The 57671-nt window shown below is 39.8% G+C and carries 47 protein-coding genes, 2 tRNA genes, 1 other RNA gene and 9 pseudogenes (1 of these 59 running past the window's edge); 25 read left to right on the top strand and 34 right to left on the bottom strand.

Going from position 1 to position 57671, the window contains the following annotated elements; all coding sequences use genetic code 11:
- The 4 genes and pseudogenes from AC0L6R_RS06040 to AC0L6R_RS06025 form a co-directional block, all read right to left on the bottom strand.
- Positions 1 to 232, bottom strand: a pseudogene (locus AC0L6R_RS06040) (DUF3341 domain-containing protein) (it extends 300 nt beyond the left edge of the window).
- A gap of 2 nt (positions 233 to 234) precedes the next feature.
- Positions 235 to 1599 carry an NrfD/PsrC family molybdoenzyme membrane anchor subunit gene (gene nrfD, locus AC0L6R_RS06035; RefSeq protein WP_283414248.1) on the bottom strand — a complete coding sequence of 455 codons (1365 nt, stop codon included), beginning with the start codon at positions 1597 to 1599 and terminating at the stop codon, positions 235 to 237.
- 17 nt (positions 1600 to 1616) lie between these two features.
- Positions 1617 to 4702: pseudogene (locus AC0L6R_RS06030) on the bottom strand (TAT-variant-translocated molybdopterin oxidoreductase).
- Between the two features lie 39 nt (positions 4703 to 4741).
- Positions 4742 to 6007, bottom strand: a complete 1266-nt coding sequence (locus AC0L6R_RS06025) for a c-type cytochrome (protein WP_283414246.1) — start codon at positions 6005 to 6007, stop codon at positions 4742 to 4744.
- Between the two features lie 365 nt (positions 6008 to 6372).
- Between AC0L6R_RS06025 and AC0L6R_RS06020 the strand changes: the two genes are divergently transcribed.
- The 3 genes from AC0L6R_RS06020 (at position 6373) to AC0L6R_RS06010 (ending at position 9306) form a co-directional block, all read left to right on the top strand.
- Positions 6373 to 6443 (top strand) — tRNA-Cys (locus AC0L6R_RS06020).
- Positions 6444 to 6592: 149 nt separating this feature from the next.
- The gene (locus AC0L6R_RS06015; RefSeq protein WP_283414245.1) at positions 6593 to 7063 is read left to right on the top strand and encodes a (2Fe-2S)-binding protein; all 471 of its coding nucleotides are present in this window, start codon (positions 6593 to 6595) and stop codon (positions 7061 to 7063) included.
- 2 nt (positions 7064 to 7065) lie between these two features.
- Complete coding sequence (locus AC0L6R_RS06010; protein WP_473270387.1) at positions 7066 to 9306, top strand: xanthine dehydrogenase family protein molybdopterin-binding subunit; 2241 nt, start codon at positions 7066 to 7068, stop codon at positions 9304 to 9306.
- A gap of 9 nt (positions 9307 to 9315) precedes the next feature.
- On the opposite strand, the gene AC0L6R_RS06005 is transcribed toward AC0L6R_RS06010, so the two are convergent.
- The 5 genes from AC0L6R_RS06005 to rpsA form a co-directional block, all read right to left on the bottom strand.
- A complete protein-coding gene (locus AC0L6R_RS06005) occupies positions 9316 to 9723 on the bottom strand; it encodes a hypothetical protein (RefSeq protein WP_473270386.1) in 408 nt (135 codons plus the stop codon).
- 56 nt (positions 9724 to 9779) lie between these two features.
- Positions 9780 to 11048, bottom strand: a complete 1269-nt coding sequence (locus AC0L6R_RS06000) for a hypothetical protein (RefSeq protein WP_473270385.1) — start codon at positions 11046 to 11048, stop codon at positions 9780 to 9782.
- A gap of 56 nt (positions 11049 to 11104) precedes the next feature.
- The gene (locus tag AC0L6R_RS05995) at positions 11105 to 11338 is read right to left on the bottom strand and encodes a hypothetical protein (protein ID WP_473270384.1); all 234 of its coding nucleotides are present in this window, start codon (positions 11336 to 11338) and stop codon (positions 11105 to 11107) included.
- On the bottom strand, positions 11320 to 11703 hold the full coding sequence (locus AC0L6R_RS05990) for a hypothetical protein (RefSeq protein WP_473270383.1): 384 nt from the start codon (positions 11701 to 11703) through the stop codon (positions 11320 to 11322). The genes AC0L6R_RS05995 and AC0L6R_RS05990 overlap by 19 nt, the downstream gene beginning before the upstream one ends.
- 240 nt (positions 11704 to 11943) lie before the next feature.
- The gene (gene rpsA / locus AC0L6R_RS05985) at positions 11944 to 13713 is read right to left on the bottom strand and encodes a 30S ribosomal protein S1 (protein ID WP_283414239.1); all 1770 of its coding nucleotides are present in this window, start codon (positions 13711 to 13713) and stop codon (positions 11944 to 11946) included.
- An 831-nt stretch (positions 13714 to 14544) separates the two neighbouring features.
- Here rpsA and AC0L6R_RS05980 point away from each other — a divergent pair.
- From AC0L6R_RS05980 to AC0L6R_RS05960, 5 genes are all read left to right on the top strand, one after another.
- Positions 14545 to 15861, top strand: coding sequence for a DUF418 domain-containing protein (locus AC0L6R_RS05980; RefSeq protein ID WP_473270382.1), 1317 nt, complete (start codon positions 14545 to 14547; stop codon positions 15859 to 15861).
- 37 nt (positions 15862 to 15898) lie between these two features.
- Positions 15899 to 16756 (top strand): SDR family oxidoreductase, encoded by an 858-nt coding sequence (locus AC0L6R_RS05975; RefSeq protein ID WP_473270380.1) that lies wholly within the window; start codon positions 15899 to 15901, stop codon positions 16754 to 16756.
- Positions 16757 to 16834: 78 nt separating this feature from the next.
- Positions 16835 to 17839: an NADPH-dependent aldehyde reductase Ahr gene (ahr, locus tag AC0L6R_RS05970; protein ID WP_473270378.1), complete on the top strand. Its 1005-nt coding sequence runs from the start codon at positions 16835 to 16837 to the stop codon at positions 17837 to 17839.
- Positions 17840 to 17946: 107 nt separating this feature from the next.
- Complete coding sequence (locus AC0L6R_RS05965; RefSeq protein ID WP_473270376.1) at positions 17947 to 18339, top strand: RidA family protein; 393 nt, start codon at positions 17947 to 17949, stop codon at positions 18337 to 18339.
- A gap of 52 nt (positions 18340 to 18391) precedes the next feature.
- Positions 18392 to 18796, top strand: coding sequence for a nuclear transport factor 2 family protein (locus AC0L6R_RS05960; protein WP_473270375.1), 405 nt, complete (start codon positions 18392 to 18394; stop codon positions 18794 to 18796).
- A 149-nt stretch (positions 18797 to 18945) separates the two neighbouring features.
- On the opposite strand, the gene AC0L6R_RS05955 is transcribed toward AC0L6R_RS05960, so the two are convergent.
- Complete coding sequence (locus tag AC0L6R_RS05955; protein ID WP_473270373.1) at positions 18946 to 19677, bottom strand: LytR/AlgR family response regulator transcription factor; 732 nt, start codon at positions 19675 to 19677, stop codon at positions 18946 to 18948.
- Positions 19674 to 21620 carry a tetratricopeptide repeat protein gene (locus AC0L6R_RS05950; protein ID WP_473270371.1) on the bottom strand — a complete coding sequence of 649 codons (1947 nt, stop codon included), beginning with the start codon at positions 21618 to 21620 and terminating at the stop codon, positions 19674 to 19676. Before AC0L6R_RS05950 ends, AC0L6R_RS05955 begins: the two co-directional genes overlap by 4 nt.
- 194 nt (positions 21621 to 21814) lie before the next feature.
- Here AC0L6R_RS05950 and AC0L6R_RS05945 point away from each other — a divergent pair, with 194 nt between their 5' ends.
- A complete protein-coding gene (locus AC0L6R_RS05945) occupies positions 21815 to 22333 on the top strand; it encodes a nuclear transport factor 2 family protein (RefSeq protein ID WP_283414226.1) in 519 nt (172 codons plus the stop codon).
- A gap of 133 nt (positions 22334 to 22466) precedes the next feature.
- On the opposite strand, the gene AC0L6R_RS05940 is transcribed toward AC0L6R_RS05945, so the two are convergent.
- The 10 genes and pseudogenes from AC0L6R_RS05940 to AC0L6R_RS05895 form a co-directional block, all read right to left on the bottom strand.
- Positions 22467 to 23486: a bifunctional 3-deoxy-7-phosphoheptulonate synthase/chorismate mutase gene (locus AC0L6R_RS05940; RefSeq protein ID WP_339869109.1), complete on the bottom strand. Its 1020-nt coding sequence runs from the start codon at positions 23484 to 23486 to the stop codon at positions 22467 to 22469.
- 87 nt (positions 23487 to 23573) lie between these two features.
- A complete protein-coding gene (locus AC0L6R_RS05935) occupies positions 23574 to 23984 on the bottom strand; it encodes a hypothetical protein (protein ID WP_473270369.1) in 411 nt (136 codons plus the stop codon).
- A gap of 38 nt (positions 23985 to 24022) precedes the next feature.
- Entirely contained in the window at positions 24023 to 24796 is a 774-nt protein-coding gene (trpA, locus tag AC0L6R_RS05930) for a tryptophan synthase subunit alpha (protein ID WP_473270368.1), read from the bottom strand.
- A 327-nt stretch (positions 24797 to 25123) separates the two neighbouring features.
- Entirely contained in the window at positions 25124 to 26302 is a 1179-nt protein-coding gene (trpB, locus tag AC0L6R_RS05925) for a tryptophan synthase subunit beta (protein ID WP_473270366.1), read from the bottom strand.
- Positions 26303 to 26348: 46 nt separating this feature from the next.
- The gene (locus AC0L6R_RS05920) at positions 26349 to 26975 is read right to left on the bottom strand and encodes a phosphoribosylanthranilate isomerase (RefSeq protein WP_283414221.1); all 627 of its coding nucleotides are present in this window, start codon (positions 26973 to 26975) and stop codon (positions 26349 to 26351) included.
- Between the two features lie 92 nt (positions 26976 to 27067).
- A pseudogene (gene trpC / locus AC0L6R_RS05915) lies at positions 27068 to 27888 on the bottom strand (indole-3-glycerol phosphate synthase TrpC).
- A 6-nt stretch (positions 27889 to 27894) separates the two neighbouring features.
- The gene (gene trpD / locus AC0L6R_RS05910; RefSeq protein ID WP_473270364.1) at positions 27895 to 28905 is read right to left on the bottom strand and encodes an anthranilate phosphoribosyltransferase; all 1011 of its coding nucleotides are present in this window, start codon (positions 28903 to 28905) and stop codon (positions 27895 to 27897) included.
- 32 nt (positions 28906 to 28937) lie between these two features.
- A pseudogene (locus tag AC0L6R_RS05905) lies at positions 28938 to 29505 on the bottom strand (anthranilate synthase component II).
- A gap of 54 nt (positions 29506 to 29559) precedes the next feature.
- The gene (locus AC0L6R_RS05900) at positions 29560 to 29946 is read right to left on the bottom strand and encodes a four helix bundle protein (protein ID WP_283414217.1); all 387 of its coding nucleotides are present in this window, start codon (positions 29944 to 29946) and stop codon (positions 29560 to 29562) included.
- Between the two features lie 34 nt (positions 29947 to 29980).
- The gene (locus tag AC0L6R_RS05895; protein ID WP_473270363.1) at positions 29981 to 31393 is read right to left on the bottom strand and encodes an anthranilate synthase component I family protein; all 1413 of its coding nucleotides are present in this window, start codon (positions 31391 to 31393) and stop codon (positions 29981 to 29983) included.
- 422 nt (positions 31394 to 31815) lie between these two features.
- On the opposite strand from AC0L6R_RS05895, the gene AC0L6R_RS05890 reads away from it, so the two are divergent.
- The 8 genes from AC0L6R_RS05890 (at position 31816) to AC0L6R_RS05855 (ending at position 37488) form a co-directional block, all read left to right on the top strand.
- Positions 31816 to 32370: a hypothetical protein gene (locus AC0L6R_RS05890; protein WP_283414215.1), complete on the top strand. Its 555-nt coding sequence runs from the start codon at positions 31816 to 31818 to the stop codon at positions 32368 to 32370.
- A gap of 26 nt (positions 32371 to 32396) precedes the next feature.
- Complete coding sequence (locus tag AC0L6R_RS05885; protein WP_473270361.1) at positions 32397 to 32627, top strand: hypothetical protein; 231 nt, start codon at positions 32397 to 32399, stop codon at positions 32625 to 32627.
- 118 nt (positions 32628 to 32745) lie between these two features.
- Positions 32746 to 32831: signal recognition particle sRNA small type (ffs, locus tag AC0L6R_RS05880), an RNA gene on the top strand.
- Positions 32832 to 33019: 188 nt separating this feature from the next.
- Positions 33020 to 33679 carry a fructose-6-phosphate aldolase gene (gene fsa, locus AC0L6R_RS05875; protein WP_283414213.1) on the top strand — a complete coding sequence of 220 codons (660 nt, stop codon included), beginning with the start codon at positions 33020 to 33022 and terminating at the stop codon, positions 33677 to 33679.
- A gap of 45 nt (positions 33680 to 33724) precedes the next feature.
- Positions 33725 to 33928, top strand: a complete 204-nt coding sequence (locus AC0L6R_RS05870; protein ID WP_283414212.1) for a fructose-6-phosphate aldolase — start codon at positions 33725 to 33727, stop codon at positions 33926 to 33928.
- A 2-nt stretch (positions 33929 to 33930) separates the two neighbouring features.
- Entirely contained in the window at positions 33931 to 34641 is a 711-nt protein-coding gene (locus tag AC0L6R_RS05865; RefSeq protein WP_283414211.1) for a cell division ATP-binding protein FtsE, read from the top strand.
- A 67-nt stretch (positions 34642 to 34708) separates the two neighbouring features.
- Positions 34709 to 36103 (top strand): S41 family peptidase, encoded by a 1395-nt coding sequence (locus AC0L6R_RS05860; RefSeq protein ID WP_283414210.1) that lies wholly within the window; start codon positions 34709 to 34711, stop codon positions 36101 to 36103.
- Between the two features lie 152 nt (positions 36104 to 36255).
- Positions 36256 to 37488 (top strand): S8 family serine peptidase, encoded by a 1233-nt coding sequence (locus tag AC0L6R_RS05855; protein ID WP_473270358.1) that lies wholly within the window; start codon positions 36256 to 36258, stop codon positions 37486 to 37488.
- Positions 37489 to 37905: 417 nt separating this feature from the next.
- Here the strand turns inward: AC0L6R_RS05855 and AC0L6R_RS05850 are convergent.
- The 9 genes and pseudogenes from AC0L6R_RS05850 to AC0L6R_RS05810 all read right to left on the bottom strand — a co-directional run bounded on the left by AC0L6R_RS05850 (position 37906) and on the right by AC0L6R_RS05810 (position 46877).
- Positions 37906 to 39400, bottom strand: a pseudogene (locus tag AC0L6R_RS05850) (TonB-dependent receptor domain-containing protein).
- 40 nt (positions 39401 to 39440) lie between these two features.
- The gene (locus tag AC0L6R_RS05845; protein WP_473270357.1) at positions 39441 to 39749 is read right to left on the bottom strand and encodes a hypothetical protein; all 309 of its coding nucleotides are present in this window, start codon (positions 39747 to 39749) and stop codon (positions 39441 to 39443) included.
- A gap of 54 nt (positions 39750 to 39803) precedes the next feature.
- Positions 39804 to 40676, bottom strand: coding sequence for a carboxypeptidase-like regulatory domain-containing protein (locus AC0L6R_RS05840; RefSeq protein WP_473270356.1), 873 nt, complete (start codon positions 40674 to 40676; stop codon positions 39804 to 39806).
- An 18-nt stretch (positions 40677 to 40694) separates the two neighbouring features.
- Positions 40695 to 41783 (bottom strand): phytase, encoded by a 1089-nt coding sequence (locus tag AC0L6R_RS05835; protein WP_473270354.1) that lies wholly within the window; start codon positions 41781 to 41783, stop codon positions 40695 to 40697.
- A 192-nt stretch (positions 41784 to 41975) separates the two neighbouring features.
- Positions 41976 to 43526 (bottom strand): tetratricopeptide repeat protein, encoded by a 1551-nt coding sequence (locus tag AC0L6R_RS05830; RefSeq protein WP_473270353.1) that lies wholly within the window; start codon positions 43524 to 43526, stop codon positions 41976 to 41978.
- A 255-nt stretch (positions 43527 to 43781) separates the two neighbouring features.
- Complete coding sequence (locus AC0L6R_RS05825; protein WP_283414206.1) at positions 43782 to 44486, bottom strand: tetratricopeptide repeat protein; 705 nt, start codon at positions 44484 to 44486, stop codon at positions 43782 to 43784.
- 24 nt (positions 44487 to 44510) lie between these two features.
- Positions 44511 to 45953, bottom strand: coding sequence for a CCA tRNA nucleotidyltransferase (locus tag AC0L6R_RS05820; RefSeq protein WP_283414205.1), 1443 nt, complete (start codon positions 45951 to 45953; stop codon positions 44511 to 44513).
- Positions 45950 to 46420, bottom strand: coding sequence for a hypothetical protein (locus AC0L6R_RS05815; protein WP_473270352.1), 471 nt, complete (start codon positions 46418 to 46420; stop codon positions 45950 to 45952). Before AC0L6R_RS05815 ends, AC0L6R_RS05820 begins: the two co-directional genes overlap by 4 nt.
- 115 nt (positions 46421 to 46535) lie before the next feature.
- Positions 46536 to 46877: a DUF6249 domain-containing protein gene (locus tag AC0L6R_RS05810; protein WP_283414203.1), complete on the bottom strand. Its 342-nt coding sequence runs from the start codon at positions 46875 to 46877 to the stop codon at positions 46536 to 46538.
- A gap of 156 nt (positions 46878 to 47033) precedes the next feature.
- Here AC0L6R_RS05810 and AC0L6R_RS05805 point away from each other — a divergent pair, with 156 nt between their 5' ends.
- Together AC0L6R_RS05805 and AC0L6R_RS05800 are read left to right on the top strand one after the other, a co-directional pair.
- Entirely contained in the window at positions 47034 to 47558 is a 525-nt protein-coding gene (locus AC0L6R_RS05805; protein ID WP_473270351.1) for an RNA polymerase sigma factor, read from the top strand.
- Positions 47559 to 47663: 105 nt separating this feature from the next.
- On the top strand, positions 47664 to 48071 hold the full coding sequence (locus AC0L6R_RS05800) for a hypothetical protein (protein WP_473270350.1): 408 nt from the start codon (positions 47664 to 47666) through the stop codon (positions 48069 to 48071).
- Between the two features lie 264 nt (positions 48072 to 48335).
- On the opposite strand, the gene AC0L6R_RS05795 is transcribed toward AC0L6R_RS05800, so the two are convergent.
- Entirely contained in the window at positions 48336 to 48740 is a 405-nt protein-coding gene (locus AC0L6R_RS05795) for a hypothetical protein (RefSeq protein ID WP_283414200.1), read from the bottom strand.
- Positions 48741 to 49899: 1159 nt separating this feature from the next.
- On the opposite strand from AC0L6R_RS05795, the pseudogene AC0L6R_RS05790 reads away from it, so the two are divergent.
- The 4 genes and pseudogenes from AC0L6R_RS05790 (at position 49900) to AC0L6R_RS05775 (ending at position 53403) form a co-directional block, all read left to right on the top strand.
- Positions 49900 to 51524, top strand: a pseudogene (locus AC0L6R_RS05790) (CTP synthase).
- 41 nt (positions 51525 to 51565) lie between these two features.
- Positions 51566 to 52648 carry a membrane protein insertase YidC gene (gene yidC, locus AC0L6R_RS05785; RefSeq protein ID WP_473270349.1) on the top strand — a complete coding sequence of 361 codons (1083 nt, stop codon included), beginning with the start codon at positions 51566 to 51568 and terminating at the stop codon, positions 52646 to 52648.
- Positions 52585 to 53090: pseudogene (yidC, locus tag AC0L6R_RS05780) on the top strand (membrane protein insertase YidC). The gene yidC (AC0L6R_RS05785) and the pseudogene yidC (AC0L6R_RS05780) overlap by 64 nt, the downstream one beginning before the upstream one ends.
- Positions 53091 to 53118: 28 nt before the next feature.
- Positions 53119 to 53403, top strand: a complete 285-nt coding sequence (locus AC0L6R_RS05775) for a hypothetical protein (protein ID WP_473270348.1) — start codon at positions 53119 to 53121, stop codon at positions 53401 to 53403.
- Between the two features lie 448 nt (positions 53404 to 53851).
- Here AC0L6R_RS05775 and AC0L6R_RS05770 read toward each other — a convergent pair.
- Positions 53852 to 53925 (bottom strand) — tRNA-Arg (locus tag AC0L6R_RS05770).
- A 180-nt stretch (positions 53926 to 54105) separates the two neighbouring features.
- On the opposite strand from AC0L6R_RS05770, the gene AC0L6R_RS05765 reads away from it, so the two are divergent.
- Positions 54106 to 54864, top strand: coding sequence for an outer membrane beta-barrel protein (locus AC0L6R_RS05765; RefSeq protein WP_473270347.1), 759 nt, complete (start codon positions 54106 to 54108; stop codon positions 54862 to 54864).
- Between the two features lie 49 nt (positions 54865 to 54913).
- Here AC0L6R_RS05765 and AC0L6R_RS05760 read toward each other — a convergent pair whose 3' ends face one another.
- Both AC0L6R_RS05760 and rpoN read right to left on the bottom strand, forming a co-directional pair.
- Positions 54914 to 55315, bottom strand: coding sequence for a PA-phosphatase (locus tag AC0L6R_RS05760; RefSeq protein ID WP_473270346.1), 402 nt, complete (start codon positions 55313 to 55315; stop codon positions 54914 to 54916).
- 219 nt (positions 55316 to 55534) lie between these two features.
- Positions 55535 to 56992 (bottom strand): annotated as a pseudogene (rpoN, locus tag AC0L6R_RS05755) (RNA polymerase factor sigma-54).
- Positions 56993 to 57168: 176 nt separating this feature from the next.
- On the opposite strand from rpoN, the pseudogene AC0L6R_RS05750 reads away from it, so the two are divergent.
- Positions 57169 to 57671 (top strand): annotated as a pseudogene (locus tag AC0L6R_RS05750) (OB-fold nucleic acid binding domain-containing protein); the annotation flags it as partial.

The following is a 57671-nucleotide window of genomic DNA, read 5'->3' as shown; positions in this document are numbered from 1 at the left end:
CATGTAAAACTGCATGGTCAAAGCCAAAGTAGTTCCAAGCAATCCGAATAAGAAAGCTGCAATTGGCAACTTACTTCTTTTATATCCTAGGTAATCATCTATCCCGTGAACAGGGTATGGTGAATAGACCTCATGGATTTTAATACCTGAAGACCTTTACCTGGGTGATTGCCTGAAGCAATACATCCTCGTCTTCATAAACTCCAGTAACAAAATGTGTATCTCTTTCCATGATTATTTATGCACTTTATCAGATGAAGACTTCAATACAGATTTCACTTCTGCCATGTTGATTACCGGGAAGAATTTGGCAAACAAGAAGAACAAAGTGAAGAACAAACCAAATGTGAATAGGTAAACTCCTACATCTGCCCAAGTTGGATAGAACATCGCCCAAGAAGATGGAAGATAATCTCTGTGTAGAGAGGTTACGATGATTACAAATCTTTCAAACCACATACCGATGTTCACTACGATAGACAAAGCGAAGGTAGCTACGATGGATGTACGGATTTTCTTAAACCAGAAAAGCTGTGGAGAAATAACGTTACATGTCATCATTGACCAATATGCCCACCAGTAAGGTCCTGTAGCACGGTTAATGAATGCATATTGCTCTGCTTCTACACCTGAATACCAAGCAATGAAAAACTCGGTGATGTATGCAATACCTACGATAGATCCTGTGATGATAATTACAATGTTCATCAATTCGATGTGACCCATTGTAATGTAATCTTCCAGTTTGTAGACCTTACGAGTTACAATCATCAGCGTCAATACCATCGCGAAGCCTGAGAAAATCGCACCCGCCACAAAGTATGGAGGGAAGATAGTCGTGTGCCATCCTGGTATTACTGAAGTTGCAAAGTCAAAGGATACAATCGTGTGTACAGAAAGTACCAGTGGAGTAGCCAAACCTGCAAGGATCAAGGAAACTGATTCGTATCTGCTCCAGGATTTTGCTGCGCCATCCCAACCAAATGAAAGTGCTCCGTAAATAATCTTTCTTAAACCAGTAGCTCTATCTCTAATTGTCGCGAAATCAGGAATCAAACCAATGTACCAGAATACAAGTGATACAGAGAAGTAAGTCGAGATCGCAAACACATCCCAAAGTAGTGGGGAGTTAAAGTTTACCCAAAGTGATCCAAATACGTTTGGAAGTGGAAGTGCCCAATAAGCTCCTAACCATGGACGACCCATGTGAAGAACCGGGAACATTGCCGCACAGATAACCGCGAAAATAGTCATCGCTTCTGCAGCTCTGTTAATTGAAGTTCTCCACTTCTGTCTGAAAAGTAAAAGTACTGCTGAAATAAGAGTACCAGCGTGACCAATACCAACCCACCAAACGAAGTTGGTGATATCCCAAGCCCAGCCTACAGTTTTGTTAAGCCCCCACATACCGATGCCTTCCCAAACGGTGGCAACGACTGCGATTGATCCTAAAGCCAAAACACCGGCAGACGTAAGGAAAGCTAGAAACCATCTGATATTTGGTTTTGCTTCTACATGGCGTGACACGTCATGCGTCACATCATGATAGCTTTTACCCCCGGTAACTAACGGCTCGCGTACGGATGAAGTAACCTGCATAGTTTATAAAATTTTGATTACGCTTCGTTTAAGTCTTTATTTCTGATTTTGGTAAAGTACCAAACGTTTGGACTCACGTTGATCTCTTCCAATACATGGTATGCTCTCTCCTCATTCACTTCCTTCAATGCTGAAGTAGTGTTCTCCTTAATCTTAAGAAGCTGAGAAACTTTAGAATTCGAATCATTCATGTCTCCGAATACCAACGCATCAGTTGGACAAGCTACAGCACAAGCTACATTGATGTCTCCATCTTTCACTTTGCGTTTCTCACGCTTAGCCTCTAGCTTACCAGCTTGGATCCTCTGCACACACATGGAGCATTTTTCCATCACACCACGAGCACGAACTGTTACATCTGGATTCAAGACCATCTTACCCAAATCATCATTTTGAGCAACATTGACTCCTGCGAAGTCTTTGTTATCGTGGTATTTGAACCAGTTGAATCGACGTACTTTATACGGACAGTTGTTTGCACAATATCTTGTACCAATACATCTGTTGTAAGTCATTTGGTTAAGTCCCTCAGAAGAGTGGGTAGTTGCAGCAACAGGACAAACAGTCTCACATGGAGCATTGTTACACTGCTGGCACATCATAGGCTGGAAAGTAACCTCAGGGTTGCTGGCCGCGACTTCCATAGCACTCAAATCATCTGCTGGAGCATCAGAAGAATAGTAGCGATCGATTCTGATCCATGCCATTTCTCTTCTGTTCAATACTTCCTGCTTACCTACTACTGCCACGTTGTTTTCAACCTGACAAGCCACAGAACATGCAGAGCAACCGATACAAGAGTTCATATCGATAGCCAATCCCCAGTGATGCTGAGAATACTGGTGACCTGACCAAAGTGAAATCTTGGAAGGTTTTACAAATTCACCATCCTTGTAAATATGTGGATGGGATCTACCTGCAGAAGCATCTTTTTGGTATTCGCTCAATACAGACTCCTGGATTACGTTTTCACGTCCCATGAACGTCTGGTGAGTTTGTGTACGTGCAATTTTATAAGAATCACCAGTTGCAGAAACTTCTACGCCTGAAGTAATATCGAAATTGACAAAGCCCTTGGAAGCATCCAGTAATTCGTAAGCATTAACACCCACTCCGTTTGCAACTCGACCAGCTTTTGTTCTACCATATCCTACTGCCAAACCGAAAGTACCTTCTGCCTGACCTGGTTGAATCAAGATCGGCACGATCAGCGATTTACCATTTACGGTAATAGAAGCTTTGCTGGTATGTTCTTCAGATTGAGTGACACCATTGTCATTTGCCCACTTCTGAGACACAGTCAAATAGTTATCCCAAGTTGCCTTAGAGATAGGATCAGACAATTCTTGAAGCCAAGGAACATTCGCATAAGCACCGTTACCGATACCTACTTTAGTATATATGACCAATTCCGGTGTTAGAATTACTCAGCAGAATAAGCTTTAGCTACAGCTGAAGCAGCAGCACTTACATCTCCTACTGGAGCTAAAGGTGCAGAAGTAGAATTAATAGCTAATACACCATTGTATAGGGTCTGATCCCAGAATTCTTGGAATGTACCGCCAGTCTCTACTTGAGTGAATACCTCACCCTGCCAGTTATTCTGTAAGAAATCATAGTAAGAAGTAGTATCACCTGCCCAAACCAAGAAAGATTCTTGTGCTTGTCTTGTATCAAAAAGTGGAGAAATGGTAGGCTGAGCTAAAGAGAAGTGACCTTTCTTAGGCTCAAAGTCATTCCAAGACTCTAGGAAGTGATGATCTGGTGCTACAATTTGTACTAAGGACGAAGTCTCATTTAAAGTACCATTAGTAGAGATACTTACTTTTGCTTTTGCGATACCAGCAGCGATCTCAGCTCCTCTTGCAAAATCATATACTGGATTACAGTTGTAGAAAATAACCCCACCAACTTTTCCAGCATTCAAATCAGTCACAAACTGATTCATTTTAGCGTCATCTCCTTTTCTGTAGTAAGCAGGATTAGCGAAATCAACCGTAGTTCCGTTACTACCAAGCAATTCATTGATCGCATTGATCACAACCTGTACGTTAGGATCGTTTGATCCAGAAATAACAAGGGAAGCTCCTTTGCTAGCCCATAGATCAGCAGCAGCTTTATCCAAATGCGCGATCTCTACTGCAGGAGCAGAAACTGTAGCAGCACCAGCTTTTTTAGCAATCGCATTGTATAGCGCTAATACAGCCAATCCGCTTTGAGAAGCTCTGATTGGCGTTCTGTAATCAGCATTTGCTCCAGCAAGTGACAACGTAGATTCAAACTGATAATGTCTTGACATTTCAGGCTTCTCTTTGCTGATTTTTCTTGTCTGAGCATATTGACGGGCAAATTCAATTGGAGAAATCCAAGATCCTAAGAAGTCAGCTCCGAAGGATACGATTGTTTTTGCTTTGTCAAATGAGTATGAAGGAAGAACTGCAGCACCATAGTAAGTCTCCGCAGCTTTTGTAATACCATAATTTGAAAGTGGATCGTACATGATCACTTCCACGTTTCCGTTTGCATTTGCCAGTTGCTGTATGGCCTGCATAGTGGAAGGTGAAATAATTGTATTGGAAACAATTTTCACTGAACCGGCGGAAGCTAGAGCAGATTTAGCTTGCGCATCAACTGTTTTCCAATCTGAAAGCTGTCCCCCGCTGTATGGACCCGCTAGTCTTTCTTTGTCATAAAGAGAAAGGATGGATCCTTCTACGATCGCATTTACTTTACCTTTATTAATAGGAGACAATTCGTTTCCGTCAATTTTGATCGGGCGACCTTCTCTTGTCTTCACTACAATGGAAGCATAATCGCCACCTGTAGCATAAGTAGAAGCATAATAGTTAGGAATAGATGGGTTGATATCAACCGGTTTATTCACATAAGGGATCATCTTTCTAACAGGAGCCTCGCATGCCGCCAATGAAGCTGCCGCTAAGCTGAATCCCATTACTTTCAGAAAATCTCTTCTTGAAGCACTACCCTCCTCGTTGAGTGTAGAAGGAAGCTCAGGGAATTCCCTGTCAGCGTTCTTTACAAACTCTGGATCGTTGTTGAGCTGCTCAAGCCCTTTCCAGTACGTTTTTTTATTTTCCTTCATTTTATGATATAAGAATGAATTTGCGAAAAGAATAATGAATTAATAGTGGCACTTAGCACACTCCAAACCTCCGATGTCTTTCACCTTCAAGGCATCTTTAGAATCAGAGTGAATCTGAACCAACTTATCGTAGTAGGCATTGCCTTCAGTAGTGATCTCGGTCTGTCTGTGACAGTCAATACACCACCCCATTGTTAGTGCACTATGCTGACCAACTACTTCCATTTCCTGAATAGGACCGTGACAAGTCTGACACTCTACTTCACCCACTACCACGTGCTGAGAGTGATTGAAATAGGCTAAATCTGGAAGATTGTGAACTCGTACCCATTCGATAGGCTGATTGTTATCAACCGCATCGTAGATTTTCTGAATTTCAGGAGAAACGCCTTCTGCTCCTTGCACATTCTGCACATGCGTATGGCAGTTCATACAAATATTAGCTGAAGGGATATTTGCAGATCTTCCTATCTCTACACCGGTATGACAATACTGACACTCAATCTCTAGAGTACCTGCATGAAGCGCGTGTGAGTAGGCGATTGGCTGCTCAGGCGCATAGCCCTGCTGTACGCCTACTGAATAAAGTCCATCCAAAGCTGTTTTAGCCACCAAGGCCACCACTAAGGCAGTGACGATAACCACAAACATATCGCTTTTAAATACTTTTCCTAGGTTAGTTTTCTGAGAGACAAATTCTTTATCATCTTCATCCAGATCCTGTTTTTTAAGGTATTTGGTTAATACAGATATTATCAATCCTAATACAACCAAAATCAAAAGTAGCACAACTACCAACACCCCTAGAATTATAGTAAGGTATTCGCTTGGAATCCCCCCTCCTTCAGCTACTTCACCACCTTCAGCTCCTGCTGATGCCGCCGCAGCCGCCGCTGGATCCACTTTATCACCGTACTCTATATAGGCTAGTAGATTATTTAGATCATCATCAGTCAAAAACTCATGAGCCGGCATCATCAGGCTGTTGAATTCCTTATACAAATTGGAATAGTAGGCATTTCCAGATGCAATTACAGCCGAAGAGTTCTTGATAAAACTTTTGACAGTTTCTACAGGCGCCCTATCTGAAGCACCTCTTAATGCCGGACCAGTGTACTTTTGATCCAGTTTATGACACTGCTTACAATTTGCATTGAATACAGTCTTACCTGCTGCCACAGCTTCATCGCTATTTGCCACTGATGGATCTGCTGCAAAAGCCTGCATTCCGATCAGCATGAAAAACAGCACTGCCAGTGTGTGGAAATTCAATCGAACCCCTACTAACGAGCGTTTGGATAACATATTATAGCTAATTAAATAGTTTAAGCGGTTTTTTATAACCCTTGCAAAGGTACTACCCGAAGCCAATTTTTCAAACTTGTCTTGATGTATGGCAGCGGCCTCACAGGAACTCTGTTTGATTTCATATACACTTGTATTACAGTTATTTAAGGTTATTTTCTGGGCTAATAATTAATTTAGAATCAATATAAATAGAATGTATTTTGTAAGCTTTTCAAACTTCTATTGAATTCCCACGATACAAGGCTCTTGTTTCTTGATTTCCAAATAGCGTAGAGCCTGATTTACTAGTAAAGATTTAAAATAAATAGGTGCTTTATTGTAAAGGAAAAGATATTAACTACATTTGCATTCCAATTCTGATTGGTCGAGTGGCCGAGTGGCTAGGCAGAGGTCTGCAAAACCTTCTACAGCGGTTCGAATCCGCTCTCGACCTCAACAAAAAGCATCCGCCGCGGCGGATGCTTTTTTATTTTAAGTCATCTGTATTTTTAAGATGGCTTTACCTTAAGTGGGCTAAATATATTTTCCGCATTGCATTTCCAGTGGACATTCATTAGTTTAAATTTTAAACTACTGATAATCATGCCACAAGACATTACCCTACATGTCAACGGGAAAACCAAAACCATATCCGCTGATCCCCAAGAACCCCTTTTATATATTCTGAGAGAGGAATTTGGGTTAAAGGGCGCAAAATATGGCTGCGGTCTTTTGCAATGTGGCGCATGCACAGTCATTGCAGATGCTCTGGCAGAGACTACATGCGTGAGACCTTGTGCCAGTTTTGAAAAGGTAGAAATCACTACGTTAGAAGGTTTGAGTAAAAATGGTGAGCTTCACCCAGTTCAAAAAGCTTTCATTGAAACCCAAGCTGCCCAATGCGGCTATTGCGTGAACGGGATGATCATGACCGCTGTAGCACTTCTGAAAGAAAATTCTTCTCCAACTGAGAATGAAATACGTGAGGCTTTGAATCCTGTTATCTGTCGCTGTGGCACCCATTCGCGATTTATCAAGGCGGTGAAGATGGCATCAGAAAACATAAAGTCTTAATTATGGAAGGAGTTCAGCACTACAACTCGAGTCGCCGGTCTTTCCTTAAAAGCACTGGACACCTACTAATAGGTTTCAATCTTTTACCACTCACATTCTGCCAAACCAAAGGTTCTCCAAATGAAATACCTCCCTATTCTGGCATTCCTTTTCGCCCAACTATCGACAATAAATTAATTGATTCTTGGATTAGATTGGATGCAACAGGACACCTGACAGTACTTTCAGGTAAGCAGGAGTTAGGGCAAGGTATAAAAATCGCCTTAATCCAAATTGCAGCAGAAGAACTGGATATTAATCCGGATCGCTGCCATATTATCAATTCAGATACAGGTCAAACTCCAAATGAAGGATTCACCGCTGGTAGCAATTCCGTAGAAGGTAGCGGAAGCGCTATCCGCCAGGCTGCAGCTGAGGCAAAACACCATCTATTAAAAATGGCTGCGGAAAAATGGAGTGTAAATCCGGAAAACCTTAGCGTAGAAGATGGGGTTATTATAGCTAACTCTGGTGAGAAAGTGAGTTATTGGGAGCTTTTGCAAGGCAAATTTATAGAGGAGAGAATCTCTGGAGATATTAAACCAAAAAAACCAGAAAACTACAAATATGTAGGACAACCCTTGCATAGGGATGATATCCGGAAATTAGTTACAGGAGAATCTCATTTTGTCCACGATCTACAAATGCCAGGGATGGTCCATGCACGAGTGCTTCATCCACCTTCCTACGACGCCACCTTAGAATCCATAGACCTTACCCAAGTTGAAGCTTTGCCTGGAGTACTCAAAGTAATCAGAAACGGGAGCTTTTTAGCAGTAGTCACAGAACGGGAATACCAGGCAGTAAAAGCAAGGGAAATGCTAAAAGAACTAGCAGTCTGGAAAAAGTCTCCAATCGCAATACTTCCAAGGCAATTAATGGATAACGTCCTAACTACTTCAGGAAAACCAGAGGAAGTAGAAATCTCACCAGGAATTGCAGAGCTTATTTCAAATTCAGCCATACATCATCAAGCGGATTATTTCCGCCCCTATCACATGCATGCCTCCATGGGACCATCGTGTGCAGTCGCACTTTGGGAACCAAACCTCCTAACCGTTTGGTCAGCTACTCAAGGAGTATATCCCGTCAGAGATTCAATAGCAGATCTGCTTTCTTTGGATAAAGAAAAAGTCCGATGTATAGGTGTTCCTGGTTCCGGGTGCTACGGACACAATGGCGCAGATGATGTGTCGGGAGAAGTTGCCATCATAGCCAAAGAATTTCCAGGTAAACATGTACGACTTCAATGGATGCGTGAAGACGAACACAAGTGGGAACCATACGGTACAACTATGGCTTTTCGTCTATCTGCAGGATTAGATTCAGCTGGAAAGCTCCTAGGCTGGGACAGCATAGTCTGGTCAGATTCTCATAGTACACGACCAAATGGAAGTGGCGGGAGTTTCATTGTGGCAAGAACTTTGGAACCGCCAGTTGAATTTAGAAAGGGCGGTTGGTCAGGTGGATCCCATCGAAATGGAGTTCCAGAATACAATTTCGAAGCCAAGCAACTCTACCTATTCAACTACGAGGGTCCACTCAGAACCTCATCACTTAGAGGCCTGGGTGCCTATGCAAATACCTTTGCCATGGAGGCGTTTATGGATGAGCTGATCCACAAAGCTGGAAAAGACCCGATTGATTTTCGGATAAAAAACTTGGAGGATCCACGTGCCAGAGCCGTTTTGGAAGAGCTCGCTCAAAAGACCAATTGGAAAAACAGATCTAAATCAGCTAATAACGGATTCGGAGTCGCCTACGCGAGGTATAAGAATGCCACCTCCTATTTTGCTGTATTAGCAGAAGTGGAAATCGATAAGGCAGCCAAAAACTACAAACTCAAAAAACTCACTGGCGTAATCGATTCTGGACTGACTATAAATCCTGATGGACTGAGAAACCAAACCGAAGGCGGAATGATCCAATCTGCCAGCTGGACCATGATGGAAGAAGTGCAGTTTGACAAAGATGGAATCACCAGTGTGGATTGGAATACTTACCCGATCCTACGGATGAATGAGGTACCAGAAGTAGAAGTGCACATTATAGACAGACCAGAAACCAAACCAATGGGAGCAGGTGAAGCTGCAATGGGGCCAGTGGCGGCTGCAATTGCCAATGCTGTGTTTGATGCAACGGGAAGCAGAATTAGGAATCTGCCGATTAAGGCTGATAAGATAGACTGGGAATCGGTCAGTTAATCTAAATACTTATTCTATTTTCTTGAAAATATAAGCACATCTTTCACGGCACCGGGCAGGATAAACTGGGCTTATGGCAAGATTTTGACCTTCCTTTGTCATTGAATACGTCTGTTCAGTGCCTTGATCTTCACAATCAAAGAACACTGTTAGCGTTAAATCCGCCACTTTATATTCGCCATCAGTGCACCTGAAAAACCCATGAGATATTAACTCACCATCTGGAAAAAAAGTGACAGTTTTGCCTGATGGCTCATATTCAGTTCTTGAAGTAACTGACCCATCACTTCCTTCATATTGATAGAGCTCCCATGTACCAACCAAGCCTTCAGAAGTCAACTCAAATGGCAGATTCTCATCTTTATCACAGGATGTAAAAGAAAGTAGCGCTATAATTCCAATCCAAAAGTAGTTCATAGTCAGTAGTTTGAAAGTAGAATTAGGACGAAAGTGCTCATCGATTCGCTACAATTCTACAATAATGAAGACACGTCAACACTCAAAAATCTAGAATCACCTGAGCCAGTTAGAATATTAACATACAATTTCATCCCACTCCAGCTCAAACTTGCTATTCCGATATTGATATTTTCACTTTCTTGGAAATCTGTAACTTGGATCATCTGCTGGGTGGTAACATTCTTAATCCAAACTTGATTTGCTCCAGATCTGTCGGAAACAAAAGCAAGCAGATCTGAATTTGAAGGAGAAAAAGAAGGATTGCTATCGTTCCAATCAGAGACTACCCAATTTCTCAAAGTAGTTGGACTACTCAAAGCAAATCCAACAACATCATAAGAAAAGCCAATTGGGATGTCTTTTGGAACAGTAATTCCATAGGCTACACTTTTCTCTTCAGTAGAATAATTCATTCCAAGCATAGGAGCATAGTCATTCTCAATATCTTCCACATCTCGAAGAATCGCCTTAGGATTAGTGGCAAATGGTGAAAGATTATAGGAAATGACGCTTTGATCTCCTTCATCCAAGCTATCCAGGAAATAGATCAAGGTCGTATCCCCAGAGCCAAAAACAGGAAAGTAGCTTAGGAAAGAATCACTGACAATTTCCTCAACCTCACGTGAAGCAACCGAATATACTTTGATAGCTGAGGTGCTTTGCCCTCCACTCACGAAAACCGCCTTCTCGCCACTTGCAGACCAAGATGGATATTGACCATTTTCAAAAATTAACTTTTCAGACTTACTATTGAGATCAAAAACAAAAACCTGCTGGGCCTGGACACTAGATCCCGCTTCTGAAATGGTATAGATCACTTTAGTCCCAGCAGGAGAAACTTGTGGATGAGTGATATAGTCGAAGCTGACTTTTTCAAGAATTGTTTGAGAAGCAGGAAGTTCATTCGGCACGACCATCACACGGTTCGTTCTATTGCTTACGTTTGCTCTTTTGGCAATCACGAAAAACTCCTGTCTCACGCCAGGCTCCAATCCCTCCACCAGATAAGATAGCTGTCCAGCTGGGATTTCTACAAGTTTATAATTGGTACTGGAAGTAAGCGACTTTGTCCATACTTCGTAGAAAGATGCCAGAACGATGGAAGGGCAGTTGATAGTACAAATCTGTGCTGAAGACCAAGTGAGCTCCACACTAGTTTCATCAACGAGTCTGGTACTAAGTGTAGGTGTTTCCAAAAAACTCCCATCCGGTATAGGATCATCGAAGTTTTGGCAGGAGGAAAAAGCAAGGATCAGGACAAAGAGTAAAGCAATATTCTTCATAATTTATTTAGTTAAATCCTGTACGGATTTAAATGGGTTAGAGGTTTGGGCTAATTTTAGAATTGATATCCTACGCCAAGTTGAACCCCAAATTCCTGCAACATTTGCTTGTAGTTCCCTTCTTTTTCAAAAGGAATCACATTATGTCTCTTGTAATTAGGGAAAATAGAAAAGGAAAACTTCTCTGTATCCAACGTTGCACCAATACCGGCCAAATAGCCAACTCCACTTTGGTCAGAGAAATTATTCCCTTCGGAAAGCTGGAAATCTACTACAGGACCAGCTGCCAAGCATAAAAAATCTTGCCTAGAGAATATTCTGCATATACTGGAATAGAAAGAATTCTGAAATCAGGATTATGAGAATAGCCATACAAGCAATTTATACATGGAGGGAAATTAGGATTGTATTTTATTTGCGCAAATGAATAATTTAAACCTCCACTCAGCGAGAATTTCTCACTTATACTTTTCGAAAGCAAAACACCAACCTCCATTAACTTCTCAATATCCACTGAGCTAGCTCCATCGAGATCTTCGTTCCAATTGGCCATAGCTCCTGAAGCTCCAAAATATCCTTTCACTTCTAACCTAGATTGTGCAGTCACCGAAATACTAATTAAAAGGATAAAGAATAGTAAAAGTGCATTTTTCATAAGATCGAAATTAATGATAAAAATAGTTTAGCCAAGACGAAAGAAGTAGCACGTGTGCTACAAATTAATTTCATGAAGGATCTATTTTTCTAGCCGCAAGTCCAGCTTCTGGAGAAGCAGGACAACAAATAGAATTGTGCCCTTCGTGTTCCCTTTGTGTCCTTCGTGGTTTAAAACAAAAAAACGCCGACTTTTCAGCCGGCGTTTTCTATTTGGAAATTTCAAATTTTAGATCTGAAATTATTTTTTGCCTTCCATTTGCTCTTTCAATTGAGTCAAAGCGTCCAAGTCACCAAGAGTTGACTTCTCAGCTGGAGCAGAAGTAGTAGAAGCAGAACCGGAATCAGATTTCTTCTTAGCTTCTTTCTTAGCTGGCTTCGCTTCTTCTCTGAACATTGCTGTGTGAGAAAGAACGATTCTCTTATCATCTTTAGAGAATTCAGTTACTTTGAAATCCAAAGACTCACCAACCTCTACTTGAGATCCGTCTTCTTTTTCCAAGTTCTTCACTGTAGCGAATCCTTCAAGACCGTAAGGCAATTCAAGAACTGCACCTTTGTCATTCTTAGAAACTACAGTACACTTGTGCTCAGATCCGATAGGGAATACACCTTCGAAAGTATCCCATGGATTCTCTTCCAATTGCTTATGACCAAGAGCCAATCTTCTGTTGTCTACGTCAAGCTCAAGAACAGCTACTGCTAGCTCGTCTCCTACTTTCACAAACTCAGATGGATGCTTGATTTTCTTAGTCCAAGAAAGGTCAGATACGTGAACCAAACCGTCGATACCTTCTTCCAACTCAAGGAATAGACCGAAGTTAGTCAAGTTTCTTACCACACCTGTGTGCTTAGAACCTACAGCGTACTTAGTACCCATGTCGTTCTTAGTCCATGGATCTTCAGTCAATTGCTTGATACCAAGAGACATTTTTCTGTCGTCTTTGTCAAGAGTCAATACTACAGCTTCGATTTCGTCACCAACTTTCACAAAGTCAGCAGGATTTCTCAAATGCTGAGACCAGCTCATTTCAGACACGTGGATCAAACCTTCAACACCTGGAGCAAGCTCAAGGAACGCACCGTAGTCAGCTACGTTTACGATCTTACCTTTAACTCTAGATCCGATTTCAAGGCTAGACGCCAAAGAATCCCAAGGATGAGCAGTAAGCTGCTTCATACCCAAAGAAATTCTCTTCTTATCATCATCAAAGTCAAGAACCACAATCTGAACTTTCTGATCAAGTTGCAATACTTCTTCAGGATGATTGATACGTCCCCAAGAGATATCTGTAATGTGAAGAAGACCATCTACACCACCTAGATCGATGAATACACCGAAGTTGGTCATGTTCTTGATCACACCTTCCAATACTTGACCTTTCTCAAGGTTGTTCAAGATCTCAGCTTTTTGCTTCTCAAGATCTTTCTCGATCAACACTTTGTGAGATACTACTACGTTATCATTTGCGTGGTTGATTTTCACCACTTTTACTTCCATTTTCTTACCTACATAGATATCGAAATCTCTGATAGGCTTCACATCGATCTGAGAACCTGGCAAGAATGCTTCTACACCGTAGATATCTACGATCAAACCACCTTTAGTTCTTCTTTTCACCAAACCTTCGATCACGTTGTCATGCTCAAGCGCATCTTCGATGTCTTGCCATGCACGTACGATCTTAGCTTTCTTACGGGAAAGGATCAACTGTCCAAGTGCGTTTTCCTGCTCTTCGATGAATACCTCTACTGTATCACCTGGCTTGATGCCATCAAGGTCACGGAATTCAGAAAGAGGAACTAATCCATCAGATTTGAAACCGATGTTGATGATTACATCCTTATCATTTACACCTACTACAGTGCCTTTGATAACTTCTTTCTCAGTGATCTCGCCCAATGTATTCTCATACATTGCAGCCATTTGCTCACGCTCTGCTTTGGAATAACCTTCTCCAAAACCTTTGGTTTCGAAGTTGTCCCAGTTAAAATCTTCTTGTTTTGACATAATGTACTAACCCTGAATAGCAATAGTCCCCGGGTCAAAGAACTATCGTTTTTAGTTGTAAATCAATGCGTTAAGCAAAACCAACACACTCCATCCACTCGAACGGACTGCAAAGGTATGGAATTATTGATAAAGGAGGTGTTTCAAGTAAAAAAAAGCATAGAATTGAAGGTGAAGCCCAAAGAAGCTTTAGCTAGCAAGTTTTCTTATAACCATTTTTTTTTGAATTGATTCAATGGCTCAAAGGAATAGGATTACAATAGCCACTACCCGCTGCAAATACCTATTTCCGAAAAATCCCGCCTAGCGTTCGGACAATTTTAGAACAGGTTCGTCCAATTTAGTTTCGATTTCAGCTTTAATTTCAAGTACTTCAGAGAAGATCAAAAGCAGGAAAGTTGACAACCCCTACTTTTGGCCGCCTATTTTATAGAGGCACTTTTGACTCTTCAATATTATATGTATTGAAGCCACCAACATATTAAGACTATTTTTTTGATAAAGGGTGATTGCATTTTTCTATCAATGCTGTTTGGAATTGCAAAATTTTGAACGGCATTGATTTTTTTTTGAACCGACTTCGTCAGGCAGTGCCAAGACAGGGTAGCAGTTTTTGATTAAATAATTTCCTGTTTGCTACTACTAATTCGCATGAATTATATACTAGAGAGAAATCATTTCGATTTATAGTTGCTCTGATAAAATAACCAAGCAGTTAGGACATTTTTGAAAGGCATTCGTCCTAAACCAGTTCATGTTTTTCTTGTAAATGAATAGCTTAAATAAGCTACTGGAAGGTTTAAAGCTATTAGCATAGCAACAAAAGAAACTATGGAACAACCCCTCACACAAGAACTGATTCCTGTTAAGCAATCAGATCGAATACTTTCCTTGGACGTAATGCGCGGGATTGTACTTTTTGGAATACTCTTGATGAACATCAATGGGTTTGGTTTAGCGCTAGCCTACGAAGACCCAACGGTATCTGGAGGGTCTACCGGTCTGAATCTGTACACTTGGATGATGACCAACCTATTTTTTGAGGGGACTATGCGGGCCTTGTTCTCCCTGCTTTTTGGGGTTGGGATGTATATTTTCTTGGATCGATTACTTAAAAAAGGTGCAGGGATCAAAGCAGCTGATGTTTATTTCCGCCGACTGATGTGGCTTTTGCTTTTTGGACTAATACATGGATACCTTCTGCTTTGGGTTGGCGAGATCTTGTACCAATATGCCTTAATGGGATTCTTGGTGTATTCTTTTCGCTCGATGGTACCAAAATATCTGGTTGTCACAGCGGTGATACTTTTTAGTATTGGGACTCTTTGGAACTATATAGACTACCAAAAAGACAAAAAATGGATAGCCAAGGTGACCGAAGCCCAGGCTTTACTAGTAGCAGGTGAAGAACTTCCTAAGGAATTAAAGATGGCTAATGAATCTTGGGAAAGACGAGAAGCCAAAAGAAGTCCTGAAGCAATAGAGGAGCATAATACAGAAATGCGAAAGGGGTACTTTTCTGTAGTAGCTTTTCTCGCTCCCACCAATTACGACTTCGATGTCAACTGGCCTTATCGAGGTGATGTTTGGGATGTACTGAGCATGATGCTGATTGGGATAGCTCTTTTCAGATGGGGATTACTCACAGCTGAAAAATCAGTAGGGTTCTATTTCACTTTGGCGTCCATAGGCTATGCAATTGGTCTTGCCATTAACTACTATGAGATGCAACTGGTCATAGATGACAACTTCTCCTTGCTTTCATTTAGTAAATCGAATATCACTTATTACTGGGGAAGAGCTTTTGTAGCGATGGGCCATGTGGGACTAATTATGCTTTTTTGCAAAGCTCCTATTCTCATCTGGCTGAAAAATGGCCTATCCGCTGTTGGCAAAATGGCGCTGACAAATTACATGATGCATTCAGTGATCTGCATGATTGTCTTTACAGGTGTAGGTTTTGGGATGTTCGGAAAGCTAGAGCGCTACGAGTTGCTTTATGTGGTTTTTTCTATTTGGGTTTTTCAATTCATTCTAAGTCCAATTTGGCTCAGGTACTTTCACTATGGACCTATGGAGTGGATTTGGAGAAATCTGAGTTACATGAAAGTTCATCCATTGAGAAAAGGACCACCTCTGACACTTTAATGTTTAAAACAGTAAGAAAATATACAATCCAGTTTTCATGAAAAAAGTACTAGTCACAGGATCAAACAGAGGTATAGGTTTAGAAATCGCACTTGCATTTGGCAGAGCTGGATATCAGGTCTTTGCGACTATGCGTACTCCCTCCAAAGCGACTACACTCTCTGAAACAATCAAAGCAGAGGAACTACCTATCAGCATGCACAAGATGAATGTCAATTCAGACATATCCGTGAAGGCGATCATGGATGAAATACTCTTGGAAGATGGCCCAATCGACATCTTAGTCAACAATGCGGGAATAGGTTTGAATGGATCAATAGAAGAAATGCCTTTATCCGAATTCAAAGGGGTTTTTGAGACCAATGTATTTGGAGCTGTACGATGTATTAAAGCAGTTATCCCGGCGATGAGAGAGCAAAAAAGTGGATGTATTATAAATATCACTTCTGTGTCTGGACGACTAACTACTTCTCCATTGGGATGCTACTCTGCTAGCAAATTTGCGCTGGAAGCAATCAGCGAAGCACTAGCCCAGGAGGTAAAACCATTCAATATTCGAGTAGGAATAGTAGAACCTGGAATCATTGATACCGATATGGCTCACGAGATTCGAGGAGCTTCCTCTTCCATTTACCCTACCTCTAAACGTATGGCAGATCTTTTCCATGCCTCTCTGAAGAACCCAACATCAGCTGCGCTAGTCGCTGAAAAAATTCTAGAATTCGCAGAAAGTGACTCTTGGTACCTGAGACATCCTGTTGGCCCAGATGCCCTTCCATATATCCAATGGAGGCAATCTATGACTGATGAGGAATGGATAAATAGCCATAGCCTCCCAGAAGAAGAGTGGTACAATTCCATAGAGCGCGATTTTGGAATGGATGCTAGGAGATAGGAAGTTGGAAGACAGGAGAAAAGACCATCTCCTAAAATAGTTTAACGGTTAATATCAATTCTAAAAATTTACAATACGATGAAAGTATCAGCATTTGCGGCCGCTGGCCCACAGGAAAAACTTGAAGCTTTCTCCTACGATATGGGAGAACTAGGATCGGAACAGGTCGATGTAAAAGTAATCAATTGTGGAATCTGCCACTCTGACCTAAGCATGATTAATAATGATTGGGGGATGACGGCTTATCCAATCGTACCTGGTCATGAAATTATAGGTGAAGTCATCGCCACAGGAGATGCTGTAAAAAACATCAAAGTCGGTGACAAAGTAGGTATTGGCTGGTTTTCAGGATCTTGCATGGCATGCCACGAATGCATGGATGGTTCACATCATCTATGTGCATCTGCTGAATTCACCATTGGAGGAAGACATGGGGGCTTCGCTGATTATGTTAGAAGTCATTGGTCTTGGGCGATTCCACTTCCTGAAGGAATTGATTTGGCAAAAGCCGGACCTTTACTTTGCGGAGGAATCACAGTATTTAACCCCATCATTTTAGCGGGAGTAAAAGCAACAGACAAAGTCGGGGTAATTGGTATCGGTGGTTTAGGTCACATGGCTTTGAAATTCCTCAATAAATGGGGATGTGAAGTGATTGCTTTTAGCTCCTCCCCCGGTAAGAAAGAGGCAATCTTAGCAATGGGAGCAACTAAGGTGGTTGACTCAACTAATCCTGATGAATTAGCTACCATCGCTGGATCATTAAATTTCATTCTCAATACCACTAATGTAAGCTTAGATTGGAATTCATACCTGACTGCTTTAGCTCCTAAAGGGAAATTCCATAATGTAGGTGCTGTTTTAGAGCCAATGGCAATTCCTGCATTTTCATTAATCACAGGAGAAAAATCTGTAGCCGGAAGTCCTCTGGGAAGCCCTACTCTTACTCGAACCATGCTTGAATTCTGTGTAAGACATGATATTTATCCAATAACGGAAGAGTTCCCTATGTCAAAAGTAAACGAGGCTTTGGAGCATTTGAAATCGGGAAAAGCTAGGTACCGCATCGTATTAAAAAATTAATTTTTAGATAAAGGCGTTCGATCTCATAAACTTCCATTTTACAACAAATAGGCTCGGTAGTTCCCTACGATTGATCGCCCCTACTAATCAGGTAAATTTAACTAACCATGAAATCAGAAAAACCAGAGTATTTCTGCCTCAGACCTGAGGTGGAAAAAGCATATGGCTACAGCCATGCTGTCAAGATTGGACATAGTATCAAAGTTTCCGGTGCAGTCAGCATGGATGAGGAAGGTACGCCAACAGCAGTTGGTGATCTTCTTCAGCAAATGAAAAACTGCTACAGTGATCTGGAAAAAGTATTAGCTCATTATGACTGCACCTTTGAAGATGTGGTTGCAGAGAATGTATTTACCACAGACATGCCTGCATTTTTGGAGCATGCAGCTTATAGGAATAGCATTTATACAGAGCACTTCCCTACAGGTACATGGCTGGAGGTTAAAGGACTGGCGTTACCCGAATTTCTGATCGAGATTGAATTGGAAGTACATAAATGATGCCTTTCAGAAATCATAAATAATTAAATAAACCCACTAAAAGAATAGAAATATGGCAACTACAAACATGTCTATCATAGATGGACTTTACCAAGCATTTGCAGTCGGAGACATCCCGACTGTCAAGTTGGGAAGTATGGATTCAAACATTGCTTGGAACGAAGCAGAAGGCAATGCCTATGCTGATGGCAATCCCTACATAGGACCTGACGCGGTACTGAACGGCGTTTTTGGCAGGATAATGCAGGAGCATGAATATTTTAATCTGAAAGATATCGAGCTGCACGAGATGCTCAACGATAAAGTGTTGGCCACTTTGCGCTATGACGCCAAATACAAAGAAGGGAAGACTTACAATGCCCAAGTAGCACATTTATGGACACTAAAAGATGGAAAAATCGTGGCTTTCCAACAGTATGTGGACACCAAAAAATTACACGAGGCAAATACGAAGTAAATAATCTCTATTCCCCAATGAGCACGGAATAGGAATTCCAATTCTGAGCTCATTGGGATCCTTTCACAGTTGTAGGCTTTAAACGTAAACACCCCAGAACAACCTGTTTATCAATAAACTACTATGAAAATTTAGTGATTCAAGAATCTCTACACCTTATTCATGAGCTTATACAGCTCGTCCTTGTACTGTTTTCCAATGGGAATGAGTTTATCCTTAAACTCTACATGAGAATCGGCTACGGCCTCCAATTTGGAGAAATTGACCATGAAGGATCTGTGGATTCTTACAAAGCGCTTTTGATCTATTTTTTCGCAAAGCTTATTTAAAGGACTGACGATGGTATAGGATTGCTGCGTGGTAATTATTTTACAATAATTCCTTTCGGCCTCCACCCACAGAATTTCGTCCAGCATTACCTTTACCAATTTATTTTGGCTCCTGATAAAAATCCTGTCTTCCTGAGCTTCTACAGAAGTATCCATGGAAGAAATATCTGCTGGTTTTTTTTTAATTCTTTCCTCTACTAATGCAATTGTCCTTTCTAGATTTTGCTTGGAAAATGGTTTGGAAATAAAGGCAAAGGGATGGGTCTCTTTTGCTTTTTGAAAGGTAGCATCATCTTCATTTGCCGTTAGAAAAATCAAGGGAATATCCAAAAATTTATGGATTGCGTGGGCGACGTCTATCCCTGTAGCTTTTCCTTTCAATTGAATATCCATCAAAATAATGTCCGGCTTAGTCTCCAGGGCGTGATGGATGGCTTCTTCTCCCTTTGTTTCTATCCCAGTGACTTCATAACCTAGATTGGTTAACTGCAAACTGATATTCGCAGCTATAATCATATCATCTTCTACAATCAAAATTCGAGTTGCACTCATGCGGCATTGTTTAGTAAAAATTCAAAAGAAAACTCCGTTCCTGAATCATTAATCAAGGTCATCCTTCCATCTAACTGGCGAGTAAGCAAACTGATCAGCTCTCTTCCAAAACCTGTACCCTGTGCAGTAGGATTATCCTGTATCCCAATTCCATTATCAGAAACCATCAAGATAAGGTTTCCCTCCCTTTCAAATAGACTTACTGAAATCTTACCAGACTCTTGGTTGGGGAAAGCATACTTCAGGGAATTGGAGATCAATTCATTCACTATCAAACCAATTGGGATAGCCACATCCACATCGAGTTCTAAGACTGGCATTTCTGCTGAAAAATCAATTCTATTCTCTGCATCAAAAGTATCCAAAATGAATCTCCCCAAGGCTTCAAAAAATGCTTTCATCTCCACCTGTTTTAGGTTACCCTCTTTATAAAGACTTAAATGAATCATACCCATACTTTGCACTCGGGTATAAGTTTCCTCCATCACTTGCTTAAACTTCGGATCATCAATTTTGGCGATCTGGAGGGTAAGTAGGCTTGAAATAGTTTCCAGATTGTTTTTGACCCGGTGATGAATTTCTTTGAGCAAAAACTCTTTCTCCTTGTTCTTCTTCTCCAATAGTACGCTGTATTTCTTTTTCCGAAGGAACACTCGATAAAGCAGAAATAAGATCACTACCAATACGCCTGCGAGGGTAAGGTAAAATACCTGCAAAATGCGTTGTCTACTCAATGCTGCTTCTTGTAGCATTATGGTATTTTCCTTTTGAGCAACGTCCATCTGGGTCTGGAGTAGTGATATTTTTTCCTCCGCCTCTACAGTGAAAACATCATTTCGAAGTTCATCTGATTTCCTCGAAGCAATCAGCGCTTTTTGAAATGATTCAGCACCTTCATAGGCTTTACTTAATTCCTCGTAGACCAAACTCAAGTAAAATTTATCCCCAAAGTTTTCAGTGGCTTCAATGATACTGGTCTCTAAATAGTCCGCTGCTTGAATAAAATATCCGGACGCATTACTTACTTTTCCTAGCGCCATATAGGAACGCATAATCATAAATTCGTTTTGCAGTAGCTCAGCATAGCGAAGAGCCTCCTTGCCAGAATCCAGTGCTTCTTTATAGGCTCCCTTTTGAGAATGGAGATTGGCCAAAGCAATAAATGTGTCGCTGAGATTATTATAAAAACCGTAACGTTCTCCTAAATCAATTGATTGCTGAAAATAGGTAACTGCTTCTTCCGGTCTATTTAAATCAACCATGTATTGCCCTAATAAATGTAGGGTGAAATCATAATCAAGATCATCAAGACCTCTTTTTTCAAATATTTCAAGGGATTTTAAACCGTAATTCAGCGCAGCATCAAACTTCCCTTGCTTCCAAAAAAGATTACTCATATCGGAATATGCCATAGCAATCGCTTTGCTATCTTCATACTTTTCTCCTAGCTCAAGAGTTTTGGATGCATAGGTAAACGCCTCACCCAGCAATCCCTTTCTCTCATAGACATATCCTAAATTGGTATACAGTAACCAGCCTTCACTTTCTGGGATTTTGGTAATAGCGTCTATTAACGCCTTTTCAGCCAAATCCAATTCCTCCATTCTCAGCAAAACAGCGCCTTGGGATACCAATAATTTTCCTTCCCAAAACGATTCATTTTTGTCTCTGGCTTCCTGTAAACCCATTTCAATATACTCCAGAGCAATTTTCAGGTTTCGTGTATGATAATAATAGCCAAGATCATTTATCACCTGCAATCTTAAAGGGGAATCTTTTGGCATTTCAAACACCGCAGCCTCCATTTTATTCAAATAATCTTCTTGAAAATCATCCGATATTACAAAAACCTCATTGTAAAGGAATAATCCATTTTTCACTTCGATTTGAGCAAATCCCGCGAATGAAATCAATAAAAAAGCTACTGAAAAAAAATTCTTCATCTTTAAATGTAAGAAATTGATTCATTTGAAAATCAGTTTTTTGTATATAAAATAAGCTTTGGCAAATATTTAATGCAGTTGGGGAACAAACGAGCTACGTTCATACTAGATCGTTTTTCATTTGACTTAAAAAAATCCAACTTCTCTTCCAGTAAACCTATTTATTGACTCACGAACTCTAAAAATCAAGTCACATGAAAAATTTAATTATTGCTATGCTGTTTCTTTTGACGATGGCATGCACTACTCAAACAAGGTATACTCAGCAATCTGCTGAGATCGAAACCGTCAAATCTGCAATTACTAATTATGTCAATGGTGATTGGGACAATTATGCAAGTAATTATGCAGAAAATGCCGCGATCTTTTTTAACGCAACAGAAGAAAATCCAGCAACTGTCGCGGAAACAATTGCTAGCCAAAAACTCTCTGTAGAGCCATTTTCCACTTACACTTTCGATCGGGAAAATGATGAATATGAAATGGTGGTAACTGACGAAGGTGAAACTTGGGTGAATTTCTGGGGCACATGGAAAGGAACTCTTGCCGCAACTGGAGAAGATTTTGTAATTCCAGTACACCTTACCTACCAATTTGTAGATGGAAAAATTGTAAAAGCGCACGGATACTGGAATAATACTGCAGTTCAAATGACTTTGATGGAACTGCAAAAAGAAGCAGAGGAAATGGCGGCTATGGAGACCCCTGAATAAAACTACTTAACGCATTTTTTTAATTTTCAGGAGGTGGCTCATTGAATAAGCAGAGCTATCCTCTTGGAATCAATCCTTTACTTTTCAAAAACCAATAAAAAAAGCCTGTGTCACCACTGGCTTTTGAGCTTCTTTATAATAAATCAAATCCTTTTCGCATCGCGAAACTTTCCCTGATCCAGCTTGCGAGTCTTGCACTTTGAGCAAAATCCAAGGTCTGCTGTCCATCTGAGTAGGCTTTCTCAGGAACTTCATGAGATTCATAGATTATTCCGTCAGCTCCGGACATCACTCCCGCCAATGCCATCTGAGGCACATAGGCACGAATCCCTATTCCGTGCGAAGGATCTACAATAACTGGTAAGTGTGATTTAGCTTTCAAAATCGGAATAGCATTTAGGTCCAATGTATTTCTGGAAGCTCTTTCATAGGTTCTGATCCCTCTTTCACATAAAATCAGTTTCTCATTTCCTCCTGAAAACACATACTCAGCAGACTGCAAAAGCTCTTCGATCGTACCTGAGATACCACGCTTGATCATCACTGCCTTATCTACTTTCCCGAGTTCATCGAGAAGGTTGAAATTCTGGGAATTTCTAGCTCCCACCTGATACACATCCACGTAAGGATACATTTCTTCGATCTGGGAAGTTTGCATCACTTCGGTGACAATCTTTATCCCTGCTTCACTGGCAATTTGATGCCAAAGTTTTAGTCCTTCCAAACCCAAGCCACGAAATGCATAAGGGCTACTTCTAGGTTTGAAGACCCCGCCACGCATCATCTTTATGTCATTTTCCACGCAGTGGGCCACTACGGCACGGATTTGCTCTTCCGTTTCGATGGAGCAAGGCCCGGTGATCACCGCCATTTCCCCTTCTTTGATGAATACACCATCACCCAAATCAACAGAAGTTGGCTTAGCTTTCCACTTTTTGGACACCAACTTATACTCGTCAGAGACGATATGAATGTCGATGATTCCGTCCATCTGGCCGATTTTACGGATATCAAATTCCTTTTTACCAATACCGATTAGGTAGTCTCCTAATTGTGTTTTGACTTCTGTGGTCTTATAGCCGATTCCATTGACCACATTGATCAATTTATCTTTTTGGCTATCGGAAATATCGGGTTGAAGTTGAATAATCATTATTAAGTACGATTTATGAAATACGATTTACGAGGATGTCTTCAATTGAAATTTGTTGGCGAAGTTATTTATATGGGTATTTATGTTTCAATCCTCCCAGAATTTATCATCAAATAGAAAGTTTTGAATCATCCACTTATCATCTGCTTTGTAAAATAAAAAGGTGAACCTTAGTGGTTGTCTATCATATTTAGCAAAATAGACAAGTTTTATTAGGCTCTCCCCTCTTTCCATTTGTGATATTTTTTCATACCCTCGATAATCACCAATAATTCCTAAGGCACTTTGCAGCTGAACTTTCACCTGATCTAATGCTCCTGGATTTTGAGTTAGCCATGGGTTATCCTCAAACAATGCAAGCAAGGCTTCATTAGGAGATTTTTCGTAGGCATTAAAAAATTCCACAACTATTTTCTCAGGATCCGTCTGAGAAAAAGCTTGTTGGGAGAATGACAAAAGCGTAAAAACAAAGAAAATAATCAGAATATAGAATTTCATAAGGCGATGAGAATTTAAATTTCTGTAACGATACATTATCAATTCACCACTGATTGAATGTAATTCTGGATATCTTCACTCAGATTTTTCGAATCTTTTATTGTCTTGATGAAAGCCGAACCTATAATGGCTCCATTACTATAATTGGAAGCGGTGGTAAATGTTTCCGAATCTGAAATCCCAAATCCAATTAATCTAGGATTCTTAAGATTCATAGCTTTTACCCGCTCGAAATATGCAATCTGCTCCTCGGTGATTCCTGCCTTCGCACCTGTGATGCTATGTGAAGAAACCATGTAGATAAAGCCAGAGGTATTTTCGTCTATCTCTCTAATTCGCTTTTCGCTGGTTTGAGGTGAAATAAGAAAGGTATTGACCAAGCCATACTGCTCAAACAACTGCTTATAATCATCCAAATATTGCTGCATAGGTAGGTCAGGCAAAATCAAACCATCCACTCCGACTTCTTTGCACTTTTGGCAGAAAGCCTCCATTCCGTACTGCATAATTGGATTGAGATAGCCCATCATCACTACTGGAATATGGATTTTGGCACGAAAACCTCTCAGTTGCTCAAAGATCTTTTTCAATGAAATCCCGTTTTCCAGCGCAATCATATTGCTATCCTGAATAGTTGGTCCATCCGCCACTGGGTCTGAATACGGCACGCCAATCTCAATAATATCAGCTCCTCCAGCCTGGGCAGCCTCCATGATCGGCATCGTATCTTCCAATGCCGGAAAACCCGCCGTAAAGTAGATGGAGAGGACGCGCTCCTTTTTGGTTTCAAAGAGTTTATGTATTCGGTTCATTTGCATTTACGATTTAGGATATTGGATTTACGAGCGCCTCTTTAAAATTGAGACTTTTTCCCATTCCAGCATCAACTATTTTAGTTCAACCCTTTCAGGGTTTGTATTCAATTATAAAATTTCTTTCTAATGGGTTGCCCCAATGGCTAATCATGGTTAACCCCTTTTAAGGTTAATAGTGAAAGGTTCGTCTCAGGTTTCGGTCACTTCATTATTCAGCCTTCAACATTCTTCATTCACTATTATTTTGTTTAGGAAAAGCATGAATTATACGATGACGATTGAAGTTCAAAATGTCCTCGTAAATCCGATATCAAAAATCCCAAATCAATACTGCCCCCATTTAATATAAGTATCCAAATCCTTATCGCCTCTTCCTGACAAGTTGATCACAATCACATCATCTTTGGAATATTCAATCAAGTTTATTGCATGTATCGCATGAGCAGATTCGATTGCTGGGATTATCCCTTCCAATCTACTTAACTCAATTCCTGCAGCCATTGCATCTTTATCCTCCACTGCTACGAATTCACCTCTTCCTACATCAAATAAATGAGCATGAACAGGACCAATTTCAGGATAATCCAATCCAGCAGAAATAGAATGCGGCTCTACAACTTGCCCGTCCTCCGTCTGCATCAAAATCGTCTTTGATCCATGCAAAACACCTGGAGTTCCAAGAACAGTAGTTGCGGCTGATTTCCCGGACAAAACGCCCAGACCAGCAGCTTCCGCTGCAACTAAGCGAACTTGCGGGGTATTATAATAGTGGTAAAAAGCACCAGCAGCATTTGATCCTCCTCCCACACAGGCAATCACGATATCCGGATTTTCTGTTCCTTCTTTCTCTTTGAGCTGCCATTTGATTTCCTCCGAAATCACGGATTGAAATCTGGCCACCATCTCTGGATATGGGTGCGGCCCTACTACCGATCCAATGATGTAATGCGTGTCTACAGGATTATTAATCCAAGCTCGCATGGCTTCGTTAGTCGCATCTTTAAGTGTTTTCGAACCCGAAGTCGCAGGCACTACTGTAGCTCCCAAAATCTTCATCCGCTCCACGTTTGGATGCTGACGTGCGATATCTATTTCGCCCATGTATATGGTACACTCCATCCCCATCAGCGCACAAACCGTCGCTGTTGCCACGCCATGCTGACCCGCTCCGGTTTCTGCGATGATTCGCTTTTTCCCAAGCTTCTTTGCCAAGATGATCTGACCTATGGTATTGTTGACTTTATGCGCTCCAGTATGACAAAGGTCTTCCCGCTTTAGATATACTTTTGCCCCATACTTTTCTGAAAGTCTAGAAGCAAAATACAAAGGTGTGGGCCTGCCAACATAATCTTTCAGCAATCCTCTGAATTCATCCTGAAACTCCTGCGAAGCCATGATTGACTCGTAGTTTTCTTTCAGTTCTTCCACGTTTGGGTGCAACATTTCGGGGATATAAGCTCCACCAAATTTGCCGTAAAAACCCTTTTCATCTACTTTGATCATAATTCTATAGTTGATGGCTGATAGACCATGGACCATGGACTACCAACTATGGTCTAATTTTATTTTTAAAACTCTTCAGTTTCTCTATATTCTTTAATCCTGGAGCATCCTCAAATTTGGAATTCAAATCAACCCCTACCATCTGAGGCATTTTCTCTGCAAGGGAAAGAATTTCAGAAGCGCTCCCTTCATCCAGTCCTCCGCTAAGCAGGAATCCCTTTTCAAAGGGATAGCTTTCCAGTATTTGCCAATTGAATCTTTTCCCCGAACCCCCATGTTTTGGTGTGGCTGTATCAAAGAGGAAGTTTTCAACTAAACCCACATAATTTCTTAATGTTTCCCAGTCAATCGAATCTCCAACTGAAACGACTTTCCAAAGTTTTTTACCGGTTATCAACTTCAGTTCACGGACATATTCTGGACTTTCGTTTCCGTGCAATTGGATTACAGATAGGTTAAACTCATCAACTTTGGATAAAACAAACTCAATAGTCTCATTAACAAAGACCCCAACTTTCGGAATACCAGTCTCTGGGAATGACTCTGCAAAATCAGCTGAAACATATCTCGAAGATTGGGAATAGAATATCAACCCAATCCAATCAGGTTTAACTTCTTGAATTAGACGTTGGACATTTTCAGGATCCCGCATCCCACAGACCTTGATTTTCATAGGATTATAATTTGATTTTTATAGGCCATATGGAATCTCGCATGTGTGATAATTACCGCGGTTTGAGATTCTTTGAGTCATGCTCGATTTCATCAGATATTTACAGTTGATTCTTTAGCCGAAAGCTTCTTGTATTCTTTGATGAAATTGTAAGCTGCCTGTTCAGGTCTGCTCGATTTCATAAAGTTTTCTCCTATAAGAAATCCATCAAAACCAGCTTTTTTTAACGTGATCAGTGTAGCAGGATCAGAAATTCCACTTTCAGAAATCTTCACGAAATCACCAGTGGTATTTTGTCAACCAAATCCAAAGAGGTTTGTAATGACACATCAAATGTTTTCAGATTCCTATTGTTCACGCCAACCAAGTCTAATTCATCACAAAGGCTTCTTTCCAGTTCTTCCCCATCATGCACTTCCATTAGGATTTCAAGTCCCAAACTTTTTGCGAAAGCTGCTAATTCCTTCAATCTAGCGGGCTCCAAAGCCGCTGCGATTAGCAAAATACAATCCGCGCCTATAGACTTTGCTTCTAGAATCTGATATTCATCCACCACAAAGTCCTTTCGAAGAATCGGGCAGAAATTGAATTTACGGGCTTCCTTCAGATCGGCATTACTGCCACCAAAGAAGTCAGTATCCGTCAAAATCGATAAAGCCGAGGCCCCTGCCTGCATGTATCCTATACTTACTGCTTCTACCGAAGCAGAGCCATTGATCAAACCTTTGGAAGGGGATTTTCTTTTGAATTCAGAAATGATTCCAGACTTCTCAGGATCACACACATACTTTTTCATGGATACCACTTGACCGTCAAAAAAGACACTTTTTTCAAGCATCTTTGCAGGCACCAAACTTTTCTTTTCTGCTACTTCTACGTGTTTTTGAGCAATAATTTTATCTAAAATATTCATACAATTTTAAGCTAATGAAACTGAAGTTTTGGGATTAACGAGGCCTTCAAAAACGGCTAAAGCCTTGCCAGAAAGCAGCACATCTTCGGCTTTTGCCACAGCATCTGGGAAGGACAATCCTTCTTCGGCAGTGACCAATGCCGCAGCTGAGTTCGCCAATACCACAGCATTTTGACTCTTTGTTCCTTTACCTTTAAGTATTGCTTCAAAAATTCTGGCAGATTCCTGAATAGTACCTCCTCCTTTGATTGATTCAGCATTAAGTTGTGAAAGCCCTAGATTTTCAGGCTTCAATACCTTTTCGCCTTCGTTTGAAATCATTTTGAAATCCCCAGTCAAGGAAATCTCATCGTAACCATCCAAAGCATGTAGGATGGAGAATCTACCGTTCATTTCCTGATACAAATACCCATAAAGCCTGGCTAACTCCAGACTAAACACACCCACCAATTGTTTATTCGGAAAACTCGGGTTCACCATTGGGCCAAGCATATTGAAGAAGGTCTTTACGCCAAGATCTTTTCTGATTGGTCCTACATGCTTCATTGCAGGGTGAAATAGTGGTGCATGCAAAAAGCAAATCCCTACCTCATCCAAACTTTGTCGGATTTTATCGATGTCGTTGGTAAATTCATACCCAAAATACGCTAGTAGATTAGATGACCCGCAAATGGAAGAAACCCCAGTATTACCGTGTTTGGCCACATTCTGACCAGCTCCAGCGACTATGAAAGAAGATAAAGTAGAAATATTAAATGTATCCTTTCCATCACCTCCTGTACCACAAAGATCCATTGCGTCATATTCAGCGATTTCGACAGGAATGCAACGCTCTAGCATAGCTTGTCTAAATCCCGAAAGTTCCTCTACAGTGATACTTCTCATCATATATACGGTCATAAAGGCCGCGATTTGGCTTTGATTATAAGTACCAGCAGTAATGTTTTTCAATACCTCACGTGCATCTTCCCGCGTCAATGTGCGATGTTCGATGAGATGATTTAATATTTCTTTCATAATATTTAGGGAGTAGGTGGGTGGTTTGATTCTTAATTCTCCAACCAGTTTTTGAGAATCTGCACTCCGTTTTCAGTAAGAATACTCTCTGGATGAAATTGTACGCCCCGGACATCATACTTCTTGTGCCTCAAAGCCATGATTTGATTGTCGGGTGTACGGGCAATCACTTCCAAGTCTGATGAAAGGGTGATTTCATTAACGACCCAGGAGTGATACCTACCAATACTAAATGTATCGGGAACGCCCTTGAAAAGCAAGTCATCTTCCACTTTTACAATAGAAGCCACCCCATGAAGAACTTCTGATAAGTTAATTAAATCTCCACCAAAGGCTTCACCGATTGCTTGATGCCCAAGACAAACTCCCAATATTGATTTAGTGGAAGCATATTTCTTCAAAAGCTCAGGCATTATTCCAGCATCTTCAGGTACTTCCAGGTCCAGGAGAGAGAATTATTTTATCGTATTGAGAGACATCCTCCAAGCTGATTTTATCATTTCGGAACACATCCATATCTGCCCCATAACCAAGCTGGCGGACGATATATACCAAGTTGTAGGTGAAGGAATCGTAGTTATCTAGGACGAGTATTTTCATTTTAATTAATTGAAAGATTGGAAGATTGAAAAATTGGAAGATTCACCAGAGTCATCAACTTTTCTTTTTTTTATCTTCAAATTCATTTAGGTATTTGATTAAACCTTTTAATTCACTGGATAGCTCAACTAAGTCTAAGTAGTATTCTTGGTAAGCTCCTTTATCTATTTTACCAACTGATAGAAGCAAGAAAAGCTGGCTTCGAAGCTCACCAGCAGATCCCTTGGATATTTCTAAGTATCGGATAAACTGACGATTCCTGTTATATTCAAAGCCCTCTGCTATATTATTTGAAATCGAAATTGCAGATCCTATTAATTGATCTTTGGCACGATAGTCTTTAGCTAATTTTTCAGATTCCACTAGTTGATATATTCCCACACCTATTCTGATAGCGTGCTGCCAAACTGGCAAATCTTCAAATCGCTCGTATTTTGCCATAATTTTTCAATTTTAAAATCTTGCAATTTTCCAATTAAATTCCTTCCGCCGCCCTAAGAGCCACCCTAAGCGCTTCCAGTTTATTTGCCACTTCTTGCAATTCAGATGGGATAGTTGATTTGGCGACTACACCCGCACCTGCTTGGAATCTGAGTTGATTGTTTTCAGAAACAAATGATCTGATCAAAATCGCGTGATTGAAGTCACCATTGAACCCTAAGTAGCCAATCGCTCCACCATAGAACGTTCTAGAAACATTCTCCAACTCGTCTATCAGCTCCATCGCTCTGTATTTAGGAGCTCCGGAAAGTGTACCTGCAGGAAAGGTATCAGCTACCAACTGAAGTGGATTTGTTCCTTCTGGTAATTCTCCCGTCACTTTAGATACTAAGTGAATCACATGGGAATAATATTGAATCTCTTTAAAGACATCCACGGTAACTTTCTCAGAGGATCTACTGAGGTCATTTCTCGCCAAATCCACAAGCATCACATGTTCTGAATTCTCTTTTGGATCATCATAAAGTTTGCGGGCCAAAACTGCATCTTCCTGATCATTACCCGTTCTGCGGAAAGTGCCTGCAATTGGATATATGGTTGCTTTTTTGTCTTTCACAACGATTTGTGCCTCAGGCGAGCTACCGAAAACCTTAAAGGAACCGTAATCAAAATAAAATAAATAAGGTGAAGGATTGACAGATCTAAGGGCACGATATACATTGAATTCGTCACCTTTGAAGGCAGTGGAAAACCTTCTGGAAAGTACAATCTGGAACACATCACCTTTGAAGCAATGCTCCCGTCCTTGATTCAGAATTTTGAGAAACTCCTCATCAGTGTAGTTTGAGCTTTCTTCTCCTACTCTCTTAAACGAGTAGCTTGGAATATTTTTATTTGAAAGCAACCTTTCGATCTCATCCGTTAATTCCGGATTCTCCGCACCTGCCACTCTATGCTCTAATAAGTGAAGCTCATTTTTATAATGATCTACCACGATGATATTCTGATAAACTGAATATTGCATCATCGGCACCTCAGATGCCTTTGTATTCTGCAGATTGATATCTTCGAAATAGGCTACTGAATCGTATTGGATGTATCCAAAAAGTCCATTCGAGCTAAATTTAAAATTATCCTGACCCGTATCAAACTTGTTCCCAAAAGCTCTAAGGCTCTCCATCAGTTTCTGATCCGAACTCACTTTATAGGATACAGAATTCCCCAATGGTAAGGTTTCTTTCACTTCTCCAGCATTGAAACTGAAAGTTGCCAAAGGGTTAAAACAGATATAAGAATAACTATTTTCCTGACCATGATAATCTGAACTCTCGAGCAGAATAGGATTTGCAAAACGATCCCGAATCTGCAGATAAATACTCACAGGGGTGATTGTGTCCGCTAGGCGCTTTCTGTAAGTAGTTAAAATAGGTAGTTTAATATGAGTCATTTCGTGGTTATTTTTTCATATGATTATAATTTGGCTTTTAATGCCATATGGAATCTCGCAGCGATTATAATCATGTTAGTGTGTGACTTTTTAGTGTAGCTCGATTTCATGAAAAAAGGCTTACCGGAAATCCAGTAAGCCTTTTATATAATGTCGTAACGCAAAATTAAATGCAGGGGCTTTCTAAACTTCCTTTTGGAAAGAGTAAGAATGCCACCACCAATATTTGTTTGCGATTGTTTTCATAAGAATGGGAGCAAATTTAGAAAGGGATTGTTAAGGACAAAGCATCTGCACATCTTTTTTATCAAAAATTTACAGATACTAATTCAAAAACTTAAGCAAATGGGATTCATAGTGGCTAGAATCTGAAACTAAAACAATCTTAAAACGTTGACGATTAGGGAATAACCGCTACTGAAATGAAAAACACCCTATCCATCCTAATTCTTATTTTTGTGATCCAGGGAATTGCAAAGGCACAAAACGCAGCAGAATGGACTGCTCCCATGCATCAAGTAAATTTTAAAGCTGATTCAGGAGAAGAAGCTAAAATGGAAATTGATAGGGGATATCGTTACGCTGACCTTGATTTTGAAGGAAGAACATTCCATTTGTTTTTCAACCACGACGATAATCAAATAAAGAAAGCGCGAATTGTAGAACCTAAAACCAATCTACAAATTGCCAGAGGAAAGGGAAGTTACTTCTGGGGTAGTGCCCGATTTGAATTTGTAGATGGTGAAGTCTACAAAGTAAAAAGGAAGCGACATACAAACGGATATGAGATAATAGGCCCAAACGGCATACTTTTCAAGGTAGAAAACCACGCAATCAGCCCAGTAAAGCCTTTAAATGAAAAAGATTTTTTGGCTCAGGCATTTTATGTTTTTGAAAGGATAAAAATAACCCAAAGCAATCCCTCAGATGTGATGATTTATTACTCAAGTTATTACCCAATTGGACCGAATGAGTAATTTCGCGAAACAAACGCTCTAACATTATGGCAAAAGCATTTCCACAGTATTTCAAGCGAGTTTTTGACGATTACCAAGTTTTGGTACAAGTTGAACCTGAGACGTTCACAGGGATTGAACTAATAGTGCATCCAGATGGAAAAATAGAAAAGACAGAAATGACCTTTGATGAGGAGATTTTTGAAGACCTAGCAGAGGACAAATTTATCCACTGCAATGTGTTGGAATTCCAGATGCACTTCGCTAAGACGAAGTAATTTCAAATCTCAAATCTATAATTTGAAATTAATCCCCTCACAGTCAGCGCTAAAAGCGATCGATTCGGTAATCCTAAGTAAGATTATTGTAAAGATTAATATTCTCCTTACTTTTGCACCGGCGGCACGACCAGCTCCTGCTGAATCCCCCAGGTCCGGAAGGAAGCAAGGGTAGGTGGTTGAGCGGTGCGATGCCGCTTCTTTTTTTGCCCTATTTTTTTCTCGGGGTCTCCAATCAGGTTCCAAATCTTGATTAATCTTCTAACTTTGTTTCTTACAATCAAATCCATTTGGAATCATCCTTCTACATGGCTTATACCCTGTTTTTTATTTAAGACAAGAATAACAAAGCTTAAGAAAAGAGGTTTCAATACCTATTAAACAATTTAAACATGAAATTCTTTATTGACACAGCCAATCTTAGTGACATTCGCGAAGCTTATGACCTAGGTGTTTTAGATGGCGTAACTACCAACCCTTCCTTGATGGCCAAAGAAGGCATCAGCGGAGATGAAAAAGTAAGAGCTCACTACAAAGCGATCTGTGATATCGTAGATGATAAAGTTAGTGCTGAAGTAATCTCCACAGATTTCGAAGGTATGGTAAAAGAAGGAAAAGAGCTTGCTAAGATCGATGATAAAATCGTCGTGAAAATCCCAATGATCAAGGATGGCTTAAAAGCACTTAAATATTTCCAAAGTGAAGGTATCCGTACCAACTGTACCTTGATATTCTCTGCAGGCCAAGCACTACTTGCCGCTAAAGCTGGAGCATCTTATGTATCTCCTTTTATCGGAAGATTGGATGACATTTCTTTTGATGGAATGGAATTAATCGCCCAGATCGTACATATCTATGGTAACTACGGCTTCGAAACTGAAGTTCTAGCCGCATCCGTTAGACACAGCATGCACTTACTGAAGTGTGCTGAAGTTGGCGCAGATGTAGTTACTTGCCCATTGAAAGTAATCACCAGCTTATTAAATCACCCCTTGACAGATTCAGGTTTGGCAACGTTTTTGGCAGATCATGCCAAAGCAGCTGGCAAATAATAAGTAAAAGGCCGGCATTTGCCGGTCTTTTTTTCAATTTCCCCTATGTATATCATCAAAGTAAAAGGCAAAGCGAAAATCCCTGACTATATACAGATCAGAGACGAAAACTTTGTATTAGTAGCCTATTTCAGGGCAGATAGGCCATTGAAAAAAGTGGAGAAATTTGGCTTAGAAGGAAAGGAAGATGAATTAGAAGCGTTAATAAAGGATCTTCCTTTTGGAAAATTGCAAAAACTAGAACTATAAGAATGGATTTCAGTACACAACCTGTACTTCAGGTAAATCAAGCAACAATCTTTCAAGGAATTGACCCTATCCTTACAGATGTAAACTTCTCTGTCGAGCAGCACGAATTTGTGTTTCTAATCGGTAGAACGGGGAGTGGAAAAAGCTCCTTGCTTAAAACACTTTATGCCGATTTGGAGTTGAAAAGTGGAACTGCTGAGGTAGCAGGTTTTAATCTGAAAAATATTAAAACCAAGGAAATCCCCTTTCTAAGAAGAAAAATCGGTATAATTTTCCAAGATTTCCAACTCTTCAACGATCGATCAGTCGCGGAAAATTTAGCGTTTGTGATGAGAGCTACAGGCTGGAAAGACAAAGCAAAAATAAATGCCCGTATGGCTGAAGTTCTGCTGTTAGTTGGATTAAATAACGCCTCCAGCAAAATGCCTCATCAACTTTCAGGCGGAGAACAACAACGAGTAGTTATAGCAAGGGCTTTGCTTAATGAGCCTTCAATCTTACTAGCAGATGAACCTACTGGAAATCTTGACCCGGATGTTGCCGATGGTATTTTCAAGCTTTTCCAGGAAATAAATAAAAAAGGAACTGCAATCTTAATGGCAACCCATAATTATGATTTACTTCGTAAGTATCCATATCGAGTTTTGAAATGTGAGAAAGGAGAACTGCAGGATAGTCAGACACACGATGTTTCTTTTGGTTCCTCTTTTTGATATTTCGAGTTAAATATCAAACGATTATGCTAATTGCAGCGTTTATATTCACCCTAACATCCCAGATATGAAATCTTCCCTATTCTCAAGATCTTTACTATTGATTATCCTCAGTGGACTGCTTTGGAGCTGTAAAGATGATGACAAAGATCCTGTCGTAGATTCTGAGTTAACGCTTGAAGAAGAAATCAACAATTGGATATTTGATGTGATGGATGAGGTGTATTATTGGAGGCTCAATATGAAGACTCCAATTGCGGAGACTTCTGATCCTACAGCCTATTTCAATTCATTACTATACACACCTACAGATCGTTTCTCAGTTATTTATCCAGACTACCAAGAATTGATCAATTCCCTCCAGGGCATTTCTCTTGACCCTGGCTACGAAGCTAAATGGTATGGTCTACCCGACTCTGATGATGTTTATGGAGAAGTCATCTATACCAAGAAAAATAGTCCTACCTCATCAAAAGATCTAAAAAGAGGTGATGTAATTATAGCTATCAATGGTATTGGATTAACTAGGAGTAACTTCAGCGAACTTCGTGGACAGGCAGAACAAACACATACAATCACTACACTACGATTTAACGAGGAAACTTCTGCCTATGAAGAAATGCCAGATATTTCCCTCACTCCCATACAATTCTCTGAAGACCCGAATTTTCTAGATTCTGTTTATACAATTAACAATCAGAAAATTGGTTATGTGGTGTATAATTTCTTTGCACCTGGTACTTCAGCGGATTCTATCAAATACGACAAGGAAATGGATGCTGTTTTTGCCAAAATGAAAGCAGCAAACATCAATAACTTGGTTTTAGATTTACGCTATAATGGTGGAGGGTATGTTTCTTCTGCTGTTAATTTAGCCAGCCTCATTGGTCCCGGAGTGACAAGTTCTGACATCTTCTCGAAGACGAAATACAATCAATATATAATGACAAATATTCCATCTTTGAGTAATGTGCAGAGAACCTTCCTAGAAAAATCACAAAATATAGGGAACACGCTGTCTGGAAATAGAATCTACGTATTGACTTCTAGTGGAACAGCTTCAGCCTCTGAATTAATAATTAATGGTCTGAAACCTTACATGGAAGTTTTTTTAATAGGGGGTGTCACCTACGGTAAAAATGTAGGGTCTATCGCCATAGAAGACGAGGAGAACCCAGAAAACTCTTATGGCCTTCTACCTATAGTTACTCAAAGTTTTAATAGCTTAGATCAATCTGATTACACCTCAGGGTTCACTCCCAATATAGCTATCAATGAAAACACTGAGCGTCTAAGAGAATTGGGAGATATAAATGAAATCATGTTCAGAACAGCAATTGAGCAAATCACTGGAGTGCCATCATCAGCCAGAGTTACCAAATTGGATCGAATAGAACTCGCAAATACCTTGGAGGGAAAAACCCGGATGGGACAAATGATAGAATCCCCAATCAAAAAATAAGTTCTTAGCCCCGAAAATTCGGGGCTTTTTTTTGCCTTTACCTGCGCATCCAGAATTGGTTAATTCATATAATTTCCAGACATTATATGGACAAACTGCTCTAAGTACCTATCAAAGAGTTAGTTTATTAAACAAATTAACCACTTCATATTATGATCAACCAAAAACAACTATGGAAAAAACCTGCACTATATGCAGGAATCCTCATTGGCGCCCTTGCTTTCTCTTGCCAGCAAGAAGCAGAGTCTCCTATCACCGGAGATTCAATGGAATTCGTGAAATATCAGTCGGGTGATGTCATTCCTGGGAAATACATTGTTACGTTAATGCCTACAGGGATTAGTTTCAGAAAAGACCTGTCCTACTCTGCAGTCCAAGCTTCTATGAGAAAAACCGGTTCTGATCTTTTGGCAAAATATAGAATCGATCAAGAAAATCTAGGATATGTATACGGTAGCAGTATTGAAGGTTTTGCGGTTTCATTGACGGATGAGCAATATCAAGCAATCTCCAAAGATCCATCAGTAAAAGCTATTGAACAAGATCGTGTGATCGCATTAGCCCCACCCCCAGGCAAAGGACCAGGTAATGGTGGAGGAGGAGGGGGAGGAACTTCTTCACAGGAAATCCCCTATGGTATAGCAAGAGTAGGAGGAGGAGCAACCTATGTGGGAAGTAATAAAGCTTATGTCATTGATTCTGGAATTGATGCTTCGCATCCCGATTTGAATGTGGACGTAAATTTGGGATTTAATGCATTCACCAAAGGAAAGGATTCCAATCTTTCAAGTGATGGAAATGGTCATGGAACCCACGTAGCAGGGACCATTGGAGCAATAGATAACGAAATTGGCGTTGTCGGTGTAGCTGCTGGAGTAAAAGTTGTACCCGTAAAAGTACTGGACTCTAGAGGTTCCGGATCTTATTCTGGTGTGATCGCAGGGGTTGATTTTGTGAAGGCAAATGCGGCATCTGGAGATGTTGCAAACATGAGTCTTGGAGGCCCAACATCGGCAGCACTTGATGCTGCTGTAATCGCACTTGGTAATGCTGGAGTAAAAGTAGCACTTGCTGCTGGCAATGAAAGTACCAATGCTAATAATTCATCTCCGGCCAGAGTAAATGGTGACAATATCTTTACCGTTTCTGCCATTGATAGCAACGACAGATTTGCATCTTTCTCTAACTTTGGCAATCCGCCTATTGATTTTGCGGCGCCTGGCGTAGGTGTTTTATCTACCGTTCCTGGCGGATACGCAAGTTATAATGGTACTTCCATGGCCTCTCCGCACGTCTGTGGATTATTACTTTATGGCACCCCAAGAGACGGAGGAAACGCAATAAATGATCCATCTGGACCTGCAGATGTAATAGCAATAAAATAATAACTTAAAAAAGGTGATTCAAATGAATCACCTTTTTTTTGCTCATTATCAAATTGTTAAGTTTCTCTTTTTCAAAAGCATTGGTTTGAATTGCTGTTAAATTTGGAGTTCAAATTAACAATCATGGAAATCGCAGCAAGTTTCGCCCTTATACTATCAATCTACTTTCTAGGGTGCTTAGCACTAATTCAAGAAGTTGTAAGGCCAAACCGGCAACTTATAGTAGAAGGAAACACAAAAAAAGGTCAATGGGTAACCAATTATTCTAAGATCCTACTGATGAGTTTCGGGATTTCATTACTGACGACCTTTCTCGCCTACTACCTATTCCTATAATACTGGGAATTTTTACTAAATTCAATTGAAAAAGGCTACCAATTAATTTTTGGTAGCCTTTTTTATATGCTAAACCTGTTGCTATTCGAACAAATCGAATTTCAAACCAAAGTTCAATCGCGCATTGTAATATTCTGCCTGCATTGTTCTCGATTTGATTCCCTGATAATATCTCAATGGCTGGTTAGTCAGGTTATTTCCTTCGAAAAACACCCTCCACTTTGGCGTGATAGCATAGGAGGCATTTACATCCAAAAATGTCTGCTGGTCATAGTAACGATCTTCGAAAGCTTCTCCGCCCAATTCATCCAAATAATCAGAAGCAAAGTTTAAAGATACACGTGCTACAAACTTCCTGTTCTCAAAAGATAAAGAAGCGTTGAACATGTTGTCCGCTGTACCTGGTAATTCAATATCATCATTGTCTCTGCCTTCAATACCAGTTGTAGATGACTTGGTGTAAGTATAGTTTAGGTAAATTCCGAATCCTTTCCCATAACTGACGCTGTATAGAAGCTTCCAGCCCATAGATTTTTGCAGTGCCCCCATTTTCTGGGCGGGAATATTGAAGATCGGAACCAAACTGTGGATCACTATATCCTTGAGAGGTGATCGTGTAGACGAAATCATCAACATCCTTATAAAAACCGCCCAATGAAAATAACCCTACGTTGTCAAAGTACTGCTCCCCCATCAAGTCAAAATTCATTGCAGTTGCTGGTCTTAAATTTGGGTTGCCACGAGCAAGCTCCTCATCTTCTGGACTAAACTCCGCATAAGGAACCAGATCAAAGTAATTTGGTCTGGCAATGGTATTTGTCCAAGCAAATCTTAGGACTGAGTTTGAATTCATATTGTATTTCAAATGTACTCCAGGCATAAAGTTGGTGTAGCTTTGCTCGCCTTCTGCAGATGAAATCTCTTCGTTATCTATATCAAAAATATTCCCGACGTAGTCAATTGCTGTATGCTCTAGTCGCACACCAGCTATCGCTGAGAATTTTTCTGAAAACTGATGATCTGCCATCACATATCCTCCTGTAATGGTTTCCTTGGCATTGTAATTTCCTGGCGCATACTCTTCCGGAATATCACTTTCTTCAAATAAACCCGAGTTTTTGAAATCCAAACCACCCAAATACTCCGGCGTCATAAATGTGCCTACTTGGTATTGCGAACCTACTAGGAAATTAGGATCTGAGTAATTATCATTTGGAACGTCTGCTATTGTTTCTCCGAAAGCTTCCTCATCCAAAGGCTCATATTCGTAGAAGTTGTTTTCCCGCTCCTTATTTTTTCCTCTGTACCTCAAACCAAATTGAAGGATACCCTTAGGACTATAAGGAAGTTTGAAATCCAATTTTGCATTCAAGTCGCGGTCAGATGTATACCCATATTGCTCTGAAAGCCCATTAAACCCAATCCCAAGATTATCTGCAGGATCAGTTAGGTATGCGTACGGTTTCTCCGGGTTAGATACATCTACAGTGACATCTTGCCCTGAAGATCTATAGGAAGTATAGCGCTCAAATGGTCTTTCTTCGGATGCCTTCGCATACGTTGCTGACCAATCCATTTTCAGTTTGTTGAATATATGACTACCGCCCAGTGTCGTGTTATATACTCGCTGATCCTTCCAGTCTAGCCGCTTTATTTCTATCGCTATCCAAACCACCTTTGGTCTCGTATTCTACGCGGCCTTTCGTGAGGTAATTCCCGGAACTGACCTCAGTAAAATCACCCTCATCAAATGAATCATCCAACTGGCTAACTCTCATTCTGAATCTATTTTCCCAGTCATCCCGGTGATTATACATTCCGGAAAGGAAAAGTGTATGATTGTCATTGATCTCATAATCGAAAGCAACTGAAGCAGATCTACGCACACGCTGCACTCTATACTCTCTAATATCAAATTCTTCCAAGGCGACCCCATTATCGTACTCTTTCCATACTGCCTCGATATTGTCTGAGCCAAATCAATGATTATTGTAAGAACCTGAAAAAATGGCTCCCAATTTATCATTAAAGAATCTGTTGCCAATAATCAAACCTCCAGTCCAGATTGGTTTATTAGAAAGTAAATTGACGCCCGATGCTGCAGTTCCAGATATACGCAGGGAATTTGGAGCTTGTCGGGTTACTAAGTTAACTGAGCCTCCAATTGCATCAGCATCCATACTTGGTAAGACAGCTTTGTTCACTTCAATGGTCTGTATCATATCTGATGGAATCAAATCCATTTGTACATTTCTGTTATCCCCTTCAGCAGATGGCAATCTTTCCCCGTTCAAAGTCACAGAATTAAGCTGAGGCGCAAGACCTCGGATAATGATATTCCTTGCTTCACCCTGATCATTTTGCATGGTGATACCAGGAATTCTTTTCAGTGCATCTCCAATATTGGCATCAGGAAAACGACCAATTTGATCAGAGGATACCACATTGGTGATATTCGCATTGTTCTTCTGTTGATTGAGCGCTTTAGCTTGCCCTTTAAGCCGATCTCCCATCACCACAAATTCCAGGCTTTCTATCGTAGTTTCATCCAATTTGAAGTTCAGAATAGTGGTTTGACCATTTTCTACCTCCGTATCATGGAGTAAAGACCCATAGCCCAAGTATGAAACTTCTACTTCATAAGTTCCAGCCGGAAGATCAACAATAGAAAAATCTCCAGTTTGATTGGTAATAGTACCGATTGTAGTGCCCTTCAAAATAACATTTGCACCTGGCATAGATAGGTTCTGTGCATCGATAACCCTACCTCTTAAAACACCCTGAGCTAGCATCTGATGGCTCAGGCAAAAAGCCGCGATCAAGGTAATCGCTCTTAGTAATTTGTTTTTCATAACTATGAGGTTGAATGATTAATTTTTTGATTTTAGAATGTCACCGGCCATATCTTCCCAGCGATAGATCTGGAAGGTTTTATCATCAGACATGGCTACAAAAAGTCCATGAGGAAAATCAGGTCCCAAAGCCAAACTGATGGATTCAGATCCATCACTGGATATTGTACTTGTGGCGATTTTGGTAATTAAACTATGCTCATGTGGATTGGAAGCAGATCCTTCTCGTGGGAAAACGTGGAAAAGATTTGACCCCTGATCTGAAACTAAAATGTACCCGGTGGCATCATCCAGTTTGTAAATAGAGATTCCCTCGTGGTCGTCAGAAAACCCTTCCTGCGCAAAAAATGCCAGTTCTTCATTCCCCTTCTCAGGATCAGCATAGTACTTTTTCACCCCAACTCCTTCGTCGGAATAATAGATATATCCCAATTCAGCATCTACTGCTATGGCTTCGATTTCTTTTTTACCAGAGTATGAGCCAAACTTCCGAACAAGATTAAGATTGATTTGACCATCCTTTCCGAGAATCTCATATTGCCACAAATAAGTCCCATCTGTAGGGCCATTTTTTCTACCAGCGATCACATAATTCTTTCCGGTGGTTTTGTCTTGGAAAAGAGCAACTCCCATCAGATCTCTGAAATCAGGGCCGGATTCCCCTTCATATACTTCTATTCCTCCAACATTTATTTCCTTCATATCCGGAAGGCTGAAAAATCTTAATTTGGAGGTCATTCGCTCTCCAGTAACTGCAAAGTCAACCGTTCGATCTCCTAGATCCAATCCGTAGCCTATATCCACATTGTTTGGACGCTGAATATCTCGGACAATCAGGGAATCTATTGTATTTCCTTTCAGATCGAATATATACAAAGCGCCCTCGGCATCTTTATCTGTTCCGATGATTAGGCTTTTGCTTGGATCGGAAGGATTCACCCAAATAGCTGGATCATCGGTATCATGGATTACCGAGTCAGTAGTATAAATTGGCTTCACCAAAATTTGCTGCTCGGTTTGTTCTTCCATTTGTTGGACGGGCTCGCTGCAGGAACTCGCAAAAATCCCTAGGGCGGACAAGCCATAAAGTAGTCTGTTTCTTGTCATAATTTTTAAATGGTTTTGATGCTACAATGTTAGCTCGGACTGTACCTTCAGACTAGAAATGACTGTTATCAAATGAGCAACAATGAGGAAAGTGACCGTTAACAAAACCTAAACAGAATTTCTAAAATCAGACTTAACTATTTCAACCACAGAATATTACACTGTGTTAAAAACAGATTAACAAATTGTAAATCATATACAAAGAAGAAATTGCTGTAAACTATCCTCCTTTTTTAGGTTCAATTTTTTACGTAGTCGATAGCGCGAAATCCGTAAACTATCCATAGAAATCCCGAGCGAAGAAGCAATCTCTTTAGAGTTTAGATTCAGACGCATCAGACTGGCAAGTTTCATCTCTGCTGGAGTCAGCCCTCCAGATCTAGTTTGTATGTTTTTGAAAAAATCCTGATGTACTCTTTCAAAAGTCTGCTTGAAATCATCCCAATCTGAGTCATGCGAAAAATTAAAATCTATCTGCTTAATCAAATTACGAATCCTTTTCTTTTGCTCTTTAGGATCTTCTTCTAAAATACTTTTCAGTTTTGCCTGAATGTCTTCCAGCATTTGGTTCTTGTCTATGACATGTAGCGTCTGAGCCGTTAGAGATTTTGAGTGAGCTTTATCCTCAGCCTCCATTTTCAATTCCAGCAGCTTCAGATTTTCTTTCTCTGTGGTGATCAATTGCTCCTTTACCTTCAAAATCTCTTCTTGCCGCTGCAACAATTCTCTATTGCTCCTAATTTTTAGTTTTTGTCGATTGAAAATCACCCAACCTAAAACACACAAAAGACTCACTAAAAACAGGAGTAACCATTTCACTTTTGCATCAAAATTCTTTGTTTGCTCCAGCTCCTTGATTTGCTGGTTTTTGGTGAACAGATTATACTGAGCCTCCTGAATTGCCAGCTGACGTGTGGACTCTTCCGAAAAAACCATATCGCTCAATTGTCGGCTTTGCTCTAGGTATTTGAAGGCGCTTTCGTAATCCTCCATTTCGGCATATGCCTTGGAAATATCTACCACAGCTGATTTTTGCAAGGTAAGCACCCCTAACCTTTGGCTCATTTCCGCAGCTCTTTTGGAAAACTCCAAACTTTTTGACGCCTCTCTAGTTTTGCGAAACACATCCCCTAGATTATTAAGATTTCCTATCACCCGAAGACTATCACCCAATTCTGAATTCAATAAAAACGCCTGTTCAAAATTGAATTTGGCAGAATCGTACTTTTCAAGGTCTTCGTAGATGCTCCCGATATTTTCCCTAACAAACGCTATCTCGGATCTCATTCCTAAGGTCTCGAACAGCTGAAGTGACTCCCTTTGATACTCCAAGGCTTTTGGGTAGGCCCCGATTTTCTCAAACATCCCACCTATGTAACTTTTAGTCTCGGCTTCTCCAGCATCATCATTGATTTGTTGATAGATCTTCAGGGCCTGTTCATGACGTAGCAGGGCGCTTTCTGAATTCTTGATTTTATAATAAACTTCGCCAAGTAAATTATTTACCTGAGCCAAATACTTCATTTTGCGGGTTTCACTAAATATGTGCTCAGCTTCATACAAGGCTTCGGTAGCTTCCTGAAACATTCCAAATTGAAAAAGTATTTTACCCCTCAAAAGCTGGACTCTACCGGTCAACGAGTCAACTTTATTGGTTCGGCTTTTTCCTAACAATCCAGATGCAGCCGCAAATGCGGATTCGGGGGCACTTTTAGAGATAAGCCATGCTGAATCAAGTTGCACAGCCAATGATTGATGGCTTTGCGCCAAAGAAATTGTAACGCAAAAACACGAAAAAATTGATGCTAAAAAGCATATTCGTTTGAGACCTTTCATAACCTATAAAGATCTGCGTCAGATGCTTAAAAGCTGTTAAGGAATAGTTTCCTTTCAATTAAATTTCATCTGACGAAAGGTGATGCGGCCTATTTTCACAATCGTCATAAAACAAAAAAAACCGGTATATCTACCGGTTTCCTTTTACTGAGACTAAATTGATCAATTTGTCTTAGCAAGGTTTTCTTTGGCGAAATCAAATGATGGATCCAACGAAATGGCTTCTTCAAATGCGGCCTTTGCTTCAGTTTTAGAACCTTGATCCAAGTAGATCATTCCTTTCAGATTCAACGCTGCTGCCTTCATACTAATTTCCAGAGTTTCTGTTTGAGACTTAGGAAAACCAACTTTATCCTCAGGCTTAGCATTTTTGATCAGCATGTTCATAGAATTCAACGCCTCCGGGTATTTTTTCAAGCTGTATTGAAGATAACCAGTTTTATAAAGGCTAAAATTATCTCCGCTGAGTAGGTAAAGACTTTCAAAGTATGGAAGTGCCTTTTCCAAAGCTCCAACTTGCTCTAATGAATAAGCTGCGATTTCTAAAGAAGCGATACTTTTATCATTGACCTTCAGCACATCCATTGAAACAAGAGCTGCTGACATGGACTGCCCTGATTCATAATAAAGTGAGCCCAACATTTCAATGTAACGAATATCTTCGGGGTTTCTTACGATCAATTCATACAGAAAACTTTTAGCAGAAGCCATATCATTGTAGCGCATAGCCAACTGATAGGCAGCCTGATCCGCTGCATTCAAGGTTTTTTTGAGTTTTGGATCAAGTCTGGAGACAGAATCGGCAGTCTGGGCAATAGTAGTGCTGGCGCAAAAGGCCATAAGCAGCATGAGTAATACGTGCTTCATTTTAGATGGATTTTTTGATTTAGTTTACGAATTTGGGCGATCTAATACTGGTGACAATCCCTTGGATTTGGCAATTTCCAGCATTAATTCACGTGCCTGATCAGGATTATTGTGAATTTTGCCCTCCAATATAGCTTCTTTAATTTCTTCTTTAATATCTCCAACGATTTTTGAAGGCTTCAATCCAAAAACTCCCATGATTTCCTCACCAGAAATTGGGGGTTGGAAATTTCTGACTTGGTCTTTTTCTTCTACTTCGATAAGCTTCTGAGCTACTTTATCAAAATTCTCCAAGTAACGTTTCACTTTCTTGTTATTCTTAGACGTGACATCAGCACGACAAAGTTTCATGAGATCATCAATATCATCTCCTGCTTCGAAAAGCAACCGTCGCATCGCTGAGTCCGTCACTTCATCTTTGACTAAGGCTATGGGACGTAGATGAAGTTTCACGAGCTTTTGCACATATTTCATCCTGTCATCCATAGGAAGCTTTAGTCTCTTGAAAATCCCAGGTGTCATTCGAGCTCCTTTGTCTTCATGACCATGAAATGTCCATCCGACCTTTTTGTTGAAGCGCTTAGTAGCTGGCTTTGCTATATCATGTAGAATAGCTGCCCAACGAAGCCAAAGATCATCACTAGTTTGACACACATTATCAAGAACTTGCAGCGTATGGTAGAAATTATCCTTATGTGATTTATCATCTACCGAGTCTACTCCCTGCAAGTCCACCATTTCCGGGAAAAACTCATGAAGTAACTTCCCTGCAAAAAGTAATTTAAACCCATAAGAAGGCTTTTTGACTTCAATGATTTTGTTGAGCTCGACAATAATTCGTTCCGAAGAAATGATATTCAGACGATGTGCGTTTTCACTTAATGCAAAGAAGGTAGCACTGTCTATATCAAAATCTAGTTGAGCTGCAAATCGGACTGCTCTAAGCATACGAAGTGGGTCATCTGAAAAGGTGATATTGGGCTCAAGTGGTGTACGTATCAATTTCTTTTTGATATCAGAAAGCCCATCAAACGGATCTAACAAATTGCCGTAATCTTTATTATTTAAAGAAATAGCCATTGCGTTAATCGTAAAATCCCGCCTTTCTAAATCTTCCTGAAGTGTCCCCGATTCGACAATTGGTTTTCTTGAATCCGATCTATAGGATTCCTTTCTAGCTCCTACAAATTCCAATTCCCAATTATCGAGCTTAAGCATGGCGGTACCAAAATTCTTAAAAACAGAAAGTGGCACATGTTCATCGTATTGTTTGGCTACTTCTTTGGCAAGCTCAATTCCGCTACCTACACAGGTAAAATCAATATCTTTCAGCCCATCTTTTTCTCTTTTCAAAATCAAATCTCTTACATAGCCGCCTACCACGTAAGTTTCTAACCCCAGATTAGAAGCAGCTTTTGCTACTTTATCGAAGACTTCGAATTTGTCAAGATGCGATTTGAAATTCATCCTTTAATAATTTTAACATCCCCATCGGGGCCTAAATACATTTCTTTTGTACTGGGACTCAGCAGTGGAAATAATAAAGGTGTTTGTTGGCCAGACATTTCCTTGGAGTTCAAACTCACAAGAACTGGCTGGGAAATTTGAAATAATAATTTGTTCCAGTTTGGCTCTAAAATGAGACTGAATTTTAGCACTCCATTCACAATAGGTCCATTCTTAATAATACGATTCGCAGGACTATGATATACCGTTGGCTTGTTTGCATATTCTACGATATCCAATGAAACCTCTGAAAATGGCTCACAAATGGTGCGGATCTGAAATAAATCAAAAAGTAAAAATGTCCAGTCTTCACCCATTTCAGGTTTCCAAAGCTCTGGTTTCATTAGGGTGATTACTTTCCCGTTTCCTTCTTTCAGGTGAAGAAAACCTTTTTCTCTAAAAGCTGATAGTAATTGTGCGTGATCCAAATTGATTATTTTTTCACAAAAATAATCAGAATTTTGAGAGGAAGCTGTTTTGGGGTAAAACCAAAAAAAACCTTCCCTGAAAAAGGAAGGTTTATGAAAAGAATTTAATGAGGTCTTATTTCTCCTCCTTATCAAGTTTTCGGTTCATGAAAAAACTTGACATCAAGCCTATACCTCCGAAAATAAAAATGCAAGAAGTAAATGCGATTCCTTCTTCGATTCCGAAATTATTGAATAGTGCTCCTACTAACACTCCAACTCCTACCCCTATTGCTAGAAGCGCCAAATTCAATATAAATTGACCAAAGCCATACTTTTTACCAGAGTTAAAGAGCTTTGCATCCGCACCGTTTTCTATCAGTGCTAGCCTTTCCTTGTTGCGGGTGGTCAAGAAAATAAAGATGACGCCGAAAATACAAGAGAAAATAATCAGGGTTACTAAGATGGTATCTGCCATATGCTATGTGTTTTTTCTTCTATGATGTGGGTAGCAATGGAAAAGGTTACAAGTCCAATGAAAAAACTGTAACTTTTTTTCAGGTTAATGCATCCAATGTAAAAATGCGATTCCAGGAAAGACCAGCTATATATAGAACGAACATTACGGGGTAATATGAATGCTTATGGACAATTGATCCAAAAGCATGAGAAATATGTATTCACTTTGGCAATGAGAATTCTAAAAAACAAGGAAGAAGCCGAGGAAGCGAGTCAAGATGCCTTCATGAAAGCGTATCATTCCTTGAAAACATTTGAAGGAAAATCAAAATTTACTACTTGGCTCTATACAATTGTATATAATGAAGCGTTAGGAAGGTTGAGGAAATCCAAGAATTATACTGTCCAATTGGATGAGGTTGAGGAAATGGAAAGTAATTCAAAAGACTATTTGGATGGATTAAAGTCGCTTCAATTGGTTGAAAGAAAAGATGTAATAAAACGAGGCTTGGATACTATGAAACCAGCAGAATCAGCTGCCCTTACTTTGTTTTATTTGGAAGAACAAAGCATAAGAGAAATTGAAGAAATAATGGGCTTGACAAGCTCACATGTCAAAATCCTATTACACAGAGGACGAAAAAGTCTTTTATTATCCCTCCAAAAAATAACTAATAATGAATTAATTCATTTGCTATAAATCAAGCCAAACTTAGCTAGTTAGCATTTAAGTAGGAACACAAGTAGGTATTTGCAAAAATATCTTGACTCGAAAAGCACAAATGAATTTCAAAAAAATGAGTCTATGAAAAATCAAGAACAGGAAGAAATTTATATTCGACAATTTATCACAGAGTTGGGGACAGTTTCTCCTTCGAAAGGTTTTCATAAATCTATATTGAAAAAAATAAAACCAAACCCCTCAATATCAGTCTATAAGCCAGTTATTTCTTCTGTAGCATGGAAGATTATAGGAACGACCTTGATAACATTATTTATTGCGGTCTTTTTATTTGTCCCTAATGGCAGCGAAGCAAATTCTTTGTTTAGTCAACTACCAGAGATGAAATTTCCCGAAATGGCATTTTCACTACCTAAAATCTCTCTACCTGTGATTAATTTATCACCAATCGTAATACAGTCTTTAGTAGGATTTATTATTCTGGCTATTTTTACAATCATTACAAACTTACGAAAGTGGAAAATTTCATAATAGGCATATCCACTTTTATACCAGTAAGGTGGCAAAGGCAATAAGATATATTAAAATTAAGAATTGAGGCTACTTCAGCCTGTCCCGCCACTGCGTGAGTCCTCGGTCACTTCTACTTCGTATCCGAAGTATCGGTTTGCCTACCTGATAAGCGCAGAAATTAAGGTGTCTGGCATCATTGCGGAGAATCATATTTTATAACCTAACAGGTATAACGAAAAAAGGACAGCCCAAGAGCTGTCCTTTTTTTGTATTGAATGTGAATTAACTTCTCAACCAGTTGATAAATGTCTGATATCCTACTCCAATTTCTCTAGCAAATGCCGCCTTAGTTTTTTTACCAGCAGCCTCTACCTTTTTCCACTCTTCAACTATTTTACTTTTTTCAGCATCAGTGAATGATCTTCTTTTAGAAGTTTTACTAGCAGTACTATTACCAGTCACTAATGATATCAATTCGTTCAATTCATTTAGGAATCTGCCATCATTTAAATAAAGACCAGCAGCTTCTAATTTCTTAATTACTTGATCCTTCGGGTTTACAGGAGTCACTGCAATACCCTTAGAAGCAGCCTCATGTAAATCAATCTTACTTCCGTCAGATGTTACATAAATAAATCCATCGCCTTTTTTTAGGTCAGCAATAGCTTCTTTGATTAAATCTCTCATATTTTTTTTCTGTTAATAATCATTAATTACAAACCGTACGCAATATAAATAAATATCATACTTTCTATTGTTTTATGCAGAAATAAATAGATTTTTTAACATATAAGAATCTTTTAACCGCCAGAAATTAGCTCTGCTTAAAATCACACATCCTTTTTTGCACCAATCTAAACGAATTAAAATTTTGAAAAATAGCACTGTTATATTGTTTTTATAACGAACAATTAGGAGGGTTGGCACTATACATTTTAATATTTATTTCATTCACAAGGGAATCTATTAGTTCATGAAATTTAGTAAACAAAGCCTCCCTCCTTCTTGAATGTACTCAGCACCACCTTCAATTTCGGATAGAGAAGCTTGAGATTTTATATAGGAATAACGAGTTATTTAATCATTACTTAAGAAAAAAAACATAATCCTATCGCTATTATTTTTCAAATTGGATACTCCTTCTATCTCTTCATTCAGCTTTATGTCTTCACCTTGTTACTCAACAAAAAAACCGGATAAAAGCACACCATAATATTTCATATTAAGGCAACGATTTATTACTGTCATTCATATTACTTTGGATGAACTTAATAATTAATACAACTCGCAAGGATGGACAATTGACACTAATTTCTCAAAGCGCATCTTCTGCATACTTTTGATTCGGCAATTAGCACATTACTTTTTACCAAACTATTTCAAGCACATCAATAAGTGTAGTAACCGAGTTTAAAACATCAAGCTTTGATTCAAACATAATCCACCTTATAGTATTATATAAAGCTACACGATTAATCATAAGAAACTCGTTATCATCTAGTTGTATCTAAAAAACACTTCCTTTTCGCTCCTTACTGATTCGACCTACTAGAGTAATTTCTTTGGATATAGAATTAATCTGGTTAATAGATTTAAAATGATTATCACGGAATGACATTACAAAAGCCCAATACTTAAACACGTTGCCACAAAATAATACTTGCTTTTTTCAGAGAACCCAAACAATAAAAATTGACATGTATTGTCACGGTGTGTTTTCTCATTAAACCCCAATAAATTCGAGAAAAGTGATCTATTTAAACTTCAAAAAGCCATTAATCGGGAATTTTTCCATAATTTTGAGCCCCATAAGAATCCAATCAAATTTCCATCCTCCCCCATTCTTATGGCTTCAAGCACCAAATACATCTTTATTACCGGAGGCGTTACTTCCTCTCTTGGCAAAGGCATTATCGCAGCTTCACTAGGCAAGTTGCTACAAGCCAGAGGCTTCAAGGTAACCATCCAAAAATTCGACCCGTACCTGAACATCGATCCAGGAACTCTGAACCCCTATGAACATGGCGAATGCTATGTGACAGATGACGGAGCTCAGACAGATCTAGATCTTGGGCATTACGAACGATTTTTGAATATACCCACCTCTCAAGACAATAATATCACAACAGGAAGGATCTACAACAATGTGATCACCAAGGAGCGCAAAGGAGAATTCTTAGGTAAGACAGTACAGGTCATCCCACATATTACCGATGAAATCAAGGCGAATTTTTATAAACTAGGTGAAGACGGAAAATTTGACGTTGTAATTACTGAAATTGGTGGATGCGTAGGCGATATTGAATCTCTCCCTTTCATTGAAGCCGTTAGACAGGCGAAATGGGATCTAGGACCTAATAATTTCTTAGTAATCCACTTAACGCTAATCCCATACCTCAAAGCTGCGAAGGAATTAAAAACTAAGCCAACGCAACACTCTGTCAAACAACTATTAGAAGCCGGTATTCAACCTGACATCTTAGTTTGCCGTACAGAACACCATTTGCCTTCTGATGTGAAAAAGAAGCTGGCGTTATTCTGCAACGTTCAATTGAATAATGTGATCAGAAGCAATGGATGCCGACTCTATTTACGACGTTCCATTGTTAATGAAAAAGGAAAAGTTGGATGAGCGCGTAATGACGAAACTTAAGCTTTCTTCCAAAGAAAACACCGACTTGGAGAACTGGAAAGATTTCCTAGGCAAGCTTAAAAATCCTACGCAAGAAGTGACCATTGGAATAGTAGGCAAATATGTATCATTACCTGATGCATATAAATCCATTATCGAATCCTTTACACACGCAGGCGCATCTATTGAGTGCGATGTAAACCTTCGGTTGATTTCATCGGAAGAGTTAAATCAAGATAACATCCTTCAAAAGCTGACTGATTTGGATGGAATTGTGCGTATCACCAGGATTTGGTGAGCGAGGTTTTGAAGGGAAAATTGAGACTGTAAAGTATGCCCGAGAAAACGAACATCCCATTCCTTGGGATTTGTTTAGGCATGCAGGTAGCGGTGATTGAATTTGCTAGAAACGTACTTAATCTGAAAGACGCCAACAGCACTGAAATGGACCCAAATACGAGCAATCCAGTAATTGGATTAATGGAAGAGCAAAAAAGAATATTTGATCAAATGGGCGGAACTATGCGTCTTGGTTCGTATGCTTGCGACCTCAAAAAAAGGAAGTAAGGCTTACCAAGCTTATGGAAAATCAAAAATTCAGGGAGAGACATCGCCATAGATATGAGTTCAACAATGAGTACCTGAATTTAATGGAAAGTAATGGCATGATTGCCACTGGTAAAAATCCTGAAACAGGTTTGGTAGAAATTGTGGAAATCAAGAGCCATCCTTGGTTTGTTGGAGTTCAGTTCCACCCAGAATATAAAAGCACAGTATTAACCCCGCAGCCTCTCTTTGTGAGATTCATTCAGTCGGCTGTCGACAAAAAAATTAAATAAAACTCCCCGAAGCTTTATTTTCGGGACTACGATTAATCTTTATGGACAGAAATCAAGCAACTGGTTTGATTCTTTTTGCAGCGGTTATCCTTGTCTATTCGTTTTTCTTTGCGAGTACGCCTGAGATACCTGAAGTGGAAACAGCCACTACTACTCAATCAGAATCGATTCAATCAAATGGAGCAAACCAACCAGCAATAACAGAGACTATTTCTGAAAGTGATAGCACTCTGGATGCCGCAAGACTAGCAAAATACGGAGCACTAGCAAGTATTACAGTAGGAGAAGAAGAGACTCTTACTCTTGAAAACGATCTTATCCAGGTTGAAATTTCATCTAAAGGAGCGCAAGTCACAAAGGTAATTCTAAAGGAGTACAAAAGCTGGAAAATGGAGCCGTTGGAGCTTTTCAATGAAGAAAGTTCTAAAATGGATTTCATCATTGAAAGCAAGAATGGACCAATAGATCTGAATGATCTTTATTTCACTCCTACTGTAGATAGCAGCTTAGATGAAGACGGGAAAACGATCCAAACCCTAACCCTTAAGGCAGGGACAGAAAGTGGACAAATCATCCAAACTTACACTCTTGCCGATGGCAGCTACCAAGTACACAAATCTTTTGAAGTAGATCGCTATCAAGGTGTATTTACCGGAAACGCCCTAGCGCTGAATTGGGAAGACCAAGTAATCGCCCAAGAAAGCAATCTTGCGGAATCTAGAAGACAAGCGCAGCTTAATTATTATACTACCTCCGGATCTTTTGATAACCTGGGAGCGGGTAATGATTTAGAAACTGAAACTATTCCTGAACCTGTCAAATGGGTAGGTTTTAGTCAACGATTCTTTACTGCAGCAATGATTGCGGACACGGAGTTCCAGAGCGTCACAATCACCCAAAGTACACCCGAAGCAGACAGTACCATTGTACGAAATATGGCTACAAGCTTATCCATTCCGCTTCAGGAGGGTAAAGCTGGATTTACTTATTACTTCGGACCGCCGGGATTCAATACAATACGCTCAAGAAGGTCACAGATGGATTTGAGGACAATGTTGACATGGGTTACTTCTTCGTCAGCTGGGTTAACAAATACATTATCGTCAATCTGTTCGCATTCTTAGAGAAGTTCTTTACCAACTACGGTGTAATCATCATAATCATCGTATTTCTGATCAAACTTGCGCTTTTCCCGCTCACCTATAAATCCTACATAGGTATGGCTAAAATGCGTGTGATCAAGCCAGAAATAGACGAACTGAAAGAAAAGTATGGCGACGACGCAACCAAGATGCAACAAGAGCAAATGAAGCTCTTCTTAAGTTGGGAGTAAGTCCTATCTCAGGTTGTTTGCCTATGGTACTTCAAATGCCCTTCTTGTTTGCTATGTTCTTTTTCTTTCCAAATGCGATAGAACTACGCCAAGAATCATTCCTCTGGGCTAATGACCTTTCTACCTATGACGTGTTTTTCAAACTTCCGTTTACCATCCCTTTCTATGGATCTCATGTGAGTATGTTCAGCGCTATTAATGACGGTGTCTCAGATTATTTATACGCACTTTAACAACCAACTTACTACGGCGACAGGCCCTATGAAAAACTTGGGTTATATCAGTGCCGGTGATGTTTATGTTTATCCTAAACTCCTATCCTGCAGGTTTGAGCTTCTACTATTTCGTTTCCAACACTGGTCACGTTTGGATCAGCAAGCCTTGATCAAGCTATTTGTAGATGACGAAAAAATCAGAGCAAAAGTAGAAGAGAGTAAAGCGAAAAACGTAAATAAAAAGAAATCGAAAATTCCAGCAGAAATTGGAAGATGCGATGAAAGCAGCAGACTCAACCCGCAAAAAATAATTCTGAAAAAACGTTTGTAAAAAGCCCCAATAAGTCAAATCTTATTGGGGCTTTTTTGTGTAGAAAACATAAAGCACGTAAACTATTCACATGTAAAACTTGTGTAATCATTTTTGAAAAGTGACCAAGATCTTTATTATTCTCGATCACGGTAAGTGATTGCCTGAGTCCTTTTACTGATTTCAATATTACCATTACTCACAACACTGGATCCATCTGTTTAGGATTATGGTGCAAGGCCCATCTCTTATCTTGGACCAATCCACTAGGTCAGTCTCCTCAAAAAGACTGCAACCAGTTATTACAAGAAAGAATCAGGAATGGAATGAAACTTTTTCATTGAAATCTCAAAGGAGTGAATAGTTTGACTAAAATGAGTAAAAATTCTTTCTAAAAAAAAGTGGTTACAATGGAGAATAGATAAAAAAACAAAAAAGCTCCATAGAAATCTATGAAGCTTTTACCTTGTGACCTCGTCAGGATTCAAACCTGAAACCTCCTGAGCCGTAATCAGGTGCTCTATTCAGTTGAGCTACGAAGCCGAATTGGAATGCAAAGGTATTTAAAATTAGATTTTATCCAAGCACCACCTTATAGAATTTTTATAATTTTCTTCCTATACATGCGTTTCTCCTTAAGAATAATTAAGGTCAAAAAAGGGGTAAATCATTTGGGATTTCCTATTTTTGCCCGCATTGAGTGCATTTAAGTAAACAAATTTGATGAAAAAAATATACACCTTCCTGTTCGCAATTGTTTTGATTCAAGGAGCATTCGCTCGGGACAGCTTACAAATCGCCAAAAAGCAAAAAACTCCAATCGGAGGAAGACCAAATATTCCAAGTGATTTAAAGCTAGAATTTGGATTCAACCAACTTAACAATAGGGCTGAAGACCTTGGTATCAACTTCTTTGCTTCTCGTACATTCAACGTTTACTATCAATATCCTATTTCTATTTTTGGAGATGCTTCAGGTTTCACTATGGACATTGGGATAGGTGTAGGAACTGACAAGTATGCTTTCAAGGATAATCAGACCTTATATAACAATCCTGCTTTAGGCCCTGAATCGAGCATTTTACAAGATATCACAGAGGTACTGGGAGACGATATCAACATTAAGAAGAACGTAGTAGCTGCTAATTACTTTGATATCCCCTTGGATTTCGTTTATCACTTTAATAAAACCAACTATACGAAAGGCTTTGCAGTAAGCGTAGGAGGGAAATTTGGATACCTGTACGAATCGCACACCAAAGTAAAGTATGAAAATTCAGATAACCTGAAAGAGACGAATCAAAGACTCCAAAATTACGGTTTTGAAAAATTCCGATATAGGTATTTCGGTGAAAGCAGGTATCTCCCGGATTTTACGCATGGAGTTATTTTGGACTTAATAAAGTTTTTCCAGAAGGGCATGGGACCAAATGGTACTGAAGCTACCCAAATCAATTTTGGTATTGCCGTGAATGTATTCTAAAAACTATTCCAATTTGAATTTGAAAAACCGGGTATATACTCGGTTTTTTTTATGCCCAAATCCAGCTAAAACCTACAAAGCAAAGGGTAAAACCAAAGAATAGACCAGCATAAATTTCAATAGGCTTATGAGCCTCCAAGAACAACCTTACCGTCCCAACCAGCCCAGTCATCACCAAGGATGCCAGTAATGGGTAAAGTGGCTGAAACGCAGGGAATTTAAGCCCTAACACAAGGACTAAAGCGATCAGCCCCCCCATTCCTGTCAAGTGCGCAGACATCTTCCAAACAAATGTAACCAAGGTAAGCCCTACAATTGCCAAGGTAATTACACCGAGTACTTGCCATAAGATGGGGTCGAGTTCTTTCTTTTGATACAAAAAATAAACAGTAAGGACATAATATATACTGGTCACGGAAAATGGGATAGCACGATCCTTCAGCTCAGCCATGTGAACACTTTTCAGTGTACCACTCAGCCTCAACCCCAAAATTGTTATCATTGGAACTGCCAAAGTGGATAAAACAATGAGATAAAAAATTCTGGATTTGAACTCTGCTGGTATGCTGGTAGACTCCGGCACAGTAAAGAGCATCAAACCAAAAACTAAACTTGGAATGACTAAGGGCTGTAAAACAACTGAAATAACTAACGAAAAAAATTCTCCCCACTATAATTCTTTTCTTAATCTAGCAACTGGGATTTGTAGCTGCTCACGGTATTTCGCAACGGTTCTTCTCGCAATATTATAGCCTTTGCCATTTAGCATTTTTACGAGCTTATCGTCAGAAAGAGGTTTCTTTTTATCTTCAGCATCCACCATTCCTTGAAGAACAGATTTCACCTCACGGTTACTCACATCTTCCCCACTATCTGTAGCTATACCTTCAGAGAAAAAGTTTAAGTGGGTACACCCCAAATTCAGTCTGAATTGCTTTACTATTTGCCACGCGCGAGACGGTAGATATATCCATATCTATCTTCTCTGCGATGTCCTTCAAAATCATTGGGCGAAGATTGGTTTCATCTCCATCGATAAAAAACTCTTTTTGATACTGGAGAATAGCCTCCATGGTTCTAAGTAGAGTATTCTGTCTTTGCTTAATAGGGCATCTATACTAAACCACTTGGCGGCATCCAGCTTCTGCTTCACAAAAGTGACAGTTTCCTTTAGTTTTTTATCCTTCTTATCACTCTTATCGTATGCGTCAAACATCTCAGAATAGGATCGTGAGATCCTTAGTTCCGGAGCATTCTTAGAGTTGAGGCTAATTTCAAATTTACCGCCCACATTGGTAAGCATAAAGTCCGGAATAATGTACTGCGTACGCACCAAACCATCAGCTACTCCTCCTGGCTTAGGATTGAGCTTAGTGATCAGATTTACAGCTTCTTTCGTTTCTTCATCTGTCAGATCACAACGCTTTTGAATCTTTGAATAATGTTTCTTAGTAAATTCATCGAAACAGTCCTGCATGATCCTTAACGCATTTTGCACAGTAGGATCATCGGGATGCTCCTTGCGCTCCAACTGAATCGTAAGACATTCTTGAAGATTTCTAGAGGCAATTCCTGCTGGATCAAAATTCTGGATCTTTCTCAAAATCTCCTCCAGTTCATCAATATCCGTCTCAATATTTTGGCTGAATGCCAAATCATTAATTATTGCTTCTAGGTCTCTACGGATATATCCATCATTCTCAATACTTCCAATCAACTGCTCCCCAATGATCTTTTCTCTATCATCTAATTTGAGGTAACTTAACTGTGAGACGAGTTGCTCGTGAAGTGAGGACTGACTCGAAATAGGCATTTCCCTATCTTCTTCATCCGCATTGTAATTGCCGTCACCTTGCATTTTATAGCCACCATACTCGTCGTCCAAGTAGTCGTCTATATTTACATCACGGTCATCCTTTAGAGGCTCCTCTTCATAATTATCATCAAATTCCTCGTCTGCATTATCCTTTTCTTCTGTTTTTCCTTCTTCCAGCGCTGGATTAATCTCGAGTTCTTCTTCGATTCTGGTATCCAATTCAGCTGTTGGCACCTGCAGCGATTTGATAAATTGTATTTGCTGAGGCGAAAGCTTCTGGGAAAGTGACTGGCTAAGATTTAACTTTTGCATTAAGTATTTGGTAAAACCTGCTGTTTGGGTTCAAAAAAGGCCTTTTCTCTTGAAAAAGCCCTTATGCCAAAGTTAGGAAAAACGAGCAATTTTTTGATAAAAAGCTTATTTAATCGTTTTTTTGCATTCCTTTAAATTATTCGCAGGAATTAATTACTGCATTAACAAATCACCAAATGGCATTTAACAAACGAGTCAAAATCAAGACCATCCTGGACACGAATCCGATTGGAACAGAAGTGACGCTTATGGGCTGGGTACGTACAAAGAGAGGAAACAAACATGTTTCATTCATTGCACTGAATGACGGCTCTATTATTACCAATTACCAAGTGGTGGCTGACCCAAATTTGATTTCTGAGGAAGTCTTAAAAAAATGCACCACAGGCGCTTGCTTGAAAGTAACCGGAAATGTGGTAGAGTCTCAAGGAGCTGGACAAAGCTCTGAGCTAAATGCTACAGCAATAGTAGTATTAGGCGAAGCTGATCCTGAGAAATATCCGCTACAGCCCGAAAAAGCATTCCATGGAATTTCTTCGGGAAAATGCTCATTTGAGAATGCGTACAAATACTTTCAGCGCAGTGTTCAGAGTAAGACATGCATTGGCTTATGCTGTACATAAGTATTTCAACGATAAAGGCTTCTTTTATATACATACACCTATTCAGATCCACCGCA

The sequence above is a fragment of the Algoriphagus sp. 10J20-15 genome, from assembly GCF_055809615.1.
The sequence above is the reverse complement of the archived record's forward strand: the minus strand, read 5'-3'. Positions and strand labels throughout refer to the sequence as shown.

Bases quoted from the DNA above. Each gene is read 5' to 3' on its own strand.
- AC0L6R_RS05840 (WP_473270356.1), bottom strand. From the start codon at position 40,676: ATGAAAAACAAATTACTAAGAGCGATTACCTTGATCGCGGCTTTTTGC.
- AC0L6R_RS05760 (WP_473270346.1), bottom strand. From the start codon at position 55,315: ATGGCTGAGCTGAAGGATCGTGCTATCCCATTTTCCGTGACCAGTATA.
- AC0L6R_RS05805 (WP_473270351.1), top strand. From the start codon at position 47,034: ATGAATGCTTATGGACAATTGATCCAAAAGCATGAGAAATATGTATTC.
- AC0L6R_RS05765 (WP_473270347.1), top strand. From the start codon at position 54,106: ATGAAAAAAATATACACCTTCCTGTTCGCAATTGTTTTGATTCAAGGA.
- AC0L6R_RS05870 (WP_283414212.1), top strand. From the start codon at position 33,725: ATGTATATCATCAAAGTAAAAGGCAAAGCGAAAATCCCTGACTATATA.
- AC0L6R_RS05820 (WP_283414205.1), bottom strand. From the start codon at position 45,953: ATGAATTTCAAATCGCATCTTGACAAATTCGAAGTCTTCGATAAAGTA.
- AC0L6R_RS05775 (WP_473270348.1), top strand. From the start codon at position 53,119: ATGAAAAACTTGGGTTATATCAGTGCCGGTGATGTTTATGTTTATCCT.
- AC0L6R_RS05885 (WP_473270361.1), top strand. From the start codon at position 32,397: ATGGCAAAAGCATTTCCACAGTATTTCAAGCGAGTTTTTGACGATTAC.
- AC0L6R_RS05945 (WP_283414226.1), top strand. From the start codon at position 21,815: ATGAAAAATTTAATTATTGCTATGCTGTTTCTTTTGACGATGGCATGC.
- AC0L6R_RS05965 (WP_473270376.1), top strand. From the start codon at position 17,947: ATGAAATCAGAAAAACCAGAGTATTTCTGCCTCAGACCTGAGGTGGAA.
- AC0L6R_RS05835 (WP_473270354.1), bottom strand. From the start codon at position 41,783: ATGACAAGAAACAGACTACTTTATGGCTTGTCCGCCCTAGGGATTTTT.
- AC0L6R_RS05950 (WP_473270371.1), bottom strand. From the start codon at position 21,620: ATGAAGAATTTTTTTTCAGTAGCTTTTTTATTGATTTCATTCGCGGGA.
- ahr (WP_473270378.1), top strand. From the start codon at position 16,835: ATGAAAGTATCAGCATTTGCGGCCGCTGGCCCACAGGAAAAACTTGAA.
- AC0L6R_RS05890 (WP_283414215.1), top strand. From the start codon at position 31,816: ATGAAAAACACCCTATCCATCCTAATTCTTATTTTTGTGATCCAGGGA.
- nrfD (WP_283414248.1), bottom strand. From the start codon at position 1,599: ATGCAGGTTACTTCATCCGTACGCGAGCCGTTAGTTACCGGGGGTAAA.
- AC0L6R_RS05955 (WP_473270373.1), bottom strand. From the start codon at position 19,677: ATGAGTGCAACTCGAATTTTGATTGTAGAAGATGATATGATTATAGCT.
- AC0L6R_RS05920 (WP_283414221.1), bottom strand. From the start codon at position 26,975: ATGAAAATCAAGGTCTGTGGGATGCGGGATCCTGAAAATGTCCAACGT.
- AC0L6R_RS05865 (WP_283414211.1), top strand. From the start codon at position 33,931: ATGGATTTCAGTACACAACCTGTACTTCAGGTAAATCAAGCAACAATC.
- AC0L6R_RS06025 (WP_283414246.1), bottom strand. From the start codon at position 6,007: ATGTTATCCAAACGCTCGTTAGTAGGGGTTCGATTGAATTTCCACACA.
- AC0L6R_RS05935 (WP_473270369.1), bottom strand. From the start codon at position 23,984: ATGAAATTCTATATTCTGATTATTTTCTTTGTTTTTACGCTTTTGTCA.
- AC0L6R_RS05860 (WP_283414210.1), top strand. From the start codon at position 34,709: ATGAAATCTTCCCTATTCTCAAGATCTTTACTATTGATTATCCTCAGT.
- AC0L6R_RS05975 (WP_473270380.1), top strand. From the start codon at position 15,899: ATGAAAAAAGTACTAGTCACAGGATCAAACAGAGGTATAGGTTTAGAA.
- AC0L6R_RS06015 (WP_283414245.1), top strand. From the start codon at position 6,593: ATGCCACAAGACATTACCCTACATGTCAACGGGAAAACCAAAACCATA.
- fsa (WP_283414213.1), top strand. From the start codon at position 33,020: ATGAAATTCTTTATTGACACAGCCAATCTTAGTGACATTCGCGAAGCT.
- trpB (WP_473270366.1), bottom strand. From the start codon at position 26,302: ATGATCAAAGTAGATGAAAAGGGTTTTTACGGCAAATTTGGTGGAGCT.
- AC0L6R_RS05990 (WP_473270383.1), bottom strand. From the start codon at position 11,703: ATGAAAAATGCACTTTTACTATTCTTTATCCTTTTAATTAGTATTTCG.
- AC0L6R_RS05855 (WP_473270358.1), top strand. From the start codon at position 36,256: ATGATCAACCAAAAACAACTATGGAAAAAACCTGCACTATATGCAGGA.
- yidC (WP_473270349.1), top strand. From the start codon at position 51,566: ATGGACAGAAATCAAGCAACTGGTTTGATTCTTTTTGCAGCGGTTATC.
- AC0L6R_RS05795 (WP_283414200.1), bottom strand. From the start codon at position 48,740: ATGAGAGATTTAATCAAAGAAGCTATTGCTGACCTAAAAAAAGGCGAT.
- AC0L6R_RS05825 (WP_283414206.1), bottom strand. From the start codon at position 44,486: ATGAAGCACGTATTACTCATGCTGCTTATGGCCTTTTGCGCCAGCACT.
- rpsA (WP_283414239.1), bottom strand. From the start codon at position 13,713: ATGTCAAAACAAGAAGATTTTAACTGGGACAACTTCGAAACCAAAGGT.
- AC0L6R_RS06010 (WP_473270387.1), top strand. From the start codon at position 7,066: ATGGAAGGAGTTCAGCACTACAACTCGAGTCGCCGGTCTTTCCTTAAA.
- AC0L6R_RS05960 (WP_473270375.1), top strand. From the start codon at position 18,392: ATGGCAACTACAAACATGTCTATCATAGATGGACTTTACCAAGCATTT.
- trpA (WP_473270368.1), bottom strand. From the start codon at position 24,796: ATGAACCGAATACATAAACTCTTTGAAACCAAAAAGGAGCGCGTCCTC.
- AC0L6R_RS05980 (WP_473270382.1), top strand. From the start codon at position 14,545: ATGGAACAACCCCTCACACAAGAACTGATTCCTGTTAAGCAATCAGAT.
- AC0L6R_RS05900 (WP_283414217.1), bottom strand. From the start codon at position 29,946: ATGGCAAAATACGAGCGATTTGAAGATTTGCCAGTTTGGCAGCACGCT.
- AC0L6R_RS06000 (WP_473270385.1), bottom strand. From the start codon at position 11,048: ATGAAGAATATTGCTTTACTCTTTGTCCTGATCCTTGCTTTTTCCTCC.
- AC0L6R_RS06005 (WP_473270386.1), bottom strand. From the start codon at position 9,723: ATGAACTACTTTTGGATTGGAATTATAGCGCTACTTTCTTTTACATCC.
- AC0L6R_RS05810 (WP_283414203.1), bottom strand. From the start codon at position 46,877: ATGGCAGATACCATCTTAGTAACCCTGATTATTTTCTCTTGTATTTTC.
- AC0L6R_RS05940 (WP_339869109.1), bottom strand. From the start codon at position 23,486: ATGATTATTCAACTTCAACCCGATATTTCCGATAGCCAAAAAGATAAA.
- trpD (WP_473270364.1), bottom strand. From the start codon at position 28,905: ATGAAAGAAATATTAAATCATCTCATCGAACATCGCACATTGACGCGG.
- AC0L6R_RS05895 (WP_473270363.1), bottom strand. From the start codon at position 31,393: ATGACTCATATTAAACTACCTATTTTAACTACTTACAGAAAGCGCCTA.
- AC0L6R_RS05800 (WP_473270350.1), top strand. From the start codon at position 47,664: ATGAAAAATCAAGAACAGGAAGAAATTTATATTCGACAATTTATCACA.